62 protein-coding genes and 1 pseudogene (2 of these 63 running past the window's edge) are annotated in these 53,230 nt (G+C 73.4%); 28 read left to right on the top strand and 35 right to left on the bottom strand.

Annotation, left to right across the window (positions count from 1 at the left end):
• The 3 genes from ACFOSY_RS14605 to ACFOSY_RS14615 all read right to left on the bottom strand — a co-directional run.
• Positions 1–856: the 5' portion of a mucoidy inhibitor MuiA family protein gene (locus ACFOSY_RS14605; RefSeq protein ID WP_394307218.1), read on the bottom strand. Its footprint begins 719 nt before the window's first position; only the first 856 of its 1,575 coding nucleotides appear in the window; it begins with the start codon at positions 854–856; the stop codon falls past the left edge of the window.
• Positions 857–863: 7 nt separating this feature from the next.
• Positions 864–2,987, bottom strand: coding sequence for a DUF4139 domain-containing protein (locus tag ACFOSY_RS14610; protein ID WP_394307219.1), 2,124 nt, complete (start codon positions 2,985–2,987; stop codon positions 864–866).
• Between the two features lie 63 nt (positions 2,988–3,050).
• Positions 3,051–3,470 (bottom strand): hypothetical protein, encoded by a 420-nt coding sequence (locus ACFOSY_RS14615; protein ID WP_394307220.1) that lies wholly within the window; start codon positions 3,468–3,470, stop codon positions 3,051–3,053.
• Between ACFOSY_RS14615 and ACFOSY_RS14620 the strand changes: the two genes are divergently transcribed.
• From ACFOSY_RS14620 to ACFOSY_RS14635, 4 genes are all read left to right on the top strand, one after another.
• Positions 3,457–4,056 carry a hypothetical protein gene (locus ACFOSY_RS14620; protein ID WP_394307221.1) on the top strand — a complete coding sequence of 200 codons (600 nt, stop codon included), beginning with the start codon at positions 3,457–3,459 and terminating at the stop codon, positions 4,054–4,056. The genes ACFOSY_RS14615 and ACFOSY_RS14620 overlap by 14 nt on opposite strands.
• Before the next feature lie 279 nt (positions 4,057–4,335).
• Complete coding sequence (locus tag ACFOSY_RS14625) at positions 4,336–4,689, top strand: DUF1330 domain-containing protein (RefSeq protein WP_394307222.1); 354 nt, start codon at positions 4,336–4,338, stop codon at positions 4,687–4,689.
• Between the two features lie 87 nt (positions 4,690–4,776).
• Positions 4,777–5,226, top strand: coding sequence for an SRPBCC family protein (locus ACFOSY_RS14630; protein ID WP_394307223.1), 450 nt, complete (start codon positions 4,777–4,779; stop codon positions 5,224–5,226).
• 158 nt (positions 5,227–5,384) lie between these two features.
• Entirely contained in the window at positions 5,385–5,765 is a 381-nt protein-coding gene (locus tag ACFOSY_RS14635; protein WP_394307224.1) for a transglycosylase family protein, read from the top strand.
• A gap of 2 nt (positions 5,766–5,767) precedes the next feature.
• Here the strand turns inward: ACFOSY_RS14635 and ACFOSY_RS14640 are convergent, their stop codons facing one another.
• Positions 5,768–6,484 (bottom strand): DUF4328 domain-containing protein, encoded by a 717-nt coding sequence (locus tag ACFOSY_RS14640; protein ID WP_394307225.1) that lies wholly within the window; start codon positions 6,482–6,484, stop codon positions 5,768–5,770.
• Positions 6,485–7,026: 542 nt separating this feature from the next.
• Between ACFOSY_RS14640 and ACFOSY_RS14645 the strand changes: the two genes are divergently transcribed.
• Together ACFOSY_RS14645 and ACFOSY_RS14650 are read left to right on the top strand one after the other, a co-directional pair.
• Positions 7,027–7,401, top strand: a complete 375-nt coding sequence (locus ACFOSY_RS14645) for a GyrI-like domain-containing protein (protein ID WP_394307226.1) — start codon at positions 7,027–7,029, stop codon at positions 7,399–7,401.
• Positions 7,402–7,440: 39 nt separating this feature from the next.
• The gene (locus ACFOSY_RS14650) at positions 7,441–7,854 is read left to right on the top strand and encodes a cytidine deaminase family protein (protein ID WP_394307227.1); all 414 of its coding nucleotides are present in this window, start codon (positions 7,441–7,443) and stop codon (positions 7,852–7,854) included.
• 88 nt (positions 7,855–7,942) lie between these two features.
• Here the strand turns inward: ACFOSY_RS14650 and ACFOSY_RS14655 are convergent, their stop codons facing one another.
• Complete coding sequence (locus ACFOSY_RS14655) at positions 7,943–8,371, bottom strand: glutaredoxin domain-containing protein (RefSeq protein ID WP_394307228.1); 429 nt, start codon at positions 8,369–8,371, stop codon at positions 7,943–7,945.
• Between the two features lie 8 nt (positions 8,372–8,379).
• Positions 8,380–9,393, bottom strand: coding sequence for a LacI family DNA-binding transcriptional regulator (locus tag ACFOSY_RS14660; protein ID WP_394307229.1), 1,014 nt, complete (start codon positions 9,391–9,393; stop codon positions 8,380–8,382).
• 297 nt (positions 9,394–9,690) lie between these two features.
• On the opposite strand from ACFOSY_RS14660, the gene ACFOSY_RS14665 reads away from it, so the two are divergent.
• From ACFOSY_RS14665 to ACFOSY_RS14680, 4 genes are all read left to right on the top strand, one after another.
• Positions 9,691–10,998, top strand: a complete 1,308-nt coding sequence (locus ACFOSY_RS14665; protein ID WP_394307230.1) for an ABC transporter substrate-binding protein — start codon at positions 9,691–9,693, stop codon at positions 10,996–10,998.
• 89 nt (positions 10,999–11,087) lie between these two features.
• The gene (locus ACFOSY_RS14670; protein WP_394307231.1) at positions 11,088–12,083 is read left to right on the top strand and encodes a carbohydrate ABC transporter permease; all 996 of its coding nucleotides are present in this window, start codon (positions 11,088–11,090) and stop codon (positions 12,081–12,083) included.
• Between the two features lie 12 nt (positions 12,084–12,095).
• On the top strand, positions 12,096–13,019 hold the full coding sequence (locus ACFOSY_RS14675; protein ID WP_394307232.1) for a carbohydrate ABC transporter permease: 924 nt from the start codon (positions 12,096–12,098) through the stop codon (positions 13,017–13,019).
• Positions 13,020–13,105: 86 nt separating this feature from the next.
• On the top strand, positions 13,106–14,545 hold the full coding sequence (locus tag ACFOSY_RS14680) for a GH1 family beta-glucosidase (RefSeq protein ID WP_394307233.1): 1,440 nt from the start codon (positions 13,106–13,108) through the stop codon (positions 14,543–14,545).
• A 66-nt stretch (positions 14,546–14,611) separates the two neighbouring features.
• On the opposite strand, the gene ACFOSY_RS14685 is transcribed toward ACFOSY_RS14680, so the two are convergent.
• Positions 14,612–15,256, bottom strand: coding sequence for a maleylpyruvate isomerase family mycothiol-dependent enzyme (locus tag ACFOSY_RS14685; RefSeq protein WP_394307234.1), 645 nt, complete (start codon positions 15,254–15,256; stop codon positions 14,612–14,614).
• Positions 15,257–15,363: 107 nt separating this feature from the next.
• On the opposite strand from ACFOSY_RS14685, the gene ACFOSY_RS14690 reads away from it, so the two are divergent.
• A complete protein-coding gene (locus tag ACFOSY_RS14690) occupies positions 15,364–15,969 on the top strand; it encodes a hypothetical protein (protein ID WP_394307235.1) in 606 nt (201 codons plus the stop codon).
• Here ACFOSY_RS14690 and ACFOSY_RS14695 read toward each other — a convergent pair.
• Positions 15,924–16,664 (bottom strand): class I SAM-dependent DNA methyltransferase, encoded by a 741-nt coding sequence (locus ACFOSY_RS14695; protein WP_394307236.1) that lies wholly within the window; start codon positions 16,662–16,664, stop codon positions 15,924–15,926. The two genes, ACFOSY_RS14690 and ACFOSY_RS14695, sit on opposite strands and share 46 nt — an antisense overlap.
• A 146-nt stretch (positions 16,665–16,810) precedes the next feature.
• Between ACFOSY_RS14695 and ACFOSY_RS14700 the strand changes: the two genes are divergently transcribed.
• On the top strand, positions 16,811–17,449 hold the full coding sequence (locus tag ACFOSY_RS14700) for a hypothetical protein (RefSeq protein ID WP_394307237.1): 639 nt from the start codon (positions 16,811–16,813) through the stop codon (positions 17,447–17,449).
• 19 nt (positions 17,450–17,468) lie between these two features.
• Here the strand turns inward: ACFOSY_RS14700 and ACFOSY_RS14705 are convergent, their stop codons facing one another.
• The 5 genes from ACFOSY_RS14705 to ACFOSY_RS14725 all read right to left on the bottom strand — a co-directional run bounded on the left by ACFOSY_RS14705 (position 17,469) and on the right by ACFOSY_RS14725 (position 20,208).
• Positions 17,469–18,032: a hypothetical protein gene (locus ACFOSY_RS14705; protein WP_394307238.1), complete on the bottom strand. Its 564-nt coding sequence runs from the start codon at positions 18,030–18,032 to the stop codon at positions 17,469–17,471.
• The gene (locus ACFOSY_RS14710; RefSeq protein ID WP_394307239.1) at positions 18,016–18,507 is read right to left on the bottom strand and encodes an RNA polymerase sigma factor; all 492 of its coding nucleotides are present in this window, start codon (positions 18,505–18,507) and stop codon (positions 18,016–18,018) included. The genes ACFOSY_RS14705 and ACFOSY_RS14710 overlap by 17 nt, the downstream gene beginning before the upstream one ends.
• A gap of 148 nt (positions 18,508–18,655) precedes the next feature.
• Positions 18,656–19,285, bottom strand: a complete 630-nt coding sequence (locus ACFOSY_RS14715) for a class F sortase (RefSeq protein ID WP_394307240.1) — start codon at positions 19,283–19,285, stop codon at positions 18,656–18,658.
• On the bottom strand, positions 19,282–19,653 hold the full coding sequence (locus ACFOSY_RS14720) for a sortase-dependent protein (protein ID WP_394307241.1): 372 nt from the start codon (positions 19,651–19,653) through the stop codon (positions 19,282–19,284). Before ACFOSY_RS14720 ends, ACFOSY_RS14715 begins: the two co-directional genes overlap by 4 nt.
• A gap of 144 nt (positions 19,654–19,797) precedes the next feature.
• The gene (locus ACFOSY_RS14725) at positions 19,798–20,208 is read right to left on the bottom strand and encodes a RidA family protein (RefSeq protein ID WP_394307242.1); all 411 of its coding nucleotides are present in this window, start codon (positions 20,206–20,208) and stop codon (positions 19,798–19,800) included.
• 79 nt (positions 20,209–20,287) lie between these two features.
• Between ACFOSY_RS14725 and ACFOSY_RS14730 the strand changes: the two genes are divergently transcribed.
• Positions 20,288–20,701: a winged helix-turn-helix transcriptional regulator gene (locus ACFOSY_RS14730; RefSeq protein WP_394307243.1), complete on the top strand. Its 414-nt coding sequence runs from the start codon at positions 20,288–20,290 to the stop codon at positions 20,699–20,701.
• 79 nt (positions 20,702–20,780) lie between these two features.
• On the top strand, positions 20,781–21,275 hold the full coding sequence (locus ACFOSY_RS14735; protein ID WP_394307244.1) for a VOC family protein: 495 nt from the start codon (positions 20,781–20,783) through the stop codon (positions 21,273–21,275).
• A 117-nt stretch (positions 21,276–21,392) separates the two neighbouring features.
• On the opposite strand, the gene ACFOSY_RS14740 is transcribed toward ACFOSY_RS14735, so the two are convergent.
• The 6 genes and pseudogenes from ACFOSY_RS14740 to ACFOSY_RS14765 form a co-directional block, all read right to left on the bottom strand.
• Entirely contained in the window at positions 21,393–22,469 is a 1,077-nt protein-coding gene (locus ACFOSY_RS14740) for a CU044_5270 family protein (RefSeq protein ID WP_394307245.1), read from the bottom strand.
• The gene (locus ACFOSY_RS14745) at positions 22,466–23,098 is read right to left on the bottom strand and encodes an RNA polymerase sigma factor (protein ID WP_394307246.1); all 633 of its coding nucleotides are present in this window, start codon (positions 23,096–23,098) and stop codon (positions 22,466–22,468) included. Before ACFOSY_RS14745 ends, ACFOSY_RS14740 begins: the two co-directional genes overlap by 4 nt.
• Before the next feature lie 127 nt (positions 23,099–23,225).
• Entirely contained in the window at positions 23,226–24,125 is a 900-nt protein-coding gene (locus ACFOSY_RS14750) for an NAD-dependent protein deacetylase (protein ID WP_394307247.1), read from the bottom strand.
• A gap of 88 nt (positions 24,126–24,213) precedes the next feature.
• Entirely contained in the window at positions 24,214–25,320 is a 1,107-nt protein-coding gene (locus ACFOSY_RS14755) for an AI-2E family transporter (RefSeq protein ID WP_394307248.1), read from the bottom strand.
• A gap of 103 nt (positions 25,321–25,423) precedes the next feature.
• Positions 25,424–25,995: pseudogene (locus ACFOSY_RS14760) on the bottom strand (GNAT family N-acetyltransferase).
• 32 nt (positions 25,996–26,027) lie between these two features.
• Positions 26,028–26,654 (bottom strand): class I SAM-dependent methyltransferase, encoded by a 627-nt coding sequence (locus ACFOSY_RS14765; RefSeq protein ID WP_394307249.1) that lies wholly within the window; start codon positions 26,652–26,654, stop codon positions 26,028–26,030.
• A 93-nt stretch (positions 26,655–26,747) separates the two neighbouring features.
• On the opposite strand from ACFOSY_RS14765, the gene ACFOSY_RS14770 reads away from it, so the two are divergent.
• On the top strand, positions 26,748–27,347 hold the full coding sequence (locus tag ACFOSY_RS14770; protein WP_394307250.1) for a helix-turn-helix domain-containing protein: 600 nt from the start codon (positions 26,748–26,750) through the stop codon (positions 27,345–27,347).
• A 95-nt stretch (positions 27,348–27,442) separates the two neighbouring features.
• Here ACFOSY_RS14770 and ACFOSY_RS14775 read toward each other — a convergent pair whose 3' ends face one another.
• The 3 genes from ACFOSY_RS14775 to ACFOSY_RS14785 form a co-directional block, all read right to left on the bottom strand.
• On the bottom strand, positions 27,443–27,727 hold the full coding sequence (locus ACFOSY_RS14775; RefSeq protein ID WP_394307251.1) for a GlsB/YeaQ/YmgE family stress response membrane protein: 285 nt from the start codon (positions 27,725–27,727) through the stop codon (positions 27,443–27,445).
• Between the two features lie 74 nt (positions 27,728–27,801).
• The gene (locus ACFOSY_RS14780) at positions 27,802–28,638 is read right to left on the bottom strand and encodes an endonuclease/exonuclease/phosphatase family protein (protein ID WP_394307252.1); all 837 of its coding nucleotides are present in this window, start codon (positions 28,636–28,638) and stop codon (positions 27,802–27,804) included.
• Positions 28,639–28,808: 170 nt separating this feature from the next.
• Positions 28,809–29,942, bottom strand: a complete 1,134-nt coding sequence (locus ACFOSY_RS14785) for a serine hydrolase domain-containing protein (RefSeq protein WP_394307253.1) — start codon at positions 29,940–29,942, stop codon at positions 28,809–28,811.
• 140 nt (positions 29,943–30,082) lie between these two features.
• Between ACFOSY_RS14785 and ACFOSY_RS14790 the strand changes: the two genes are divergently transcribed.
• The 4 genes from ACFOSY_RS14790 (at position 30,083) to ACFOSY_RS14805 (ending at position 32,522) form a co-directional block, all read left to right on the top strand.
• The gene (locus ACFOSY_RS14790; protein ID WP_394307254.1) at positions 30,083–30,742 is read left to right on the top strand and encodes a TetR/AcrR family transcriptional regulator; all 660 of its coding nucleotides are present in this window, start codon (positions 30,083–30,085) and stop codon (positions 30,740–30,742) included.
• Between the two features lie 127 nt (positions 30,743–30,869).
• Entirely contained in the window at positions 30,870–31,469 is a 600-nt protein-coding gene (locus ACFOSY_RS14795; protein ID WP_394307255.1) for a sulfite oxidase-like oxidoreductase, read from the top strand.
• Positions 31,439–32,194 (top strand): ferredoxin reductase, encoded by a 756-nt coding sequence (locus tag ACFOSY_RS14800; protein WP_394307256.1) that lies wholly within the window; start codon positions 31,439–31,441, stop codon positions 32,192–32,194. The genes ACFOSY_RS14795 and ACFOSY_RS14800 overlap by 31 nt, the downstream gene beginning before the upstream one ends.
• Positions 32,195–32,246: 52 nt before the next feature.
• The gene (locus ACFOSY_RS14805) at positions 32,247–32,522 is read left to right on the top strand and encodes a DUF6510 family protein (protein ID WP_394307257.1); all 276 of its coding nucleotides are present in this window, start codon (positions 32,247–32,249) and stop codon (positions 32,520–32,522) included.
• Between the two features lie 155 nt (positions 32,523–32,677).
• Here the strand turns inward: ACFOSY_RS14805 and ACFOSY_RS14810 are convergent, their stop codons facing one another.
• The 4 genes from ACFOSY_RS14810 to ACFOSY_RS14825 all read right to left on the bottom strand — a co-directional run bounded on the left by ACFOSY_RS14810 (position 32,678) and on the right by ACFOSY_RS14825 (position 35,835).
• On the bottom strand, positions 32,678–33,154 hold the full coding sequence (locus ACFOSY_RS14810; RefSeq protein WP_369161124.1) for a VOC family protein: 477 nt from the start codon (positions 33,152–33,154) through the stop codon (positions 32,678–32,680).
• Between the two features lie 62 nt (positions 33,155–33,216).
• The gene (locus tag ACFOSY_RS14815) at positions 33,217–34,134 is read right to left on the bottom strand and encodes an NADP-dependent oxidoreductase (RefSeq protein ID WP_394307258.1); all 918 of its coding nucleotides are present in this window, start codon (positions 34,132–34,134) and stop codon (positions 33,217–33,219) included.
• A gap of 94 nt (positions 34,135–34,228) precedes the next feature.
• Complete coding sequence (locus ACFOSY_RS14820; protein ID WP_394307364.1) at positions 34,229–35,401, bottom strand: RNA polymerase sigma factor; 1,173 nt, start codon at positions 35,399–35,401, stop codon at positions 34,229–34,231.
• Between the two features lie 26 nt (positions 35,402–35,427).
• Entirely contained in the window at positions 35,428–35,835 is a 408-nt protein-coding gene (locus tag ACFOSY_RS14825; protein WP_394307259.1) for a YciI family protein, read from the bottom strand.
• 206 nt (positions 35,836–36,041) lie between these two features.
• Here ACFOSY_RS14825 and ACFOSY_RS14830 point away from each other — a divergent pair, with 206 nt between their 5' ends.
• The 3 genes from ACFOSY_RS14830 to ACFOSY_RS14840 all read left to right on the top strand — a co-directional run bounded on the left by ACFOSY_RS14830 (position 36,042) and on the right by ACFOSY_RS14840 (position 38,925).
• The gene (locus ACFOSY_RS14830) at positions 36,042–37,067 is read left to right on the top strand and encodes an alpha/beta fold hydrolase (protein ID WP_394307260.1); all 1,026 of its coding nucleotides are present in this window, start codon (positions 36,042–36,044) and stop codon (positions 37,065–37,067) included.
• A gap of 124 nt (positions 37,068–37,191) precedes the next feature.
• A complete protein-coding gene (locus ACFOSY_RS14835; protein ID WP_394307261.1) occupies positions 37,192–37,773 on the top strand; it encodes a CGNR zinc finger domain-containing protein in 582 nt (193 codons plus the stop codon).
• A gap of 225 nt (positions 37,774–37,998) precedes the next feature.
• On the top strand, positions 37,999–38,925 hold the full coding sequence (locus tag ACFOSY_RS14840; protein WP_394307262.1) for an NAD(P)H-binding protein: 927 nt from the start codon (positions 37,999–38,001) through the stop codon (positions 38,923–38,925).
• Positions 38,926–38,950: 25 nt separating this feature from the next.
• Here the strand turns inward: ACFOSY_RS14840 and ACFOSY_RS14845 are convergent, their stop codons facing one another.
• On the bottom strand, positions 38,951–40,264 hold the full coding sequence (locus ACFOSY_RS14845; protein ID WP_394307263.1) for a DUF2254 domain-containing protein: 1,314 nt from the start codon (positions 40,262–40,264) through the stop codon (positions 38,951–38,953).
• 190 nt (positions 40,265–40,454) lie between these two features.
• Here ACFOSY_RS14845 and ACFOSY_RS14850 point away from each other — a divergent pair, with 190 nt between their 5' ends.
• The 3 genes from ACFOSY_RS14850 (at position 40,455) to ACFOSY_RS14860 (ending at position 43,126) form a co-directional block, all read left to right on the top strand.
• Positions 40,455–40,634 (top strand): hypothetical protein, encoded by a 180-nt coding sequence (locus tag ACFOSY_RS14850; protein ID WP_394307264.1) that lies wholly within the window; start codon positions 40,455–40,457, stop codon positions 40,632–40,634.
• 370 nt (positions 40,635–41,004) lie between these two features.
• On the top strand, positions 41,005–42,420 hold the full coding sequence (locus tag ACFOSY_RS14855) for an amino acid permease (RefSeq protein WP_394307265.1): 1,416 nt from the start codon (positions 41,005–41,007) through the stop codon (positions 42,418–42,420).
• Positions 42,421–42,595: 175 nt separating this feature from the next.
• Complete coding sequence (locus ACFOSY_RS14860) at positions 42,596–43,126, top strand: hypothetical protein (protein WP_394307266.1); 531 nt, start codon at positions 42,596–42,598, stop codon at positions 43,124–43,126.
• On the opposite strand, the gene ACFOSY_RS14865 is transcribed toward ACFOSY_RS14860, so the two are convergent.
• Complete coding sequence (locus tag ACFOSY_RS14865; protein ID WP_394307267.1) at positions 43,119–43,619, bottom strand: molybdenum cofactor biosysynthesis protein; 501 nt, start codon at positions 43,617–43,619, stop codon at positions 43,119–43,121. The genes ACFOSY_RS14860 and ACFOSY_RS14865 overlap by 8 nt on opposite strands.
• 41 nt (positions 43,620–43,660) lie before the next feature.
• A complete protein-coding gene (locus ACFOSY_RS14870) occupies positions 43,661–44,791 on the bottom strand; it encodes a hypothetical protein (protein WP_394307268.1) in 1,131 nt (376 codons plus the stop codon).
• A 226-nt stretch (positions 44,792–45,017) separates the two neighbouring features.
• Between ACFOSY_RS14870 and ACFOSY_RS14875 the strand changes: the two genes are divergently transcribed.
• Positions 45,018–45,260, top strand: a complete 243-nt coding sequence (locus ACFOSY_RS14875) for a DUF6411 family protein (protein ID WP_394307269.1) — start codon at positions 45,018–45,020, stop codon at positions 45,258–45,260.
• 19 nt (positions 45,261–45,279) lie between these two features.
• On the opposite strand, the gene ACFOSY_RS14880 is transcribed toward ACFOSY_RS14875, so the two are convergent.
• Complete coding sequence (locus ACFOSY_RS14880; RefSeq protein WP_394307270.1) at positions 45,280–45,906, bottom strand: dihydrofolate reductase family protein; 627 nt, start codon at positions 45,904–45,906, stop codon at positions 45,280–45,282.
• Positions 45,907–46,085: 179 nt separating this feature from the next.
• Between ACFOSY_RS14880 and ACFOSY_RS14885 the strand changes: the two genes are divergently transcribed.
• Entirely contained in the window at positions 46,086–47,327 is a 1,242-nt protein-coding gene (locus tag ACFOSY_RS14885) for a PP2C family protein-serine/threonine phosphatase (RefSeq protein WP_394307271.1), read from the top strand.
• A gap of 8 nt (positions 47,328–47,335) precedes the next feature.
• Here ACFOSY_RS14885 and ACFOSY_RS14890 read toward each other — a convergent pair whose 3' ends face one another.
• From ACFOSY_RS14890 to ACFOSY_RS14905, 4 genes are all read right to left on the bottom strand, one after another.
• Positions 47,336–48,118: a cytochrome c oxidase assembly protein gene (locus tag ACFOSY_RS14890; protein WP_394307272.1), complete on the bottom strand. Its 783-nt coding sequence runs from the start codon at positions 48,116–48,118 to the stop codon at positions 47,336–47,338.
• Positions 48,115–48,606 carry a DUF2243 domain-containing protein gene (locus ACFOSY_RS14895; RefSeq protein WP_394307273.1) on the bottom strand — a complete coding sequence of 164 codons (492 nt, stop codon included), beginning with the start codon at positions 48,604–48,606 and terminating at the stop codon, positions 48,115–48,117. Before ACFOSY_RS14895 ends, ACFOSY_RS14890 begins: the two co-directional genes overlap by 4 nt.
• An 86-nt stretch (positions 48,607–48,692) precedes the next feature.
• Complete coding sequence (locus ACFOSY_RS14900) at positions 48,693–49,283, bottom strand: hemerythrin domain-containing protein (RefSeq protein ID WP_394307274.1); 591 nt, start codon at positions 49,281–49,283, stop codon at positions 48,693–48,695.
• Between the two features lie 12 nt (positions 49,284–49,295).
• Positions 49,296–50,495 carry a hypothetical protein gene (locus tag ACFOSY_RS14905; protein ID WP_394307275.1) on the bottom strand — a complete coding sequence of 400 codons (1,200 nt, stop codon included), beginning with the start codon at positions 50,493–50,495 and terminating at the stop codon, positions 49,296–49,298.
• A gap of 322 nt (positions 50,496–50,817) precedes the next feature.
• Between ACFOSY_RS14905 and ACFOSY_RS14910 the strand changes: the two genes are divergently transcribed.
• Positions 50,818–52,746 carry a glycoside hydrolase family 5 protein gene (locus ACFOSY_RS14910; RefSeq protein ID WP_394307276.1) on the top strand — a complete coding sequence of 643 codons (1,929 nt, stop codon included), beginning with the start codon at positions 50,818–50,820 and terminating at the stop codon, positions 52,744–52,746.
• Between the two features lie 75 nt (positions 52,747–52,821).
• Here the strand turns inward: ACFOSY_RS14910 and ACFOSY_RS14915 are convergent, their stop codons facing one another.
• A protein-coding gene (locus ACFOSY_RS14915; protein ID WP_394307277.1) for a DUF427 domain-containing protein crosses the window boundary here: on the bottom strand, positions 52,822–53,230 show its 3' portion. The gene runs 398 nt beyond the window's last position; 409 of the gene's 807 nt are visible here — the last part of the coding sequence; its start codon lies off the right edge, out of view — the gene reads right to left on this strand; it ends in the stop codon at positions 52,822–52,824.

Raw genomic sequence — 53,230 nt, forward strand, 5'->3', positions numbered from 1 at the left:
AGGAGCGGTCCCGCAGCGTCAGCCGGTCCTCGCCGAGCACCGGCGGCTCCGAGGCCGCAGCGGACCGTGCCGTGGACAGCGTCAGCCGTACGCCCGACCAGTCCTCGCCCGTGCGCTGCCAGACCATCGCCTCCGTCTCCAGCGTGAGCGCGTCCCCGTCCAGCGTGGCCCGGTACGCCGGCCGCCACAGCGCACACGGCGTGAGATGGCTCAGCCGCAGCTCCGCCGGCCCCTCGCCGGACGCCTCCACGGTCAGCTCGACCTGTCCCACCAGTTCGGCGGGCTCCGTCTCCGCCTCGGCCAGAGCCCGTTCGGCCTCGCGCAGCTCGTCGGACAGGGCCGTCAACCGCCCCTCCACCTCGCGCAGTCGCTCGGCCTGCCGCTCGCGCTCCTCGTCCACCCGGTCCAGCTCCCGGGTCCACCGGTCCCGTTCGGCCTCGCCGAACCCGGCGCCCTCACCGATCTCCCGCAGCAGATCGGCGGCCAGCCGGCCCAGCGCGTCCCCGCGCGCCCTCAGCCGGTCCCGGCGCTGGTCCAGCACCAGCCGCTCCTCCTCCAGGGAGGCCACGCGGCGACGCAGCGGCGAGTCGTCGTCGGCGGGCCCGGGCCCGCGCGGCGTCCACGCGCGCACGATCCGCACGTCGAGCACGTGCGCCGGGAAACCGGCGGTCAGCTCGGCGTGCAGGGTCCGGTCGACGGCCGTCGCACCGACCGGACCGAGCCGCATCCGCTGCGTCCCGGGCCGCAGTCGCAGCGTCGCGGTGCGCTCGACGTGCGCGCGGTCCTCGGTGCAGGTCACGGCGGTGACGGGGAGGGGGAGCGGGGCGGTGGGCTCCGCCGGCGGTGACGTAGACATGGCTGTGTCAGCTCCTGCGGTTGCCGCCGGTCAGGGCCTTGCCGGCCGGGATCCTGATCTCGTAGCCGCCGTCGAGGGCGACGGTGCCGCCGGCCGGCAGGTCGACCCGCCAGATCCGGGTGCCGGGCGCATGGCGCTCCCGGGCCGCGGTGTCCTCGGGCTCGGACCAGCCGGCCCGTTCCTCGATCCGTACGTCCGCCTCCGAGGTGACCGGCACGCGCTCGCGCACCTCCACGCGGACCGCCGACGGGAGCCGGTTGGCCAGCTCCACGTGGACGCGGTGGTCGAGCACGGTGACGTTGTTGCGCAGCCCGGCCGTCGACTCGGTGAGGTGCGTCCGCCGGGTGACGCCGACGGCCTCCGCGGGACCCAGTCCGAGGCGGCGCACACCGCCCGGCGCGAGGGTGGGCAGCGCGGCGGTCAGCTGGTACTCGCCGTCGACGCTCACCTCGACCGGGCCGGCCAGCAGCGCCTGGTCCGTCGCGTTGGACAGCACCAGCGTCGCGTACACCGTCTGCTCCACCGCCGGAACGCACACGTACTCGGTTCGCAGGCCGACCGCGATCTCGCCGACGGTGACGGTGTGCCAGGTGCCGTCCGAGGGGATGTCGGCGGGCGCCGCGGCGTCGTAACGGTGGTCGAACGAGCCCGCCGACTCGCGGGGCCGCACGGCATGACCCGGCAGCGGCAGCGCGGCGGGCTTCTCGGCGCGCCGGCGGTACTCGGCGGTCACCGGGTCGAAGCCCCCGCCGGGGAAGAGCCGGCCCCGGCGGTCCCGCGGCTCGTCCGGACCGCTCAACACGAGCGACGCGTAGTCGAGTTCGGCGTCGTCCGGCCGGGGAGGACCCGGGACGGGCGGAGGCGGCGCGGACGGGGCCGCACCCGCGGACTCCGGAGCCGCGGCGAAGGCCGGTGCGCCCGCACGGGGTACGCCCGCACGGGGTGCGGCTGCCGGGCGGGGGCCGGAACCGGGACGCGCCCGCCGCGCCCGCTCCGGGGAAGGCGCGGAACCCGGCGCGGCCGGACCGAACCCCTGAGGCGGCGCACCGTACGCGGCGCCGGGAGCGGGCGGCGCGGAGGGCGCCGGCGGGGGAGGGGGAGTGGGCGGGGCGCCGTGTGCGGAGCCGACCGTGACCTCGGTGTCCTCGAAGGCACCGCCCGCGACCCACCCGCCTGCCACCAGGTGAGGGGCGGGCTCCGGCCGAGGGCCCGCCGCGTCGTACCCGGCGAACAAGTCGGTCAGCCCCGCCGGAGGCTCCCGCCAGCCGGACGGGGCAGGCGCGGGCTGGCTGCGGCCGATACGGACCGACCGCAGCCGGGGCAGATCCGTACGGCGGCGCAGATCGGCCGTGGCGAATGCGATCCGCACGCCCGTCCAGTCCTCACCGGACCGCTGGGCGACCGAGGCGCGCAGCACCAGCCGTCCGGCGTCCTCGCCCTGACGGTGGGTGAGACGGTACGTCGGCACCCAGACCGCGCCGGGCACCCCGTATTCGACCTCGACCTCGACCTCCGCCTCCGTCCCGGCCGCGCCGCGCACGGTCAGCACCGCCGTGTACGAGGAGGCGACCGGGGACGCCGGGGCGTCGGTGCTCACGCGGGCCAGCCGGTCCTGCGCCACCTCCATCTCGTGCTCCAGGCGCCCGAGTTCGTCCTCCAGTTCGCGGAGCCCATCGTGCAGCACGGTCAGGCGTTCGTCGACGAAGTCGGCCAGCTCCAGCCAGGCATCCACCGGGGTGCGGCGGTGCGGGTCGTCCCGCTTACGGCCGGGCGGCACCGGACGCAGCGCGCCGATCTCCTCGATCCGCTTCAGCTGCCGGTCCCGCCGGCCCGCGGCGACGCCGTACGCCTCCGTCAGCCGGTCCACCTCGCGCCGCGCCTCGTCGACGGCGTCCGCGTCCACCGGCTCCGCGTCGACCTCCGCCCGCGCCTCGGTGACCCGCACACCCGGCGCGCCGAGGACGCGGGCACGCAGCGAGTGAGGGTCGAGCGAGCGCGGCAGTCCGGGCACCCGTACCTGTCCGTCCGCCGGGACCGTGCCCCGGGCGACACGGCGGCACAGCGCGCCCTGCGCGTACACCGTCACCGATTCGAGTGCCGAGTCCCACCTCGGTGCCGTCCCAGCCGTCATGTGCTCCCCCGCGCAGCCGTGTTCGTGCCGAGGGCAGCCTACGCGGTCACCGCCCGCCGCGGATCACCAGACGAGGCACCAGTACCTGCCGTGATGCCCGATGCCGATCCGGCTCTCGTGCGGCACCAGGGCGGGGTCGGGCCGGCCCACGGCGGCCAGGGTGCAGGCCCGGTCGCCGACGGTGCCGGCGGCGGACATGCGGCGGGCGGCGTCCGTGGCGGCGGAGGAGGTGTACCAGGTGGTGGTGGGGCCGCCGCCGGTCGGTTCCGGGGTGAGCGAGGGCTTCGACGGTGGCTTGGGCTTGGTGGGGGTGCGCTTGGCGGTGGCGGTGGCGGAGGCCGCGGCAGTCGGCGGGACGGGCGCGGGGGAGGCCGACGGGCGGGCCGTGGGGGTACGTGTGCCGGTGCCCGGCGGGGGAGGGATGCCCGGTCCGGGTGTCGTCGCCGTGGTCCGGGGTGCTCCCGGGCCTGTGGAAGGCGCCATCGGTGAGGACCGGTGCGGGGCCTCGGGTGCCGCGGACCGCGCCGACCCGCTGGGCGCCTCCGGTGTACCCCTGCCCGCCCCGGCCGTCGAGGCGGGCGGCGGAGGTACGAGCCCCGGCCCCCGGCTGGGCGGTGCGACCCCGGACGTCCCCGCCACCCGCGGAGGCTCCGGCCCGGTGCTCGCCCCGCCGTCCGGCACGGCCGGTCCCGTTCCGGTGCCCTGGTCCGGCACGCCCGGCGGCTGGGTACGCCCCGGCCCGGGAGGTGACGGCCGCGTCGCCGGGCCGCCGCTCGGCCGGGCCGCCCCGCCGCTGGGCCGGGCCGCCCCGCCGGGACGGGACGCCGTCGGAACGGGCGCCCCTGTCCCGCCCGAGGGGGTCGGCTCGGCAGTGGACGGCGGCGAGGTCGTGGAGGTCGGCGTCGGCAGCGGGCCGAGCGTCGGGAGGGTCAGGTCGTTGGAGGCGGACGGCCTGGGGCTCGGGGTGCCGTCGTCCTGCGCCACCCACACCCACACGCCGACGCCGCCCAGGACCAGCACGGCGGCGCCGCCGGCGATCCACGGGGCGCGCCGGGGCGGGCGACGGTGACGATTCATGGTCACCACTGTCCTATGCGCCCCGCCGAGCCGCCTGTCGCATGGTCCGGCTGCCGTGCCGCCCCTCCGTCCGGTGCGCTCGTACGGGTGACGGACACCGCCGACCGGCGGTCCCGCCCCCCCACGTCGGGCGAGGTACTCCGTTCCCTTACCTCCGAGGTCATCGACCCCGCCCCCGGCCCGGTGCCACGATCACCGCGTACGAGAAACCGACGGACCGACGAACCGACGAACCGACGGACCGGCGGACCGACGAACCGTGGAGGACACCATGACCGCGTACGCCATCGCCCACCTGCGCCCGGCCGCACCGCACCCCGACATCGCGGAGTACATGGAGCGCATCCCCGCCACGCTGGAACCGTTCGGCGGCCGCTTCCTGGTGCACGCCACGCGTCACGAGGTGCTGGAGGGCGCCTGGCCCGGACACGTGGTGATGATCGCCTTTCCCGGGATCACCGAGGCACGGGAATGGTGGGACTCGCCCGCCTACCGGGAGATCGTGCCGCTGCGCACCCGGCACATGGAGGGCGACATCGTCCTGATCGACGGCGTCCCCGACGGCTACGACCCCGCCGTCACGGCGGCGGCCCTGCGCAAGGAACTCGACGCCCCCGCCGGCTGACCGCTGGGCAGCCCGGAGACGTCCGGTTACGGTGGATATGTCCCCTCCGCCCGGGGTGTCGTCCCCGGATTATCCGGGAGAGAAGCCATGAGTACTCAGTTCGAGGTCGTCGTGGACGTCGACCGGCCCATCGAGGACGTCTTCGCCTACCTCGCCGACGGACGGAACGACCCCGAGTTCAGCCCTCGCGTCCTGAAGATGGAGAAGAGCCCCGACGGCGACACCCATGTGGGCACGGTGTTCCACAGCACGGTGAAGGACGCCGGGATGCGCTCCCGACGGGACTTCGAGATCTACGAGTTGACCGCACCCACCCGGATGCGCTGGCACGAGGTGTCGCACAACTCCATCACCGCCGAGGAGGGCGGGTACGACCTCGAACCCACACCCGACGGCGGCACCAGGGTGCGCCTGTTCAACGTGCTCGAAGGGCACGGCGTCGGCAAGGTGCTGCTCCCGCTCGCGGCGGGCGCGGCCCGCAAGGACGCCCCCGCCTTCGGCCGCCGTATCAAGGAGGCCGTCGAGACCTCGGCCTGACCGTGACACCGGGCGCGCGCCGCAGCCGGCACGGGTGGAAGGAGAGGGCCGGACCATGCGCCGCGCTCACCGTGCGGCGGACACCGCGTCCCCCGGCCGGCGTAGCGACGCGGCGGCCGGGATGCCGTCACGGCCTCCGGTGGCTTAACAGTGGGCCTATGACATCGAGACATACGGCCCCTGAGGTCACCGAGCGTCGTGCCTCCGGAGTGCGCGTGCGGACCGCTGTGCTGGTCCTGGCCGCCGCGACCGCTCTCGGCGCGACCACGACCGAGGCGGCCGCCTCACCCTCGGCCCGCCCCGGAACCGACTGGGACGCCATCGCCCGGTGCGAGTCGGGCGGCAACTGGAAGGCCAACACGGGCAACGGCCACTACGGCGGGCTCCAGTTCTCACAGTCGAGCTGGGTCGCGGCCGGCGGGCTCGAGTACGCGCCACGCGCCGACCTCGCCACCCGCAAGGAACAGATCGCGGTGGCCAAGCGCCTTGCCCGGATCCAGGGCATGTCCGCGTGGACGTGCGCCTACGCCGGTCGTTAGGTCTACGCGCCCGGGACCGGCCCGCCCGCCGCCGGATACTGCGGCTCGGGCGGGAACGGGTTCCCCGCCATCGCCTTGGCGTTCTGATCCGCCGTCAGCCTGCGGACGAACAGCAGGGCCAGCACCGCGGCGACGATGTCGAGGACCGACCCCGTCATCAGCCATCCCGCGGCGTCCTGGACCGCCTGCGGGTCCTCGGCCGCGTCGTACCGTCGCGCGGCGAGCCGGTCGAAGATGTTCGACGCGATCCACACGCCCCACCAGGAGTTGAGCAGCCGCTGGTGCCGCAGCTCGGCCGCGTAGGGGTCCGGCTGGCTGGCCCGCAGGACGTCCTGGGCGATGCCGCGCGGGATCCACAGGTTGGCGAACGGGATGAACCAGGCGCCGATCGCCCAGCCGGGCGTGCGGCGCTGCACGTCCGGCGCGAACACCTCCGCGTTGTGACGCACCCGGTGGAACCAGATGATGAACACCGTCGCCGTCCCGACCAGGCCGAGCAGGTACAGCCCGCTGGACGAGGCGATCGCCATGTCCGCCCGGTCGACCGCGTCCATGTCGATGCCGCTCGGGCCGGCGGACACCACGTCCCCCATCACCGACCGCATGTACGCCGCCGCTCCCAGGCTCAGCACGTCGGCGGCGATCACGACGGCCAGCAGCGCGGTGACGGCGTGCGCGAGACCCAGCGGTGAGCGCAGCACGGGTACGGGACCGGGCATCGGTCGACCGGGCATGGGCGGATAAGCCATGAGGACCCCCCTGAGACATGTGGTGGATGTGCGGCGTGCTCTCCCCAGAAACGCCGCGAGATGATCACAAACGAGTGATCGGCTTCCGGACCCTACCCCATCGGCGTTACGGCGTGCCCAGGACTTTCGCCGTGACGGCGCGAGACAGCGAGGCGGCGGGACTGCCGCCGGTGCGCGCCCGACCAGGTGCGGCCCGCCCTGACCGTCCGGCGGTTCCGCGACCTCGACCTCCCCCTCGCGGACCTGCGCCGCTTCCTGGACGCGCAGGCCGCCGAACGCGGCGGGGCGGCCGACGGGGACGCCGACGGGGACACGGCCCGGCAGGTCGTGGCCTGCCCATCTGCGCCGGCTCGAGGACCGCCTCGGCCGCACCCAGCGGGCGGTCGAAGCACTCCGCGAACTCCTCGACCCGGGGGCCGAACGGACGGTGACGCTCGAAGTCCTTCCGCCGCAGCGGGTCTTGGCGGTTTCCCTCGACCGAAGGCGCCGGCCTGGACGGGTACGACGCGGCGATGCGTGACCTCGACGCCGCAGCCGGACACCGCCCGGTGCCCCCGCCGGGCAGGCGCTACGCGCACGAGCTGTTCACCGAGGGCCACGGCCACGCCACCGTCTACCTCCCCGCAGAGACCCCTCTCCCTCCAGGAGCCCCGGCCGTCGTGCGCGAGTCGGACCTGCCGAGCCGGACGGCCGCCGTCGCCACCCACTCCGGCCCGCACGACGACCTCGACCTCACCTACGGCGCCGTGGGCTCCTTCGCAGCCCGCCACGGTCGGCGCGCGCAGAACCTCGTCGAGGAGGTGTACCTGGTCGGGCCGCGCGACACCGGCCAACCGGAGCGCTGGCGCACCCTGGTCGCCTGGCTGACGGTCCCCGACCACACTTGACCCACGTATCGGCCCCACGCCCGGAGGCACGCCACAACCATGCACACGCACGACGTCGACCAGGAACTCGTGGACGCCGCGACCGAGGTCGCCCGTACCCGCTGCCGGGGCGACCAGCACACCATGGCCGCGGCGGCCCGTGCCGCGGACGGCCGGATCGTCACCGGGGTGAACGCCTACCACTTCACCGGCGGCCCGTGCGCCGAACTGGTCGTCGTCGGCACGGCCGCCGCCCAGGGCGCCTACGAGCTGGAGACCATCGTCGCCGTGGGCGACCGCGACCGCGGAGTCGTCCCCCCCCCGTGCGGCCGCTGCCGCCAGGTGCTCCTCGACTACTTCCCCGCACTCGAGGTCATCGTCGCGACGCCCGACGGCCTCCGCGCCGTCCCCGTCAGCGACCTCCTGCCGCACACCTACGTCTGGGCCGACCACCAACTCGACACGCCGTCGTAGTCCTGGCCGGATGCCACGGAGCTACACCTCCGGAACGTCGGTGCCGTCACCGAAGAGCAGGACTACGACGGCCCAACGCCCCAACCCCTCAGAGCCGTCCCCGCACCCACTCCGGATCGGGATTGACCTGCGCCCGCCCGTCCGCCAGGACGACCGTCGGCACGGTCTCGTTCCCGTCCGCGACCGCCCGCACCGCCGCCGCGGCGGCCGGGTCGCGCCAGATGTCGACCCAGTGCGCCCGGCGCGCGTCCCGGCCCAGCGTGAAACGCAGCCGCCGGCAGTACCGGCATCCCGGCCGCCAGTAGACCACCGGACGCCCGTCCGTCGCGCTGCGGCGCCGGGCCTCCTCCGCGCCGAGGGAGGGCGGGAACACCAGCGACGAGTTCACCACCGCGAACGCCACGAACGCCGGCAGCACCAGCACCGCCCCGACGGTGCTCCCGTCGGCGAACAGCCCGGCCGCACCGAGCAGCCCGGCGGTCGTGAAGAGCCCCGGCAGCAGCCAGCCCCGCAGCATCGAGCCTCCTAGGACGATTCGCGGACGACCAGCTCCGTGGGCAGGGTGATCTGCTGCCGGGGGCCGTCGTTCAAGGTGATGTCGGTGAGGATGCGGGCCATCGTGCGGCCCAGCTCCTCCACCGGCTGGCGCACCGTCGTCAGCGGCGGGTTGGTGTGCCGGGCGAGCACCGAGTCCTCGAAACCGACCACGGCGACGTCGTCCGGCACACGGCGCTTCCGGCGGCGCAATTCGGCCAGCGCGCCCACCGCCATGAGGTCCGACGCGGCGAAGACGGCGTCCAGGTCCGGCGCGCGTTCAAGAAGCAAACGCATGGCGCGGCCGCCGCTGTCCTCGGTGAAGTCGCCCGCCTCGATCAGTGACCCGTCCGCCGGAACGCCCGCTTCCTGATGCGCGGTGTGCCACCCCGCGAGGCGGGCGCGGCCGACGTCCATGTCCTGCGGGCCGGTGATCGTCGCGATCCGCCGCCGCCCGCGGCCCAGCAGATGCCGTACGGCCTCGGCGGCGCCCCCGGCGTTGTCGGAGTTGACGTAGCTCAGCTGCTCGCCCGCGTCGCGGCGGCCGGCGAGCACGACGGGCAGGCCCATCTCCTCGAGGGTGCCGGGCAGCCGGTCCTCGGAGTGGACGGAGACCAGCAGCACGCCGTCCACCCGGCGGGTGGCCACCGACTCGGTGAGCTGGTCGCGTTCGGCCTGGTCGCGCACCAGCATCAGCTGGAGCTGCGTGCCGCTCTCGGCGAGCGCGCCGCTCACGCCGCGGATCAGCGCGGCGAAGAACGGCTCCGAGCCGAGCCGGCTCTCCGACTCCGGGATGACCAGGGCCACGGCGTTGGTGCGGTTGGTGACCAGGCCGCGGGCGACCGAGTTGGGAACGTAGTTCAGTTCTTTGATCGCCGCCAGGACCCGGGCCCGCGCGTCGGCGCTGACCAGGTCGGAGCCGTTGACGACGCGGGAGACCGTGGTGCGCCCCACGCCGGCGCGGGCGGCGACGGTCTTGATCGTGGGACGGCGGTTGCCCGTCATGCACTCCCCCCTCAGCGGCCGCGGCGGCGTCTGCCGCGGAGGTGACCTGCGGCAATTCTTGCAGACACCGCTGACCGCGGAGCACCCCCGGGGTGCGGAAGGCGAACGGAAGCGACGGCGCGCACGCAATAGTTGCTTTCAAGTTATTGACAGATTGCGCCGCTGCTACAAGTCTTCGTGGGGCGGTGGGAACGTGCCCACCCCGAATTGGGCACGTTCCCACTTCGATCAAGAGCCGCTGCGGTCATCGCAGAACTTGTCACCCCGGTGTGTCAGCGCCGTCGTAGGAGGAGATCCATGGGCACTCTCGGTTCGTTGCGCAGGAAGGCGGTGGCGACAGCCGCGGCCGTCGGCGCGCTGTCGCTCGTCGTCGGTTGCAGCGGCGACAGCGACTCGGTCACCGGTGGCAGCAAGGATGGCGACAAGGTCACCATCACCATGGGCCTCTTCGGCGTCATGGGCATCAAGGAGACCGGCCTGCTGGAGGAGTACGAGAAGCAGAACCCCGGCGTCACGATCAAGGCGGAGATCGCCGGTGACGAGCAGACCTACTACACCGCCCTCCAGACCAAGCTCGCCGCGGGCAAGGGCCTGAAGGACATCCAGGGCATCGAGATCGGCCGCGCCAAGGAGATCACCGAGACCCGGGCGGACAAGTTCGCCGACTTCGCGGGCATGGCGGGCACCGACCACTTCCTGCCCTGGAAGCAGTCCCAGATCACCACCGAGGACGGCAAGGTGCTGGGCCTCGGCACCGACATCGGCCCGATGGCCGTCTGTTACCGCAAGGACTACTTCGAGCAGGCCGGCCTGCCCACCGACCGCGAAGAGGTCGGCAAGCTGTGGGAAGGCGACTGGAAGAAGTACGTCGAGGTCGGCCGCACCTTCAAGAAGAACTTCAAGGGCGGCGACGTCGCCTACACCGACTCGGCCAGCGGCCTGTTCAACGCCATGGTCTACGGCTACCCCGAGCAGTACTACAACGAGAAGGGCGACCTGATCTACGACACGAACCCGGCCGTCAAGGAGGCCTGGGAGCTGTCGTCGGACGCCGCCGACGAGGACCTGACCGCCAAGCTGCGCCAGTTCCAGCCCGGCTGGGACCCCGGCCTGTCCAACGGCACGTTCGCGACCGCGGTCTGCCCGGCCTGGATGCTGAGCCACATCAGCGAGAAGGCCGGCGAGGTCAACAAGGGCAAGTGGGACGTCGCCCGCGCCCCGAAGGGCGCCAACTGGGGCGGTTCCTTCCTCGGCGTGATCGAGGACAGCCCGGTGAAGGAGGAGGCGCAGAAGCTCGTCGCGTGGCTGACCGCGCCCGAGCAGCAGGCCCGCATCTTCAAGGACCTCGGCAACATCCCGTCCTCGCAGAAGGCCCTCGAGGACCCGGCCGTGAAGGCCGTGAAGAACGACTACTTCAGCGGCGCGCCGCTCGGCCAGATCTTCGGCGCCGCGGCGCAGGAGATCCCCGACAAGCAGGTCCTCGGCCGCAAGGACGGCACCATCAAGGACACCTTCTCCCAGGGCCTGGCCCTGGTCGAGCAGGGGACGCCGCGTGAGGAGGCGTGGGACACCACCGTGGAGCGCATCCAGAAGGCGGTCCGCTGACCGCAGCTCCGACGGCCGTCCCGGGCCCGCCCGCCTTCGGGCACGCGGGCCCGGGACGGCTCCCCATCCGCACTCAGGAAGGAAGTCCGGTGGCCACCTCCACCACCAAGGCCCTGGCCGGCGAGGAGCCGCCGGGCCCGTCCCGCGCCGGGGACGGCAAGGAGACCGCACGGCGGCGCGGTGCCTGGCTGCACCGCCTCGACGTCAAGGGCGCCCCGTACGCGTTCGTCGCCCCGTTCTTCGTCGTCTTCGCCGCGTTCAGCTTCTACCCGCTCGTCTACACCTCGTGGATCTCCCTGCACGACGTGGAACTGGCCACGCTCGACGTCATGGAGTGGGTGGCGTTCGACAACTACGTCGACCTGTGGGGCGATTCGCGGTTCTGGAACGCCCTCCAGAACACCATCACCATCGGCGTCATCTCCACGGTGCCGCAGCTGCTGATGGCCCTCGGCATGGCGCACCTGCTCAACTACCGCATGCGCGCCTCGCTGTTCTTCCGCGTCGCGTCCCTGGTGCCGTACGCCACGTCCGTCGGCGCGGCCGCGCTCGTCTTCACCATGATCTTCGAGCGTGACTTCGGCATGATCAACTGGGCGCTCGGCACGGTCGGCATCGACCCGGTGAACTGGGAGGCCGACAAGTGGCCCGCCCAGGTGGCGATCTCCACCATCGTCATCTGGCGCTGGACCGGCTACAACGCCCTGCTCTACCTGGCCGCCATGCAGGCCATCCCCGCCGAACGCTACGAGGCCGCCTCACTGGACGGCGCCTCCCGCTGGCAGCAGTTCACGCACGTCACCGTGCCCGGCATCCGCTCCACCATCGTCTTCACCATCGTGCTCTCCACCATCGGCGCCACCCAGCTGTTCGGCGAACCGCTGATCTTCGGCCAGGGCCCCAACGGCGTCACCGGCGGCGCGGACAACCAGTACCAGACGCTGGGCCTGCTGCTGTACGAGGAGGGCTGGAAGAACTACCAGATGGGCCGCTCGGCGACCGTCGCCTGGGCGATGTTCATGGTGCTGGTCCTCGCCTTCCTGGTGCAGCGGCTCGTCAAGCGCCTGCGCTCCCGTACGTCCTGACCTGGAGACGTCATGACCATCCACAGCCTCCCGGCCCGGACGGACGCTCCGGCCCGGACCGAACCCGACAAGCCGGCCCGGCGCGGCGGCCGCCGTCTGCTGCGCGAACGCGCCGGGCGCACCCACCACGCCGGACCGCTCGCCTACGTCCTGCTCGCCGTCATGGCGATCCTGTCCATCTTCCCGCTGTACTGGACGATGGTGGCGGCCTCCACCGACAACACCCGGGTCAGCCAGACCCCGCCGCCGTTCCTGCCCGGCCCGAACCTGTTCAGCAACCTCGCCCGCGCCTGGGACGAGGCGGCCATGGGCAAGGCGATGATCAACAGCACGATCGTGGCCGGCGTGATCGCCCTGTCCACGGTGTTCTTCGCGACGCTCGCCGGGTTCGCCTTCGCCAAGCTGCGCTTCAAGGGCCGCAACATCCTGCTCATGCTGGTGATCGGCACCATGATGGTGCCGCCGCAGCTCGGCGTCGTCCCGCTGTTCATGATGATGTCGGAACTCGGCTGGTCGCAGGAGCTGCCCGCCGTCATCTTCCCCACGCTGGTCAGCGCCGTCGGCGTGTTCTTCATGCGGCAGTACCTCTCCGAGGCGCTGCCCGACGAACTCGTCGAGGCCGGACGGGTCGACGGGGCGCACTCGCTGCGCATCTTCTGGAGCATCGTGCTGCCCGTCGCACGGCCCGCCATGGCCGTCCTGTTCATGATCACGTTCGTGCACGCCTGGAACGACTTCTTCTGGCCGTTCGTGGTGCTCGACATGACCAACCCGACCGTCCCCGTCGCGCTCACCCAGCTCAGCGCGGGCTATGTGCGCGACCAGTCGCTGATCATGGCCGGCGCGCTGCTCGGCACCCTGCCGCTGCTGGCGATGTTCGTCGTCTTCGGCCGTCAGATCGTCAGCGGCATCATGGCCGGCGCCGTCAAGGGCTGACCGCCCCCGCAGTTACGGACCGACACCCCCACCGGGCCGGCTCGCCCACCCGTGCGAGCCACGCCCACCATCCCGAAAGGACTTACGTGGTCACCGCAGCACAGCAGACCGCGTCCGCCCCGGACGCCGCCCGCACCTTCCCCAAGGGCTTCCTCTGGGGTTCTGCCACCGCCTCCTACCAGATCGAGGGCGCCGCCGCCGAGGACGGACGCACCCCGTCCATCTGGGACACCTACGCCCGCACCCCGGGCCGGGTCCGCAACGGCGACACCGGTGACATCGCCACCGACCACTACCACCGCTGGCGCGAGGACGTCGCCCTCATGGCCGAACTCGGCCTCGGCGCCTACCGGTTCTCCCTCGCCTGGCCCCGCATCCAGCCCACCGGACGCGGCCCCGCCGTGCAGAAGGGCCTGGACTTCTACCGGCGCCTGACCGACGAGCTGCTGGAGAAGGGCATCCAGCCCGTCGCCACCCTCTACCACTGGGACCTGCCCCAGGAGCTCGAGGACGCCGGCGGCTGGCCCGAGCGCGCCACCGCCGAACGCTTCGCCGAGTACGCCGCCCTCGCCGCGGACGCCCTCGGCGACCGCGTGAAGACCTGGACCACGCTCAACGAGCCCTGGTGCAGCGCCTTCCTCGGTTACGGCTCCGGCGTGCACGCCCCCGGCCGCACCGACCCGGTCGCCGCCCTGCGCGCCGCCCACCACCTCAACCTCGGCCACGGGCTGGCCGTCCAGGCCCTGCGCGACCGCCTCCCCGCCGCCGCCCAGTGCTCGGTCACCCTCAACATCCACCACGTCCGACCGCTCGCCGCCACCGAGGGCGACGCGGACGCGGTCCGCCGCATCGACGCGCTGGCCAACCGCGTCTTCACCGGCCCGATGCTCCAGGGCGCCTACCCGGAGGACCTCCTCAAGGACACCGCCGGCCTGACCGACTGGTCCTTCGTGAAGGACGGCGACCTGGAGCAGATCAACCAGCCGCTGGACTTCCTCGGCGTCAACTACTACACGCCCACGGTCGTCTCCGAGACCGACGGCAGCGGCACCCACACCTCCGACGGCCACGGCAACAGCCCGCACAGCCCTTGGCCGGCCGCCGACAAGGTCGCCTTCCACCAGCCGCCCGGCGAACGCACCGCGATGGGCTGGGCCGTCGACGCCACCGGCCTGTACGACCTGCTGCGCCGGCTGTCGGACGACTTCCCCGAGCTGCCGCTGGTCATCACCGAGAACGGCGCCGCCTTCGACGACTACGCCGACCCCTCCGGCAACGTCAACGACCCCGCCCGCATCGCCTACGTCCGCGACCACCTGGCCGCCGTCCACCGCGCCATCCTCGACGGCTCGGACGTGCGCGGCTACTTCCTGTGGTCCCTGCTCGACAACTTCGAGTGGGCCCACGGCTACAGCAAGCGGTTCGGCGCGGTGTACGTCGACTACCCGACCGGCAGGCGCATCCCGAAGGCCAGCGCGCGCTGGTACGCGGAGATCGCCCGCACGGGCGTCCTCCCCGCGGCCTGACCTGACCCAGGCTCCGCGAGCCCGACTGCCTGCCCGTGGGGGACAGGACGTCGGGCTCGCGGTCGTTCACACCGCTGTGCAGCGGGCGCGGAGCGGGCCGACGCCGTCCCCGTCGAGCTCGTCGCAGCAGGCCGCGCGCCCCGTCATCGCCATGACGAGGGCGACGGTCGGCCCGGACACGAGGAGCCCGTCCCCGGTGGCGAACGGTCCGTCGTCCGCGACGAGCCTCAGCCCGCCGATGCGGCCCTTCGCGACCACCACGAGGTCGGTGCCCCGGTAGTGGTCGGCGACGGCTGTCACGGTCTCGACGGGGTAGGCCCGCCGTATGCCGAGCGGCCGCCGGATGTCCTCCCCGTGCACGACCGTCTCACCGAGCTTGGCGAGGGCGGGCAGGGGCGGCTTGGTCGTACTCGACACCGTGCGCCTGAAGCGGTCGAGGGTGTCGGCCGGCCCCGTACCGAGCTGCTCGGCCAGGCGCATCGCGACCTGCTTGTCGAAGTCGAACCGACAGCGGACGACACCGGCCAGCCATCGCACGGCGTTCAGACGCGCCCCCGCGGTGAGATGCGCGAGCACCTCTCGCACGGTCAGCCCGTCACACAGGGAGGGCGTGTCCCACCGGCCGGCGTCGAGCCCCGCGAGATCGTCGGCGAGCGCGGCCCGCTCGGCACGGATCATGGACCACACGGTGGTGTCGCGGAGAGTCGTCATGGGGGAGGGGCTCCTGTCGGGCGGGACGGTCGAGACGCGTGTGTCTGCGAGGGAGGACTCCCGCCACGGACGGAACTCATCGTGGGAAGCCGGGCACAATGCGGCGCATGGACGTCGTGACGCTGCTGAAGTCGGCTTGTCTTCTCGTCGAGGAGGAGACCGCGACCGAGCACGACATCACGGTGAACGACGTCTGGGAGTACCTCGCCCACGACGAGTGGGACACGGCGCTCGGCCTGCTGGAAGAACTGGGGGACGCGCAGCCGCTCCCGGCCGCCTTCTGGGCGTCCCTGGCAGCCGCGGCGCGCGAGCTGGGCTTCGAGCGGAGCGCGGCGTGGTGCCACTGGCGGGAGGGGGAGACCCGCAACGGCATCATCCGCGCCGACCTCACTCTGCGCTCACCGTCCGACGACGCCGGCCGCCGGTCACCTCTGCCCGGCGCGGGAGTCCTGCGCCCGATGTGGAACATCGGCACCCGTACGGAGGCCGGCGAGCCGGACCTGAGGATCGCAAGAATCTGGGTCGAGGACGCTCCTGCCCTGGAACCGGGCGGCAGTGCGACGGTGCGGCTGGCGCCGTTGACGCCCGAGAGCTGGCGTCACCTCGAGCCCGGCCATGTGATCACCCTGCACGAGACCCGAGCGGTGGCCGGGACGGCGGTCGTTCTTCAGGCGGACTTCCGCCACACGGAGATGTGCTGGGGCGAATCCTGAGTGAACGGTGAACCGTCCCAGTCACCCACACGGCGTTCCAGCTCCAGGCCGGCGATGCGGGCCATGAGGTCGAGTTCCGCCGGCCACGCGTAGCGGTGGCGGGAGGCCCCGCGGCGGTAGCGGCCGTCGTCGCCGTCGCGGGTGAAGTGGTGCGAGACGAGGAGCTGTTCGACCGGGTCGACCGTGTCGAACCCCAGATGCCGCTCGGACACGTCGAACGGCACCGCGACCTGCCCGGGCGGCAGGAACCTCAGGGGAGGCACGCCCAGTTCGACGACGAATCGGCCCCCGGGCCGCAGATGACGCGCGGCGTTGCGGAAGCACTCGACCTGCTCGTCCTGCGTGAGCAGGTTCGAGATCGTGTTGTAGACGAGGTACACCAGGGAGAACTCACCCGGCACCACGGTCGTCGCCATGTCCCCGATGACCACCGGCAGCGTGCCCTCGTCGACCTTGCGGCGCAGCACCGCCGCCATGTGCTCCGACAGCTCGATGCCCGTCACCGGCACACCGCGCTCCCGCAACGGCACACCCACGCGCCCGGTCCCGACGGCGAACTCCAGCGCCGGGCCGTCCCCGGCCAGCTCGGCAAGGAAGCCGACGGTCGCTTCGAGGACGGCGGCCGAGGTCGTCTCGGCCTCCTCGGCGTCATAGCGTTCGGCGGTCTCGCGGTCCCACAGCTCACTACTCGTCACGAACGGCCACTGTGCCGTGCCCCGAGGCGCACTGTCGATGTATTTATTCGGCTGCGGCGGCGGTGCGAGGCTCCGGCCTGTCCGACAATGGCCGCTGCCGGACTCCCTCGACAGACGACTCCCTCGACAGACAGGTGGGCAACCCCGTGGGCGCACCGCACCCGCTCCTGACGTACTTCCTGGCAGCCGCCGACGGCCGCTTCCCGCCGGTCGACGGCAAGGTGACGGTGCTGCCGCCCCTGCCCGGAGGGCTCGAGTGCTCGGTCGCCTTCACCGGTCACGCCGTCGTCGCCACCGCCCTGAGCAGCGAGGCCGTGCACGCACAGGGACCGGACGGCTTCGGCGCCTCGCTCGCCCCGGACTTCCTGCGCCACCTCGCCGGACCGAAGGGCTGGATCGACGTCGTCGACGTGACCCTCACGGCCCGCGGCACCGGCGGCCCGCCGCGACTCGCGGAGCTGACCGGTGCGGACGACCATCCGCGCGTCCGCCACGCCAGGGACGTCCGCACGAACGTCGAGGTCCACGGTGACGAGCGCGGCCTGATCACCCTGGCCGACGGCGTCGCCGGACGGCGGGAGCTGAGCATCGAACTCCACGACGCCGGAGGCGGCGGCCGGGGACACGGGAGGTCGCTCATCGCCGACGCCCTGTCCCTGGTCCCGGAGGGCGACCCGGTCTTCGCCGCCGTGTCCCCCGGCAACGCCCGCTCCCTGCGCGCCTTCCTCGCCTGCGGGTTCACACCGACGGGCAGTGAGGTGCTGCTGCGTCCCGAACGGGGATGAGCGGGCGCGCCGAGCGCCGTCACGGGCCCCGGTACCCCTCCACGGGCTCGGCGGCCCTCTTCGACTCCCTCAGATCGGCGGCCGCCCGGTCCGACACCTCCGGCTCGGTTGCCCGGTCCGAGACCTCGGGTACGGCGGCCCTGTCCGACACCTCGGGTTCGGCCGCCCGCTCCGACTCCCTCGGTCCGGGCGTCGGGACGACGGCGCCCCGCGGTGTCGTCGTTCCGTCGGTGGCGGGACTGGGGCGGGTGTCCTCAGGCCTCTCGGCGGCCTCCGGCGACACCGTCGGGCCCGTGGTGGGGGAGGGTGAGCCGGTCAGGGGCGGCGGAGCCAGCGGGACCGTGGGCGAGACCGGCCGCTCGGACGTCGTCGAGCCCTGCAACGGCAGCGCGACGAGCAGCGCCACGGCGCAGGTCAGACCGGCCCCGACCGTCGTACGGACCAGCCGTCGGCGCGCCGCCCGGCGGCGGATCGTCTCGAACCGGCCGGGCGGCGGGCCGAGATGGTCGGACGTGGGCCGCAGAAGTTCGGCGAGCGGGTCGTCCGGCTCGAACTCAGGGCCCTCGTCAGCGTGAGTGATCAAGGTTTCTCCTCAGGTGGGCACGGAGCAGCTCCCTGGCCGCGTGAAGATCGGCCTTGATGGTTCCTTCCTTGCGTCCGGTCACGGCGGACACCTCCCGGACCGGCAGATCAGCGTAGTAGTGCAGGAGGATCGGCACCCGCAGCCGCTCGGGCAGCGCCTGCACCAGCATCCGCAACGACGGGTCGGACGGCTCCGTGTGCGGGCGTACGGCAGCCTCGGTGCCGACCCGGCGCACGGTGGTGCGTTCACGGTCGAGCCGGCGCCAGTGGTCGCGCACCAGATTGGCCGCGGTGACGTACAGGAAGCCCCGTGGTTCCGACACGGAGGTCCAGCGTGACCACAGCCGGGTGAACGCCTCCGAGGCGATCTCATGGGCCGTCTCGTCGTCGTCGACCAGACGGCGGCACCAGCCGGCGAGGCGCGGGTAGAGGGCGGCGAAGAGCTCGGACGCTGCCTGCTCGCGGGACCGTTTCAATGCTCTCCATGGTCGGGGCGGCCCCGGTGACGGGGAACCGCTCATGGACGGTATGCGGGGTGGACACCGAGGGGACGACAGGGCGTCGGACCTTCCCCGACCACCGGATGCCGGACCGCCGGTGCGGCGGCCCGGCATCCGGTGCGGGTCAGGGGGCGGTGGCGCGGAGCGTCGCGAAGACGATCACGTTGTCGCGGTACTCGCCGTCCTCCAGCGGCCCCCCGCACGTGATGAGCCGCAGCTCAGGCCGTGCGGTGTCGCCGTAGACGTCCTCCGTGGGGAAGTCCGCCTTGGCGACCGTGCGGACCGAGGTGACGGCGAACTCCGCCGCCGTGCCGTTCTCCAGACGCACCGTGATCCCGTCGTCCCGCCGCAGCCGCGCCAGATGACGGAAGACCCCGTCGCCGTGCGCGCCGACCGTGACATGACCGAGGATCACCGAGGGACCCGGCCGGCCCGGCGTGGGCGAGTACCGGTACCAGCCGGCCGGGTCGTCCGCCGTGATCGGCGGGACCTCCACCGTGCGGTCCGGTGCCAGACCCAGCCGTACGACCGGGGTGTCGACCCCGATGGCGGGGATCGTCAGACCCACCGGGACCGAACGCGCCAGGGGACGCGCCGCGGAGTCGGACGCTCCCGCCGCGGCCGGCGCCCGGGTCCCGGACGGTCGCGTCGCGTCCGGCCGGGACCCGGATCCCTCACCGTCACCCCCGCCGCAGCCCGCGACCAGGCAGGCCACGGCCACGGCGACGACGGCGCGCCTGGAGAGCGGCGTCATGCCCCGGACGCCCGACGGCGCACGACGAAGACCGCCGCGCCGCCCGCGGCGAGCACCGCGGCGGCGCCCCCGCCGATCAGCACACCGTCGCCGCCGGACTGCGCGGCGGCCGGCGCGTCACCGGTGTCCGGCGCACCGCGCGGGACCACGGAGACCCCGCCCCGGTCCTCCGCCGGAACCGGAGTCGCCTCGGCGGCGTCGCGATCGGTCGGCACCGGGCTCGCGGCCGTCTCGGCCGTCCGGTCGCCGGTCTCGGGGGCCGCCGTCGTCGCGGGCACGGGGGAGGGGTCGTCGGCGAACGCCGGCATCGCGGTGGCCAGCACGGCGGTGCACGCGAGTGCCGCTCCGCTCAGGACGTTTCGGCGCATGGAACGCTCTCTTTCCTGGGTCCGCCCGCACGGTCACCCGGCGGGCTGGGGGATGGATCGTGCGAAGAGACGGGGGAGCGCGGACCCAGGTTGCAAAGAGAAGGTAAAGCCGCGAACGGCGGTGGCGGCGGGGACGGCCGGGGCTCAGTCGAGGATCGCCGTCGCCTCCACCTCGACCAGCACGTCCGGCTCGAAGAGGTGGTCGACGCCGATGAGGGACGACGGCGGGAGCGGCACCGGCAGCCCGATCTCCCCGGCGACCTCCTCGACCCCCGCCATGAACGGGCCGATCTTCTCGGGCGCCCAGTCGGTGACGTAGAAGGTCAGGCGCAGGACGTCGTCGAAGGAGGCGCCGGCGCCGCGCAGGCCGCGCGCCGCGCCCCGGAGCGCGTGGGCGACCTGCCCGGCGAGGTCCCCGGGGGCGAGCGGAGTGCCGTCGGCGGCACGGGCGACCTGCCCGCTGACGTGCACGTGACGGGTGCCGGTCCCCACGGCGACGTGCGCGTACGGGGTGGGCTGGAGCATGCCTTCGGGCGTGAAACGGCGAACGGTCACGGGGGTCTCCTCGTGTCGAAGCAGTAGGTATACCGTTGATACTTGGTGGCCGAAGGACACTTCAAAGAGACCAGGTATCGTGCCGGAAACCGAACACGACCACGCGGACGGCGAGTTGCGGATCGCGTACGCGCACCGCGAGCTGCTCGACCAGGTGCTGGACAAGTGGTCGCTCAGCGTCCTCAACGAACTCTGCGAGCGGCCCTGCCGGTTCAACGAGCTGCGCCGTGCCGTGCCCGCGGTGACCCAGAAGTCGCTCACCGCGACCCTGCGCAGGCTCGAACGCAACGGCATCGTCGAGCGAGAGGTCGTCAGCTCCCGCCCCGTCGCCGTGGAGTACCGCATGACCCCGCTGGGCAAGAGCATGCGCCGCCCGGTCGACGTGCTGCTGGAGTGGGTCACGGCCCACATGCCCGAGATCGAACGGGCCCGCGACGCCTTCGACGCCGGCCTCGACGCCGCGCACCCCACCGCGGCCGCCGACGGAGGTTGACCTCAACCGAAGTTGAGTTCCTACGGTCGTCCCCGAGCGCCGCGGCGGCAGGCCGCGGCCCCTCAGGAGGAGGTCCGTCATGGACGAGCGTACGGCCGAGGCCGCCGTTCCCGAGCGCTACCACTACGCGGTGGTCCCGCACATCATGGTCGACGACGCCGCGGCCGCCATCGACTTCTACCGGCGGGCGTTCGGCGCGCGGGAGGACTTCCGGCTGGAGGCACCGGGCGGGGGAGTGCTGCACGCCGAGATCACCGTGGGGCGCTCGACGCTGATGCTGGGCGACGCGAGCGTGAAGGAGGCGGAGAACGCGTCCTTCACCGCGCCCGCCTTCCTCGGCGGCGGCACGTCCGTCACGCTGCACGTCTTCGTGCCGGACGTCGACGCGCTGGCCGCGCGGGCGGAGGCGGAGGGCGCGGAGATCCTCCAGCCGCCGACGGACATGTTCCACGGCGACCGCACGGTGATCCTGCGCGACCCGTCGGGCCATCTGTGGGTGTTCCTCACCCACCTCGAGGACGTGAGCGAGGACGAACTCGGGCGACGCCTGGCGGCCGCGTCCGCAGCCGTGTGACCGTGCGGTCCTCCGCGAGGAGACCGGACCGCATCGGTCCGACCGGAGTCTCCGGTCGGACCGATGCGGTTCAGGGGCGGGCACGGGCGCGCACCGTCCCGTCGTCCGGGCCGTCCTCTACTTGTCCGCGGGTACCCGGTCGTCCCGGTCCACGACGCCGGTCTCCAGGATGGCGGTGCTGTTGTAGAGGGTGGAGGGCTCGGTCCCGGCGGTGCGCGTGAGGTAGGAGCGCGACCCGAGCAGGGTGAAACTGTTCCGGTCGAAGATCCACTCGTCTCGGGTCGCCGTGCCGGTCTCCTCGCGGGTGATCCCGATCCCGTGCCGCCCGGCGGCGTCGGTGGCGTCGGGCGTCACGCGCACGCCCGGAATCGTGGCGACCGTCCTGTACAGGGCCGCGGCATTGGCCGGCGGCATGACCGTCTCGTTCAACAGGTCGCCGATCTTCCGGAAGACGGCCTGGTCCTTCGATTCGTCGTCGAGAGGCCGGGTCCGGGCGTAGAGCAGTTCGCGCAGGGCGTCGGTGTCCGTGGGCAGCCCGGCCAGCCACTGGTAGGTGGGCCGGTCGATGCCGGCGGGGACCCCCTGCCCGGCACTGCCGTCGGGGGCCGCCGTCTCGAGGGGAATCCGCTGCCCGGACATGGGAACACCCTGTCCGGACTCACGGATCACCCCGATGCGGGTGACCGGTGCGGAGTCCTGCGACACCCAGATCTCGCGGCGGTGCGGAGCACCGAGCTTCACCGGGCCGTCGAAGGCGCCTTCGTTGCCGCGGACCAGGGTGCGGACGTAGACGAACTGGTCGTCGCGCACCGGTTCGACGTCGACCGCCATGGACGCGGCGGCGATGCGGTCGAGCGTGAGCACCACGCCGTCCGCCGCGGCGTGCCGCGCGTCGGTCGCCTCCGCCCTGGCGCCGGGCTCCTGCTCCGCGCCGGGAAGCGTGACGATCAGAGCGCCGGCGAGGGTCATGGCCGTGGCCGGCAGCAGGAGGACCGGACGCGCCCAACGCCGCCGAGGCGCGGGCGTCGCCGGGGCGGGGACGGCCGTCCGCTCCCGGTCGATCTCGCGCAGCAGCACGTCCCGGTGGTGGCGCCGGCGGGCGGGCGTGAGGTCCCATTCGGGTGCGTCCGGCAACAGCCCGCGCAGATGTGCGGCGTCGTCGCCGGAACCGTCAGGGCGATGTGAGGCGGTCATCGGTTCTCCTCCTGTGAGCGCGCGGCCGCGAACGCGGCCTGCTTCCTTACCTCTCCGCGGGGGCCGTGCGGTTCCAGGTTCTTCGCGCTGAGCCGGTCGAGCCGTCGGCGGGCACGCGCGAGCCGGGAGCGCACGGTGCCCAGGGGAATGCCCAGCGCCTCGGCGCATTCCTGGTAGGTGAGGCCGGACCACACGCACAGGACGAGAACGTCACGGTCCTGGCTGCGCAGTCCGCTCAGGGCGTCGCGGACCACGGCCAGCCTGCGGGCGTCGTCGATCCGGCCCGCGCTCTCCTCGGCGAAGTCCGTCACCACGGGCGGAGCCGGCTGGCGTGAGAGGAACAGGCGCTGTCGGCGCAGACGGCGTGTGGCATTGTGCGCCTTGTGGGTGGCGATCCCCAGGAGCCACGGTCCGAGCGACCCGCCCTCGGGGTTCAGCGAAGCCCGGGTCCGCCACGCGGCGAGGAACGTCTCGGACATGACGTCCTCCGCCAGCGACCAGTCCCCGGTCAGCCGCAGCCCGTGGTTGTACACCGCACGCGCGTGTGCGTCGTACAGGCTGCCGAACGCGTCGCGGTCCCCGGCTCTGACGCGCGCACGTAGCTCGTCGTCTTCATCTGTGTCTCTCACACCAGGTACTCTCCGCGGCCCCGCCGGGGTTCCCGTGGCCTGTGTCACACACCTCCCGAGGCCAGGACGAGACGGCAGCCGAGCGGCACGTGCCGGGACTCACGTGGGCGAAGGGCGGGCTCCCCGCTCAGGCGGCCGCCGCGTCCTCCACGGTGACGTCCAGCCGCTCGGCGACGGTGGTGAGCGCCGCGCCCAGGGGCAGCCCGACCCGCGTCAGGGCATGACGGTCACCCCGGGTCGCGTCCCGGTTGACGATCAGGACGGGCCTGCCGCTCTCCGCCGCCAGCCGCACGAACCGCAGCCCCGACATCACCGTCAGCGAGGACCCCAGCACCAGCAGGGACGTCGACTCCCGGACCATCCGCCGGCACAGCTCGACCCGCTGCGGCGGCACCGTCTCCCCGAAGAACACCACGTCCGGCTTGAGGACGCCGCCGCACACCGCGCACGGCACCACACGGAAACCCACGACCTGCTCGTCGGTGAGGTCGGCGTCACCGTCGGGGTTGATCCCCGCGGCCACCGGCGAGAAGCCGGGATTGGCCGCCTCCAGCCGCTCCGCGAGGTCCCGGCGCGGGCTGGTCCGCCCGCACGACAGGCACACCACCCGGTCCAGGCTCCCGTGCAGCTCCACCACACCCTCGCTGCCGGCGGCCTGGTGCAGTCCGTCCACGTTCTGCGTGATCACGCCCGACACCAGGCCGTGGCGGGCGAACGCGGCCACCGCCCGGTGCCCGGCGTTGGGCAGGGCCCGGCCGAAGGTCCGCCAGCCCAGATGGCTGCGCGCCCAGTACCGGCGCCGGGCGGCGGGCCCGCCGACGAACTCCTGGAAGGTCATCGGGGTGTGCCGGCTCAGGCTTCCGCCCTCGCCGCGGTAGTCGGGGATCCCGGACTCCGTGGAGATCCCGGCCCCGCTGAGCACCAGTACGCCGCCGGCGCGCAGCGCGTCGACGACGGGTGCCAGGTCCGTCGTGGCCGGCGGCAGGTCGTCCGTCGGGGTCCATCTCAAGGTGGGGCGCACGCGCATGCCCACCAGGGTACGGAACCCCCGCGGACGCCCGGCGGTCCCGTGTTCCGGTGACCGCCGGCGACCCGCGCCGCCTCCGGCCGGCGACTCAGGACTCCGCCTCCCCCCTGCCCCGCAGCGCCCGGCCCACCGACCACACCGTCGCCACCAGCGGTACGGCCACCACCGCGCCCACGACGCCCGCCGCCACCGCGCCCGCCACCACCGACAGGGCGACCACGACCGGGTGGAGACGGACGGCCCAGCTCAGCACGAGCGGGTGCAGCAGATGGCCCTCCAGCTGGCCGATGACCACGATGAGCGCCACCACGGCCAGGGCCGTCACCGGCCCCTTGGTGGCGAGGGCGACGACGGCGGCGACCGCCAGGGCGACGGGGGAGCCGATCAGCGGCACGAACGCGGCGACGAACTCCAGCACCGCCAGCGGCACGGCGAGCGGGACGCCCAGCGCGAACAGGGCGAGACCGACGAGGACCGCGTTGGTCACGGCGACCAGCAGGATGCCGTGCGTGTACCCGGTGAACGTCCGCCAGGCGGTGCCGCCCGCCACCGACCACGTCCGCCGCGCCGGCCCGGGCAGCTGCTCGCAGAACCACCGCCAGTACCGGTCCCCCGAGTGGGTGAAGAAGACCGCGCAGAACAGGGCAAGGGCGAGCACGGTGAGCACCTCCACCACGCGCCCCACACCGCTCAGCGCCGTGCTGACCACCGTGGCGCGGTGACTGGACAGCAGCTCGCCGACGCGGGACTGGAGGTCGTCGAACACGGTCGGGGACAGCCGGAACGGCGGCTGCTCGAGCCGGCGCTCGATCCGGTCCACCCCCGATACGAACTCCCGCTCCAACGTGGTGCGTTGACCGGCGATCGCCTCACCCACCAGGGCCAGCCCGCCCAGCACCAGCAGGACCCCGCCGACGACCGAGGCCGCCACGGCGAGCGCGCGGGGCAGGAACCGCGCGACCAGGCCGGCCGCCGGCCGCAGCACCGCCGTGAACACCAGACCCAGGAAGACGGCCACCGCGATGCGGTGGAACTGCCCCAGCACCGCGAACGCGGCCCGCACGACGACGCCGACCGCGATCAGCCGCCACGCGTACGCGGCGGCCGTGCGCAGCACCCCCGGCACCCGCACGGCAGCGCGGTGCGAGCGCGGGCCGGGGGAAGGCGAGGCGGCCGGATCCGGGGGCGTGGACATCTCCAGCGACGTACCACCCGGCGTCCCGGGGCCAACGCGGCCGGCCGGGGATTCGCCCGCATGGTCACCCTGACGGCACGCCGGCGGACGCGAGCCGCCGGGCTCACCGGGAGGGTGGTACCGGGGACCGCAGGCCGAGCCACTGATCGGCGTCCCAGGCCCGGAACCGCTCCACCTCGGTGAACCCCAGCTTCGCCGCGAGGCGCATCGAGCGGGCGTTGGCGGTCTGGGTGGCGAGCACGACCGGCTCACCCGGGAGGACGCCGGCGAGCCAGTCCAGCGCCGCCGCGCACGCCTCGGCGGCGTACCCGTGTCCCCACGCCCGCGGCAGGAACAGGTAGCCGAGATCGACCTTCCCCACGGCGGCCGGCCGGTGATGCTCCGGCGCCCGCCTCAGCAGGATCTGACCGATCATCGCCCCGCCCGCCCCGCCCCGCCCGCCCCGCCCGCCCCGCCCTCCTCGACGACGAAGCTCCCGGGCCACCGCTCCGGCGCCTCGGGCAACTCGCGTTCGAGCACGGCACGAGGGCGAGGGCCACCGAGGTAGGTGTGCACCTCCGGCGACGCCAGCAGCTCGACGAACGCCGCGCGGTCCCGGGCCTCGGGCTCGCGCAGCACCAGCCTCTCCGTCCTGATCGGTGCGGGCGGCCACGCGACAGGTCCGAGATCGGTCATGCGGGCCAGCCAATCAGCGGCCTGGGCAGCGATCAAGGCGTCCGGCGGACGAGCAGGACATGGTCGGTCACCTCGGCCGTGCCGCCGTCCGGGCCGGTCGCGACGCGGCGGGGCGCGTCGGCCCGTTCCACCGTCCACACGGCCGGGTCGAGCCCGATGCCCGCGGCGACCTCACGGGGACCCGGGAAGCGGACGTCGGGGTCCTGGTTCCACGACCAGGGCGCGGTCGAGCCGTGGTCGACGACCAGCAGGCGCCCGCCCGGCCGCAGCGCGTGGGCCGCCGCGCGCAGCACGGCCGACCGGTCCAGGTCGTACGGGGTGTGCAGGTAGTGGGTGGTGACCAGGTCGAACGTGCCGGCGGGGAACGCCGTGCGCAGGTCCAGCCGTACGGCGGCGAGGCGGTCGTGGACGCCGTGGGTGCGGGCGAGGGCGGTGAGCCGTTCGACCGCGACGGCCGAGATGTCGGCCGCGGTGACCCGCCAGCCCTGGCGGGCCAGCCACAGCGCGTCGCCGCCGTTGCCGCAGCCCAGGTCCAGGGCGTCGCCCGGCGGCAGACCCGTGACCGTCTCCGTCAGCCGGACGTTGGGGGACGGGCTGTCCGTCGCGGGCCGGGCGGCGTGGACGCCGTCCCAGAACGTGACCGCATCGGTGCTGCTCATCGGGAACTCCCTCAGGTCGTCGTCGATGCGCCCAGTCTCGGCAGCCGACCACCGTTCCGGCACGGAATCTTGCCGTTGTGGCAAGCTGGCCCGATGGACGGCAGAACGGACGACGAGGTGCTGGACGCCGTGGGCCCGCGGCTGCGCGCGCTGCGCCGGGAACGCGGGCTCACGCTGGCCGACGTGGCGGCCGTCACCGGCGTGTCCGAGAGCACCCTGTCCCGCCTGGAGAGCGGACAGCGCCGGGCGACGCTCGAACTGCTGCTGCCGCTGTCCCGCAGGTACGACGTGCCGCTGGACGATCTGGTGGGGGCGCCGCGCGCCGGCGACCCGCGGATCCACCTGAAGCCGGTGAACCGGTTCGGGATGACCTTCGTGCCGCTGTCCCGCCGGCCCGGCGGGGTGCACGCATTCAAGATGATCATCCCGGCGCGGAAGGAGCCCGCCGAGCCGACGCCGCAGACCCACGAGGGGCACGAGTGGCTCTACGTCCTCACCGGCCGTCTGCGGCTCCTCGTCGGGGAGCGGGACCTGACCCTGTCGGGAGGCGAGGCCGCGGAGTTCGACACCTCCCTGCCGCACTGGCTGGGCAGCGCCGACGGGAAGGCGGTCGAACTCCTCGTCCTCTTCGGCCTCCAGGGCGTCCGCGCCCACCTCCGCACCGACCCCCGCACCGGACGCGACCCGGAGTGAACGCACACGCGGAAGGCCCCCGTCCGATGGACGGCGGCCTTCCGCGTGGCAGGCGTACGCCTGCGGGATGTCACCTCACACCACTCGCATCGCCGTCAGGCGTGGGCGTGACCGCCCCGGCGACTGCGGCCGGCGAAAACCCGGTACAGGGCAAGGAGAATGACGGAGCCGATGATGGCCGCGATCCACGTCGACAGGTCGAAGAATCCGTCGATCGAATCCACCCCGAACATCACCTTGCCGAGAAATCCGCCGAGCAGACCGCCCGCGATGCCGATGAGCATGGTGATGATGATGCCGCCCGGGTCCTTGCCCGGCATGAGCGCCTTGGCGATCGCGCCGGCGATCAGACCGATGAAAATCCAAGCGATAATGCCCATCACTGACTCCTTTGACGTCGGTTCGTCGAACGTGTATCCGCGAATCGCGCCCACTAACAAAACTCTTAACGGAATCAGCGCGCGGTGACGTCGGTGTGCAGCAGATGGTGATCGGAATACCGGCTGGGCCGCACCTCGTGCCCCAGCGCCGAAAACCCGCGCAGGAACACGTAGTCGAACTTGCTCTGCCAGTCCGTCGTCGGCTCGCAGGCGCCGGCGGCCGACGGCCGGCACCCGGGGTCCGTGTCCTCGGCGAGCGCCCACATCGGTGCGAGCTCGGGGGAGTCCGGCACGGCGTTGAAGTCGCCGAGCACAAGGGCCCGTTCGTACCGGGCGACCTGCGGGGCGAGCACCGCGGTCTGCCGCTCGCGCACCGCCTCCTGACGCCGCTGCGCCAGATGCGTGTTGAAGACCCGTACGGTCTGCCCTGCGACCTCGGTGGTGACCGCGATGTACCCGCGGTCCTCCGAGCCGCCGTCCGGGTACTCCTCCGTGACGACGTCGGTCATCGGCGCGGCCGACAGCAGCGCCTGCCCGTAACCCCCCGGCTTCCACGGAAGGCCCCCGCAGCGGCTCCAGTTGCGCAGCACCGGGCCGTACGCGACGTGGTACTCCAGCCCGTGCAGATTGGCCAGATGGTCCCTGATCCGCTCGACGTCCCGGACGCACGCCTCCTGGAGGCCGACGACCTGCGGGGCGTACGCGGCGATCTCCGAGGCCCGGTCGACGTTGCTCTCCTCGCACGGATTGCACAGGTTCCACGTCATGACCCGGTTGGGCACCACGTCCTTCGCGGCGTCGACCGGCACCGTCCGCGCGAAGGGGGCGCCGGCGGGCGTGCTGGGGCCGAGGAGCAGCATGCACGTCACGGCGACGGCTCCCGCGACCAGCCACGCGCCTCTACCGAGCACCCCCGCCTCCTCGACCCTCGACACCCGCCCGCACCGCGTGTCGGCGCGTCCTGCACCGAGGGTAGGCGACGGGGGCGTCAGCAGCGCGTGAGGACCGGCCGGGCCCCCGCCGGGCGGGAGTTGACGGGCCCTGCGCCCGGCCGGCCCGGGCCCGCCACGCCCCCGGCCGCTCAGCCGTTCGCCGCCAGCCGGTGGAAGGCCGCCAGCGCCGCGTCGACGGCGTGCGGCTTCGGACGGCCGGACGCGTCGAGCTCGTTCCAGCGCTGGAGGTTGACGGCGACGCACCACTGCCGGCCGCCGTCGGCGCGGGCCATCGCCAGCGTCCCGCCGCCCCACACCGTGCCGCCGTGCCCCCAGTACGGGTCCTGTCCCGGACTCAGGGGCTCCAGCGGGTGCAGACCGAGACCGTAGTCGATCGTCCTGCCCTCCTGGGAGATCACCGGGACGGTGCGCCGCATCTCGGCCAGCGAGGACGGGGCGACGATCTCCCCGGCCAGCAGCAGCGCGTAGAACCGGTTGAGGTCCGCGACCGTCGAGATCAGCGACGCCGCGGGGCCCACCCACGACATGTCGTGGACGCTGTGGTCGCGCGGCGGGTCGATCATGCCGAACCACGCCTCGTAGAGCCGCGAGTGCGGCCCCTCGATGTGCGCACCGACGGCGAGTTCCGTGTCCCGCAGCCCCGCCGGCCCGATGACGTCACGGGCGATGCAGCGCTCGGCCGGCAGCCCCGTCACCTTCTCCAGCAGCTGCCCCAACAGCAGGTAGTTGGTGTTGGAGTACACCCCCGGAGTGCCGCCAGGAACGCCGACCGCGGGCGCGGCGACCCCCATGCCGATCAGCTCGACCGGGTCGAACCGGGTGAACCGCAGCTCCTCCAGACTCTCCGGCCCCGTCCGGTCGAGCGCGGGGAACGCCTTCAGCGACGGATAGGCGTACGGGAGGTACTCGGCGAGTCCGCTGGTGTGGTTGAGCAGCATCCGCACCGTGATCGCGTCACCGCGCCCTCCCGGGACCAGACCGGGCAGGTACCGCGACACCGGCGCGTCGAGGCCGACCGTGCCCGCCTCCACCTGCCGCAGCACCGCGGCCGCGGTGAAGGTCTTGGTGACGCTGCCGACCCGGTGCCGCAGACCGGCGGTGACGGGACGGCCCGTCTCCACGTCGGCGACCCCGGCGGCGCCCCGCCACACCCGGTCGCCGTCCCGCACCTCCGCGAACACCCCCGGCACCCCCGCGCGGTGCACGGCCTCGAGGGCGGCGTCCAGCGCCGCCGGATCCAGACGGTTTCCACGGTGTCCCATCACGTGCCTCCTTCCGGCTCCGCTGCCGGGCGGCCCCACACGGCGCCGCCCGACCCTCATGTCCCCATTATGCACGCAGTGCGTGCAACACCAAGCGCATAATTTAGGCTGGAGCCGGAGAGCACGACGGAAGGAAAGCGATGGCAGGCCGAAGGCGCTGGTCGACCGAGGAGATCCTGGACGCGGCGGCCGAGCTGCTGCGCACCGACGACGCCGACGCGTTCAGCGTGCGCAAGCTCGCCGCGGTGCTCGGCACCGACTCCTCCAGCCTCTACCGCCACTTCCGCAGCAAGACCGAACTCCTGCGCGCCGTCGCCGACCGCACCCTGCTCACCGCCCTGGACGGCTACCGCCCCGAGGGCGACTGGCGCCGTCGCCTCACCACCCTGGCCCTGCGCATCAGGGACGCCTTCGCCCGGCAGCCGCAGCTCGCCGCGGTGTGGGGCCGCTACGCCTCCAGCGGCGCCGGGTCCCGCCTGATCATGGAGGAGGTGCTCCAGGCCCTGCGCGCCGCCGGAGTGCCCGACGAGGAGATCCCCGCGCGCTACCACCGCCTCGCGGTGCTGCTCGTCGCGCTGATCTCCTCCGACGCCGGCCTCGGCACCGTGACGCCCGAGGAGCGGGAACAGGGCCTGGAGCTGTTCCGCGTCGCGGTCCTGGGCGCCGACCCCGGGCGCTTCCCGGCGCTGGCGCACTTCGCCCGCGACGTCCACCCGCTGAGCGCGGACCGCCGCGCCGCCTTCGAGGACATCCTCGACGCCCACCTCGACCAGATCGAGGCGGCGGTCATGCCCGGCTGATTTCCCGCGGCCGGCGCCCCTCCGCGCCCGGCTCCCTCACGCACCCGGCGACGGACCCGCCGAGATGCCGGGCCGCGGCGACTCCTGAAAAATGGGAACCGCCCTCTTCCGAGAGTGGGGATGCGACATGGCCGTCATTTCACGCGGATTCCACGGCCGGGCGCGGGACAAGGGACACGAACTGCCGCCGGGACAGTACGAGACCACCGGCTTCCCCGTTCTGTCCGCCGGCCCCACACCCACGGTGAGCCTCGACGACTGGGAGTTCACCGTCCGCACCGAGACCGGCGTCCGGCACCAGTGGAACTGGCAGGAGCTGATGGCCCTGCCCTCCGAGACGCCCACCGTCGACATCCACTGCGTGACCAAGTGGTCGAAGTTCGGCACCCGATGGCAGGGCGTCTCCCTCGACGTGCTCCTCGCGAACGTCGAGTCCGGCGCCGAGTACGCCCTCGTCCGCTCCTACGGCGACTACACCACCAACATCCCCGTCGAGGACCTCCTCGACGGCAAGGCGTGGATCGTCCACCGTTACGACGACGAGGAACTCCCCGCGGAACACGGCGGCCCCGCCCGCCTGCTCGTCCCGCACCTGTACTTCTGGAAGTCCGCGAAGTGGGTGCGCGGCATACAGCTGCTGGACGAGGAGGAACGCGGTTTCTGGGAGACCGTCGGCTACCACGATTACGGTGACCCATGGCGCGAGCAGCGGTACCAGGGCGACTAGGCGCGCGGCTGCGCTGGCTGGAGGCCCGCCTCACCGGCCGGCACGACGAGTCCGGCACCGCCCGCACCCTGGTGTTCGACGTCCCCGGCTGGCCGGGCCACCTGCCCGGACAGCACGTCGACGTGCGGCTCACCGCGGAGGACGGCTACAGCACACAGCGCAGCTACTCGATCGCCTCCGCGCCCGACGGGGAGCGCGTGGAGCTGACCGTCGAACGGATCGACGACGGCGAGGTCTCCCCGTACCTGGCGGACGTCCTGGAGGCGGGGGACCGGGTCGAACTGCGCGGGCCGGTCGGCGGCTGGTTCGTGTGGCGGCCCGACGAGCAGAAGGAACCGGTCCTGCTCGTCGCCGGCGGCTCCGGCCTGGTGCCGCTGATGGCGATGATCCGCACCCGGCGCGCCCTCGGCAACCGCGTCCCCTTCCGGCTGGTGTACAGCCTCCGCGACCCCCCGTCGCAGTTGTTCGTCCCGGACCTGCGGACACAGGACCCGGGGCTCGACAAGACCTTCCTCTACAGCCGCTCCGCACCGGAGGGCTGGCCGCGGCCGCCCGGGCGCGTCACCGCGAACGATCTGTCCGCCGGCGGGTGGCCGCCGGACTTCGAACCGGCCTGCTACGTCTGCGGATCCACCGGGTTCGTGGAGACGGCGGCCGGTCTGCTCGTGGCACTCGGCCACGACCCCCGCCGCATCCGGACCGAACGCTTCGGGCCCGGCGGATGAGTGCCGCCGGCGGACGAGTGCCCCCGGCGGGCGACGGAAGGGACACCGCCCCATGACCACCGAACCCGGCTTCCTCGACGGCAACGCCGCCGCCGGCGACCTCGAGTCGCTGTTCGGCGCCGACATGACCATGGCCTCCGGACAGTGCCAGAGCTGCGGCCGGCGGATGCGGCTGGCCGAGGCGCACGCCTACCTCGGCGGCCCCGGGACGGTGCTGCGCTGCCCCGGCTGCGAGGACGTGCTGCTGCGCATGGTCCGCTCCCCCGGCCACCTCTGGCTGGACGCGAGCGGCCTGGACTACCTGCGGCTCCCGGCGGCCGCGGGGTGAGCACGAGCCGCGCCGCGGGGTGAAGCCGCGCCGCGGGGTGAGCACGAGCCGCCGGCTGAGCACCTAGGGGTGACGGCCGCCGCCCCGGTGAACGGGACGGCGGCCGCCCGGAGTTGACGCGGCCCGGTGTCGACGCCGCTCGGCGTCTCGGCCCGTCAGCGGCCAGGGAGCCGCTGCCGCACCTCCTGAAGCACCCAGCCGTTGCCGTCCGGGTCGCTGAAGGTGGCGAAGGAGCCGTAGGACATCCGGTCCGGGTGGAGACCCGGCAGCCGGCCCTGGCCCTGGGCGGGGTCGTGGGTGAAGTCCCCGCCGCCGTGGCCGTGGTAGAAGACGGCGTTCGCGTCGTGGAAGACCTCGCTCACCTCGATGCCCCGGTCGACGAGTTCCGCGCGGCTCTTCTCGATGTCGTCGACGACGAGGTACATGCCCTGCGCGGAGCCCGGCGGCACGGACGTGAGCCCCTTGCCGAAGATGACGGAGCATTCCGAACCGGGCGGGGTGAAGTGCACGGCCCTCCACTCCTCGCTGGCCGCCTTGTCCAGGTCGAGCCGGAAGCCCATGGCCTCGTAGAAGGCCTTGGCCCGGTCGACGTCCGACACGGGCAGCACGATGAGTTCGAGCTTGAGATCCATGAGGGTGACTGCTTTCCGTCGTGGCGGAACCCCCCGCCCCCGACGGGCGCGACGCCCCTGCGTCACGCGACGGCGACGACGGTCTTCCCGGCCGTTCCCGACTTGGTGCGCAGCGCGTCCGGTGCCTCGGCGAGCGGACGGACGCTGCCCACCAGGGGCCGCAGCCGGCCCTGCCGGTGACGGTCGACGACCTGCGCGAGGTGACCGCGGTCGGGCTCGACGATGAAGTACATCGCCCGGCCGTCCTCGGGCCGCACGGTCGGCGGGCGGGAGATGCTGATGAGGGCGCCTCCCGGTCTGAGGACGGCGGCCGAGCGGTCGAGCACCGTCCCTCCGACGGCGTCGAACACGAGGTCGACGAGCCCCACGGCTTCCTCCCACGCCGGCTGTTCCAGGTCGACGAACTCCTCCGCGCCCAGTTCCAGCACCAGGTCCCTGCTCTTCGAGCGGCCCGAACCGAGGACTCGCGCTCCGGCGTCACGGGCGAGCTGCGTGGCTGCCATTCCCACCCCCCCTCCCGCTCCGTGCACGAGTACGCTCTGCCCGGTCCGGAGCCGGCCGTGCACGAACAGCCCCTGCCAGGCGGTGAGTCCCGGCATCGGCAGGGCCGCCGCCCGCACCGGGTCGACGTCCGCGGGCAGCGGCGTCAGATTGCGCGCCTCCACCGCCACGTACTCGGCGAGGGTGCCGTCGCGATTCCAGTCGGTGAGGCCGATCACCCGCTGTCCGACGGACAGTCCGGTGGTGCCGAGCGCCACCTCCGCGACCTCCCCCGACACCTCGTGGCCCGGTACGACGGGGGACCGCGGCCGGCCGGCCCGGTCGACCCACGAGGCGGGCCAGGTCAGTTCACCGGGCGTGAAGCAGGCCGCCCGGACCTTCACGACGACGTCGCCCTCGCCCGCGTACGGGTACGGGGCCTCCTCCACGACCAGACTGTCCACGGGCGCGTCACGGTCGTGAGCTCGTACCGCTCTCATCGAGGCTCCCTGTGTCCTGTGGGGAAGACCTCCCTCCAGCATGACCCCATGACGCCCCCGGGGCGAACGGGGCGGTCCCGTCACGCACGCGGCCTCACGCGCCGCCGCCCTCGACGCCCGCCCGCCGGCGGCCACGCGTGTTCAACCGGGCCGCCTGGCGCGTCAGATGGTCGCGTTCGGCGAGGTTGGACGCCTTGAGCGCGGCCTCGGCGTACAGCGCCGCCGCGGTCTCCGGGTCGCCGTCGCGCTCGTGGAGGTACGCCGCGACCGCCGCGTACCGGGGCAGCGAGCCGTCCAGTGCCGCGAGCTCCGCCAGCCCCGCCCGCGGCCCGTCCGCCTCGCCGACGGCCACCGCGCGATTGAGCCGCACCACCGGGCTGTCGGTCAGCCGGACCAGTTCGTCGTACCACTCGACGATCTGCGTCCAGTCCGTCTCCTCGGCGCTCGGCGCGTCCGCGTGCAGCGCCGCGACGGCGGCCTGCGCCTGGAACTCGCCCAGCCGGTCACGGGACAGGGCCGCCTGGAGGATGCCGACGCCCTCGGCGATCAGGCCCGTGTCCCACCGGCTCCGGTCCTGCTCGGCGAGCGGCACCAGACTCCCGTCGGGCGCCGTACGGGCCGCTCGCCGCGCGTGGTGGAGCAGCATGAGCGAGAGCAGCCCCGCCACCTCCGGGTGGTCGATCACGGCCGCGAGCTGCCGGGTGAGCCGGATCGCCTCGGCCGCCAGGTCCACATCGCCCGAGTAGCCCTCGTTGAACACCAGGTACAGCACCCGCAGCACCGTGGACACGTCCCCGGGCCGGTCGAACCGCACACCGGAGACGGTGCGCTTCGCGCGGCTGATGCGCTGCGCCATGGTCGCCTCCGGCACCACGTACGCCTGCGCGATCTGACGGGTGGTCAGGCCGCCGACGGCCCGCAGGGTGAGCGCGACCGCGGACGCCGGCGTCAGCGACGGGTGGGCGCACAGGAAGTACAGCTGGAGCGTGTCGTCCACCGACGGCGCGGGCCCGGGCGGCGGCTCCTCCTCGGCCCGGTCCTCACGCCTGCGACGCGCGGTGTCCGCGCGCGTCGCGTCGAGGAACCGGCGCCAGGCCACGGTGACCAGCCAGCCCTGCGGATCGCGCGGCGGGTCGTCCGGCCAGACGCGCACCGCCTCCACCAGCGCGTCCTGCACCGCGTCCTCGGCCGCCGCGAAGCCGGCTCCGCGGCGGACGAGGATCCCGAGGACACGCGGTGTGAGCGCCCTCAGCAGCGCCTCGTCCATCGTCAGCGCCTCGTCCCTCGGCGAGGTCACTCGGTGACGGTGGGGTGCGCGGTGAGGAAGGGCCGCACCTCGAGCCACTCGTGGATCGGCCTGCCGCCCGCGCCGGGCGCGGCCGACAGCTCCCCGGCCAGTTCGACGGCGCGCTCGTGGCTGTCGACGTCGATCACCATCCAGCCGGCGATCAGGTCCTTGGTCTCGGCGAACGGCCCGTCGGTCACCGGCGGGCGCCCCTCGCCGTCGTACCGCACCCACGACCCTTCGGGCGCCAGCGCCTGGCCGTCGACGAACTCGCCGGTCTTCTCCAGCCGGGCGGCGAAGTCGTTCATGTACCGCACATGGTCCGAGATCTCCTGAGGGGTCCACTGGTCCATGGGGACGTCGTTCACCGATGCCGGGGCGCCGCGGTAGTGCTTCAGCAGCAGGTACTTGGCCATGACGGTTCTCTCCTCGTGCTGGTGCGACCCATTGTCGTCGCGTTCACAGCGGGGACGGAGCCGGACGCGGGTTCTCGACATCACCGCTGAGGATTTTTTCCGCGGGGGTCCGGACGGGATGTCGTAGACGCCCCGACGGGATGCGCGGCGCCGTGCCGCGTGTGCACGGTGGAGGGGTCCGAGGCCGCCGGGCCACGGGAGCCACCATGTCGTACGACAACCTGGTCATCGTGCTCGCGGTGGCCGCGGCCGTCCCGTTCCTGCTCGCCCTGGCGCCCCGCGTACGACTGCCCGGCCCGGTCCTGGAGATCGTGGCCGGCGTCGTCCTCGGGCCGGCGGTCCTGGACTGGGTGCGGCCGGACGGGACGGTCGAGGCGCTGTCCGTCATCGGGCTGGGTTTCCTGCTGTTCCTCGCCGGTCTGGAGATCGACCTCAAACGGTGGCAGGGGCCGGCCGCACGGCTCGTCGCCCTGGGCCTTGCCGGCACGCTCGCCCTCGCCGCCGCCGTCGGCTGGTCGCTCGACCTCGCCGGGCTGGTCGAGAGCCCGCTGCTGGTCGGCATCGCCCTCGTGGCCACGTCCCTCGGAGTGCTGGACCTGGCCGCGCTCGGTCATGAGCGGTTCTCCCTGGTCGGCCACGACACCGGCATGATCATCGCTTACGCGCTGGCCGCCGACTTCCCCGAGCGGGTCGAGCGGGTCGCCCTCGCCGAGGTGCCCGGACCCCCGGGCGTCGTCCCCTCGCCCCCGCTGTTCGTCCCCGAGCCGCTCAACAACCGGCTGTGGCACATCCCGTTCAACCGGGTCGACGACCCGCTCGTCGAGCAGCTCGTCACGGGCAACGAGGACGTCTTCTACGGCTACGAGTTCGCCGTGCAGGGCGGTGGCGTGCCCGAGGAGGCCATGGACTACTACGTCCGCCTCCTGTCGAACCCGGAGAGCCTGACGGGGAGCTTCGGCTTCTACCGGGCCTGGGACGAGACGCTCGCGCAGAACGAGAAGCGCGCAAGGGCGAAGCTGACCATGCCGGTGCTCGGCATCGGCGGCGCGGACAGCTGGGGTCCGGCCGTGGCCGACTCGCTCAAGGGCGTCGCCACGAACGTGCGGGGCACGGTGATTCCCGACGCCGGCCACTGGCTCGCCGAGCAGGCCCCCGACGCGCTGCTCGCGACTCTGACCGACTTCCTGCGCACCGGCCGCGCCGACGCGTCGCCGCTGCCGGCCGAGACATAGGCGCCCGCACCGTCCGGCAGGCAGCCGCGCGGACCGGCCGTCGCGGCACCGGTCCGCGCGGCTCCGCGCTGCCGGGAGCGGCGACGTCCTTGCGCTCCGCCCCGTCACCGGCCAGGCTGGTGACATGAGGCACGCGTTCCCCGGCGGCACCCCGGCACTCGACTTCCCGGGCACGCTGCGCTTCCGGCACCGCGCCGAACCCCGGGAGGACCTCGACTCCCCGGTGAGCCTCGGGGCGTGGTTCCGTGAGGCGGGCATCACCGTGGACGACGTGCCCGCCGGACCCGCCGACCTGCGCAAGGCGCTGGCCCTCCGGGAGGCGGTCCACCGGCTGGTCCGGGCCGCCATGGCGGGCGAGGACCACGACCGGGACGCGCTGGACCTGGTGAACCGGTACGCGCGCAAGCCCACCCCGGTGCCCCAGCTCACCCCCGCCGGACGGCAGGTGGACGCCACCGTCGAGCAAGCGCTCGCCCACGTCGCCCGTGACGCCGTCCTGACGCTGAGCGGTCCCGACGTGCCGCTGCTCAAGGAGTGCGGCAACCCCGAGTGCTCGCAGATCTTCATCGACCGCTCCCGCGGCGCGCGCCGCGAGTGGTGCGCCATGGACCCCTGCGGCAACAAGATCAAGGCCGCCGCCTACCGAGCCCGCAAAAGGGCGAACGGACTGCTCACGGCCGGGCGGCCCGGCCGGCCACCGGCGTAGTGCGGTAGCCGTACAACCTCGATTCGCCGCCCCACCACGGTAGTTGACTCACGCATCGGCCGACCCGCCGTCGCTCGGCGCGAAGCGCCGGGCCGCCCGTGCGAAGCTGGTCACATCCTCGAGACCGGGCCCGCCGGAACCGCGCCGTGCGCCGGGCGGTTTCCGGCACCGGACGGATGCCGACGGGCGCGCGGCGGGGCCGGCCGGGCCGGAGGGAGGCCGGCCATGCCTTCTCAGTCCGTCCTCGTCACCGGAGCCGGCGGTGTGGGCCGCGCGGTGATCGAACGCCTGCGCGCGGACGACGTACCGGTACGCGTCCTGGTCCGCCGCGACGACGAACGGGCGGCGGCGCTGCGCCGGCTCGGCGCGGAGGTGGTCCTCGGCGACCTCACCCGGCCCGAGACCGTCGCCGCCGGCCTGTGGGACATCGACCGCATGTACTTCGCCATGCCGGTGTCCCGTGATCACCTGCTGGCCGCCACCGTCGTGGCGAGCGTGGCCCGGGAGTACGGCGACCTCGACGTCCTCGTCGGCCTGTCCCAGATGACGGTGTCGCAGATGACGGCCACCAGCACCGACGAGTCGCACCAGCAGCGCCTGCACTGGCTGGCCGAGCAGGTGCTCGACTGGTCGGGCCTGCCAGTCGTGCACGTCCGGCCCACCTCGTTCCTCGACAACCCGCTTTTCACGGACCTCGCCGCCCGTTCGATCAAGGAGGACGGCACGCTGGCCCTGCCCTTCGGCAGCGGCCGCACGTCCCCCGTCGCGGTCGCCGACGTCGCCCGGGTCGTGGCCGCGCTGCTGGCCGACCGGCACAGTCACCTGGACCACGTCTACGAGCTGACCGGCCCGCGGGCGATGGACATGACGGAGATGGCCGGGGAGTACTCCCGGGCGCTCGGCCGGTCCGTCGTCTACGCGGACGTCCCCCTGGAGCGGTGGCGGGACGAGGTCCTCTCCCCCGCGGGGCTGCCCCCGCACGTCGAGGACCACATCGTCACCATGTGCCGGCTGCACCAGCAGAACCGCTACGACCGGGCCACCGACGACGTCGCGCGGGTGACGGGCGTACCGGCCCAGACCGTCGAGGACTTCGTCGCCGCCCGCCGCGACCAGTTCCTCGACCCCGAGCCGGCGAACCCCGTCGGCTGACTGCCTCCCCCGGCCCCCGGCCGGTTCACCGGGGACGGTGACGCGGGAGGGCGTCGGGGGAGGGGCTCCCGCCTCCGATGCCCTGGCGGTCCCCGGTGCGGGCCAGGGAGCGGCGGGCGGCGTCGGGGAACTCCCGCTCCACGGCGTTGTCGAGCAGCGCGAGCTGGCGGCGCACCGCGGGACACCGCTCGGGCGGCACACCCTCCAGGAGGCCGTCCAGCAGGGCCCGCAGACGCCGGCACACCTGGAGCGACCCGGTGCCGTACTCGCGGACCTCCGTCACGCCGAGTTCGAGGTACTCCTCCCAGCTCCGCCCCGGTACGACGACACGCGGCACGCCGTCGGCGTCGCCGAGCACATGCCGGCCCCGCAGCTCGGACCGGCCCACCGCGTGCAGGAACGCGTCGATGTGATTGAGGACCTGCACGGCGGTGGTCGGGTCGTTGACCGCCGAGGACAGCGCCCGGGCGGCGATGTCGGCCAGCACCCGCAGCACGAAGGCGGGATCCTGCTCGACGGTCCGCTCGGCTCCCAGCGCCACCAGCCCGGCCAGCCGGCGCGGCTCAGGAGGGGTACGGGGCTCCCCGTGGACCTCGAGCAGCACGCCTCCCGGAGGGACGAAGTCGCCCACGCGGTGCGCCACCACCAGCACGCAGTCGTGGCGCGCGGCGGTCCTCACCAGCCCGGCCACGTCCATTCCCTGGACGGCCCCGCCGCCGGCGGACCGCACCACCTCGGCCGGCGTGCCACGGCCCGCGTGCGCCTCCTCGGCGAGCAGGGTGCACCGCCCCTGCGCCTGCACCGAGGTGCCCAGCACACGCAGGCCGGTGCGGCGGACCCGGTCGGCGACGGCCACGGGGCGCAGGTCGTGGACGAACCGGTTGAGGTACACCAGCAGCATCACCAGACTGACCGCGACGGCCAGGCCGGCCAGGGTGACGCCGAGATCGGGCACCGTGCCCGGCCCGATCCGGCGCAGCAGCGTGAAGGCGAAGGCGAAGGAGCCGGCGAAGAGGGACAGCACGGCCTTCTGAAGCCGGTTCCGGTACCACAGGCGCATGTAGCGCGGGGACAGCGTGCCGGTGGCCTGCTGGACGACCAGCACCCCGATGGTGACGACGAATCCCAGCAGGGCGACCATGGCGCCGACGATGGCGGTCAGCACGCCCGTCGCCGTGGCGGCCGTGTACCGCCAGCCGGTGGGGATGCCCACCATGTCGTCCAGGGCCAGTGCCGCCTCGCCCAGCAGAGCCCCCAGGGCCAGTCCGAGCACCGGCAGGATCCACAGGCTCGTCCTGACGTACTGCCCCAGCTGGAACCGGAAGGACCAGGTGGGCATGGTCGGCCTCCGCAGTGCCCGGGAACGGGCGGTCGCACCTCACGCTACCGCCGGGACACGGCCGGCGCAGGAGGCGACCATCGGGCCCGACGCCGTACGCGTCACCTGTTTGACGGGTGACGCGGCGCGTGCGCATACTCGTCGCCCACCTGACCGGTCACACGGCAGCCCTCGGACAAGGAGCAGGCGCATGGACCAGGTACGCGGACCCGGGAATCCGGCGGAGGCGCGGCGCAGGTCGCGCTTCTCGGAACTGCCCGGGCGGATCCGGCTCGAGGACACCGTGGAGGAGCGGCCCGCCGCGCCCCACGCCTCGGCGGACGCCACCGTCACCCCGGACTGGTGGCTCATCCGCATGGGCGGCATCTGAGCCCTCGCCCGGGCCGCCCGGCGCGCTGCGAGCGGCGCGCCGACACCCTCAGGAAAGGCCCACATGTTCCTCAGCAGAACCACCCTCCGCCTGACCTCGCTCGCGGCCGCCGTATCGGTCGCGGTCAGCTGCTTCCTGGGCGTCTTCTGACCTCACGGCCAGGTGCCGGCGCCCCACGGAGACGCCCGGTCGTCCGGCCCGCCGCGCCGGACGATCGCCCGTCCCGAAGCCTTTACGGTGCACCTTTTCCGGAGCCGAACGCCTTCTCGCAGGACGATTACGACCGATTTGGCGGGATCGGACGTGATGTCCGACCATTGCTCCGGCCCGGCGATCCCGGGCACCAGTTCGACGAGAGGCGCACCACCCCATGCACGTCACCGGAACCGTCCCCCCACCGGCTCCGGCCCCGCAGGACATCCACGGCGGCCCCGCCCACCCCGGCGACACCCCCGACGGCGGAGGACGGCGCACCCGGCGCTTCGGGCTTCCCGTCGCCACCGCGCTGGTCATGGGCAACATCATCGGCGGCGGCATCTTCCTGCTCCCGGCCTCCATCGCCCCCTACGGCACCATCAGCCTCCTCGCCTTCGGCGTGCTGACCGTCGGCGCCGTCGCCCTGGCCCTGGTCTTCGGCCGCCTCGCCGAACGCGACCCCCGCACCGGCGGCCCGTACGTGTACGCCCGTGAGGCCTTCGGCGACTTCGCCGGGTTCCTCGCCGCCTGGGCGTACTGGATCACCACCTGGGTGTCGAACGCGGCGCTCGCCGTGGCCGCCGTCGGCTACCTCGACGTGCTGATCCCCGTCGGCGAGCACCGCTGGACCGCCTGCCTCGCGGCCCTCGTCATCCAGTGGCTGCCCGCCCTCGCCAACTACGCAGGGACCCGCTACGTCGGCGCCGTCCAGGTGGTGTCCACGGTGCTCAAGCTGGTGCCGCTGGTGCTCGTCGCCGTCGGCGGGCTGTTCTTCTTCGACGCCGGCAACCTCGGCCCCTTCCAGGCGAGCGGCGAGAGCGCGATGGGCGCCGTCTCCGCCGCGGCCGCCATCCTGCTCTTCTCCTACCTCGGTGTGGAGTCCGCCGCCGTCAGCGCCGGCGAGGTGCGCGACGCCCGCCGCACCGTGGGCCGCGCCACCGTCATCGGCACCGCCGGGGCGGCGGTCGTCTACCTGCTGGGCACCCTCGCCGTCTTCGGCACCGTCGCCCACGACCGGCTCGTCGAGTCCGGCGCGCCCTTCTCCGACGCCGTCAACGGCATGTTCGGCGGGGCATGGGGCGGCTGGGCCGTGGCGGTCGCCGCGCTCGTGTCGATGACCGGCTGCCTCAACGGCTGGACGCTCCTCAGCGCCCAGACGTCCTACGCCGCCGCCAAGGACGGGCTGTTCCCCGCGCCCCTGGCCCGCAAGCGGCGCGGCGTCCCGACGGTGGGCGTCGGCGTCACCGTGCTCCTCGCCTCGCTGCTCACCGTGTACAACTACGCCTTCGGCACGGCCCGGGTGTTCGAGACGCTGGTGCTGGTCACCACCTTCACCGCGACCGTGCCGTACCTGCTCGCCACGGCCGCGCAGCTCTTCCACCTCGTCTCCGGTCGGCGGGACCGCGTCGACCGCGGGCGCCTGGCGCGCGACCTGGTCGTCGCCTCGGTCGCCGCCGCGTTCTCGCTGTGGCTGGTCGCCGGCGCCGGATACCAGGCCGTCTACCAGGGCGTGCTGTTCCTCTTCGGCGGCGTGCTGGTCTACGCGGTCATGGCGGCCCGCAAGCAGCGGACGGCGACCGGCAGGCGCTGACGATTCCCGGAGCGGGCTCGGGCAAATGGGGCAGCTTCCGGCGCAGGGCGTTGCCTCCGGGCGGCCCGGCAGTTGATCCAGAACACGGCGCACGTGAGGCGGCCGGTCCCCCCGGCCGCCTCACGGGCTGCCGTGCCGCCCCGTTCCCGCCCCTCCCCGCCCGAGGCCGCCCGCGATGCACGAACCCGCCCACCCGTCGCCCCAGCCGGACGCCCCACGCACCGTCGAACGGCGCCTCCCGGAACCCCGCCTGATCAGCGGCGTCTACGGGCTGGTCCTGGCCAGCGCCCTGGCGGCCGCCCTCGACTCCCCGGACGAGCAGACCAGCCCCGGGTCGGACGCCCTGTGGGTGCTGCTCACCGCCCTCGCCGCCGCGGCCGCGCACGGCTACGCGCACGTCCTCTCCCACCGCATGTCCGCCGAGCGCGGCGGACTGATGGTCGGCCTGCGCGCCATGATCGCGGAGTGGCCGGTCGTCGCCGCGGCGGTCCCCACGGTCGTCCTGCTGCTGTTCGCGGTCCCTGGCTGGTGGACGGAGGCCGCCGCCGTCGAGGTCGCGCTGGTGGTCAACACCCTGATCCTCGCCGGGTGGGGTGTGTGGACCGCGCGCCGCGCCGGGCGGACCTGGCCGGCGTCGCTGCGGGCCGGGGCGGGGGACATGCTGATCGGCCTGGTGATCATCGGTGCCAACGCCGTGATCAAGTAGGCCCCGACACCACCTCGAACCGAGCCGGCCCGACCAGCAGAACGCCGTCGTCGAGCGGCGTGCACCGCACCCCGCCCTTGTTCCTGAGCGCCTTCTGCGCGCCCGGGCCGACGGTGACGTTCATCCACGCGCAGGGCCGCGCCGGACGGTTCAGCGAGAACCGCACCGGCCCCTCCCCGCAGTCCAGACGCACCGTCGCACCCACCAGCGCGTCGACGTCGACACCCCGCAGCAGCACGTTGCGCCGGGTCTGCCTGAGGCCGACGGCGGGATCGATGTCCGTGGGCAGGTTCTCCACGGACATCATCGTCACGGAGGCGTCGCGGTGCGCGGCCTGCGCGAAGTAGCGGTCGCCCACCAGCCCCAGGCGCGCCCGCACCTCGGCGCGCGGGACGCGCTCGTCGCCCTGACCGGGCGCGGGCCCCTGAGAGGGCCGCCCCGCCAGCCGGTGCGCGGGCGACACCAGAAGCTGCACCACCTCGACGTCGATCATGCGCTTCCTCGTCGGCTCCGGCGGACACACCGGCCCCGACCCTACCCGTCGGCCGTCGCGCCGGCCGACGCTGCCGACGGCGCTCCCGTACGCCGCCCCGCGACCCGCAGCACCACCGTGGCCGCGACACCCGCGAGCGTGCCCCAGAGCACTGCCGCGCTCGTCCCCTGACCGAGGCCGGACGCCGCCTGGAGCAGATGCCAGGCCGGCGTCCGGCCGCCCGTGGCCACGAGCCACAGGTGCCGCACCAGCAGCCCCAGGACGACGGCGCACACCGTGCCCGCCGCCATCGCCGGGACCGAGGCCCGGGTCAGCGTCCCCGGCAGCCACCGCAGCGCGCACCACACCACCGCCAGCAGCAGCACATCCCCGAACCGCACCAGCAGCCAGTCCCACAGCCCGACCCCCGACGGACCGTTCCAGGCGCCGAACAGCAGCCACTGCCGCAGCAGGTCACCGGGCTCGCTCAGGAACCCGCCGCCCGTGAACATCGTCTGGATCCGCGCCGCGTTCGCCTGGTACGACAGCACCACCACGGACACCGCGACCACCGCGGTGCCGGCGCTCGCCGCGACGACGGCGGCCCGCGCCGGCACCTCCCCGCGCGGCTGCGGCTCGGCGTTCTTCGAGGCCAGCCGGGTCACGAACACCGTCCACGCCGCCGCGGCGAGCGCCAGCGGAACCAGCACCGTGCGCCCCGTCGAGGAGAGCGCGGCGAACTGCGGCAGGAACCGGTAACTCCCGCGCCCGCCGGAGGCGATCAGCCACGGAGCCGACACGGTCACCGCGAGGGTGCCCGCGACCACGCCCCACGCCCACAGGGCGAGGAGCGCCTGCCAGACCCGGCCGCGCTCCGCCGGCAGCCGCCGGACCAGCAGCACGGCCCCGGCCGCGTAGAACAGGAACACGGCGACGAACCGGATCTGCATCGCCGTGTCGTGCAGCGCGAGATAACTGGCGCCGTCGGCCGTCACCGCCACGGAGGCGCCGGCCTGCGGGTCGTACGCCCAGGGGAAGAGCCAGGACCGCAGCGCGTTGGCCGTCTCGATGCCCAGGGCGCCGGTGGCGCCGTCCAGGTCCAGCGCGTCGGCGCTCGCCCCCGCCCACCACAGCAGCAGCGTCAGCATCAGCCCGCCCGCCACGGCCGGTATCGCCGCATACCGGTACTCCACGTCCCGCCCCCGTCCTCGCCGCCCGCGTCACCAACTGTCCGCGACCGGCAGGACTTTACGCGCCGGTGATCACATGGGGGTCACGGTGCCGCTGTGACACCTGCGGCGAGGGCCGGGCGGCGGACACGAATCCGGAAGCGTGTTCGTGCCGGGAGCGGGAACGAGTGGTCGCACGGACCGCCCGGTCCGCGGCTCACCGCCTCACCGCAACGTCCTGGAGGACTTCATGATGGTCGTCGGCATCGTCGTCGTCTGCGTGGTCATCGCCGTGCTCGCCTTCTTCGTGCCACGCCTGTCGCGGCACCCGCAGAACGGGACGCAACGCACCCTGGGTCTCGGCTCCCGCGCCGGTTCCAAGGCTCCGGGGCCGCTCGGCCGGCTCCTGAGCAAGCCCTTCAGCTCCAGCTCCCGCGCCGTCGGCCGCAGCGGCTCCGCCGGCCGCCGCGCGCGCGGCAAGATGCCGTTCTGACACGGCGCGGCAGGCGGGGTCACGACGGCCGGTCCGGTACCTCCGTGGCGTACCGCGGCCGGCCGGCGGGCCGGTACACCTGGAACGTCACCCCGCCCGGCGTGACCCGTGAGTCCACCAGTGCGAGCGCGCCGTCCGGGCCGTCCGCCGGGAACAGCCGCGTGCCCTGGCCCACGATCACCGGATAGGTCAGCAGGATCATCTCGTCGACGATGCCCTCGGCGGCCAGGCACCGCACCAGCTGCCCGCTGCCGTGCACCTGGACCTCACCCGGCGTCCGCCCCTTGAGCTCCCGCACCGCGGCGACCGGGTCGCCGGACAGCACGGTCGTACCCGCCCAGCCCGGGTCGGTGAGCGTCTTCGACACGACGTACTTCGGCCGCGCGTGCAGCGCCGCCCCGACCGGGTTGTCCTCCGGGTCGGCCATGGCGCCCCACGAGGCCGCGAAGATCTCGTAGGTGACGCGCCCGAACAGGAACGCGTCGGCGCGCCCGTAGACCTCGCCGAGGTGTTCCATGGTCTCCTCGTCGACCAGCGGCAGGGCCCAGCCGCCACGCTCGAAACCGCCCCGGCGGTCCTCGTCCGCCAGGCCCAGCCCCTGCATGACGCCGTCGACGGAGACGTTGGTGACGGTGGTCAGCTTCATGGTGTCTCTCCCGGTCCCCGGGACGGCGTCCGGTGCGCCGCCTCCTTGGGATGGGACCCCGCCGGCGGACGGAACTCATCGGTGCCACCCGTCCCTCTCCGGCACCGGATGATCCGCCGGTCCGGGGCTGCGCGGCGCATACTGACGGTGACGTGCCGGCGCCGGACGGGAGACCGCACATGAGCCCACCGCGGGTCGACCACCAGGCCCTTTTCTCGGTCCTGCCCAGCCCGTACCTGGTGCTGGACGCCGACCTCGTGGTCGTCGACGTCAACCAGATGTACCTGAGCGTGAGCGGCCGTACCAGGCAGGAGCTGATCGGCCGCTACCTCTTCGACGTCTACCCGGACAACCCCGAGGACCCGGCGGCGGACGGCATCCGTGATCTCGCCGCCTCCCTCCGGCGCGTCCTGCGCTCCAAGGAACCCGACACCCTCGCCGTGCAGCGGTACGACCTCGCGGTGCCCGGCCGCCCGGGGGCCTTCGAGGAACGCTGGTGGTCGCCGGTCAACACGCCCGTCCTCGGACCCGACGGCGACATCTTGTGGATCGTCCACCGCGTCGAGGACATGACCGAGTTCCTGCTGTCCCGCCCCGTGCACGACACGCCGGCCCGCCGCGTGCGGACCCGGGCCGTCACGGAGGCCGAGCTCTACGCGAAGGCGCGGCAGCTCCAGGAGACCAACGACAAGCTCCGCGCCGCCCACGACTGGGAACGCCGCACCGCGCTCGCCCTTCAGGACGTCATGCTGCACGCCCCCGACCTGGCCGCGCACCGCGGCATCGCCGTCCGCTACATGCCGGCCACCCGCTCCCTCAACGTGTGCGGCGACTGGTACGACGTGGTGGACCTGGCCGACGACAGCTTCACCGTCGCCGTCGGCGACGTCGTCGGGCACGGCCTCGAAGCCGCCGCCGTCATGGGCATGCTGCGCAGCGCCCTGTCCGCCGCCGTGCGCGCCATCCACGAACCCGGCGCGGCGATGGACCTCCTCAGCCGGTACGCCAGGACCTTCGAGGGCGCGCTGGCGACCACCGCGGCCAAGGCCGTCGTCGACACCCGCGGCCGCAGCATCACCTACACCTGCGCCGGACACCCCCCGCCGGTGCTGGGACGCCGGGACGGCACCGTGGTGCTGCTCGACCAGGCGACCGACCCGCCGCTGGGCGTCCTCACCGAACAGACCCCCCGCCCGCAGGCCACCGTCTCCTACGCTCCCGGCGACACCCTGGTGCTCTACACCGACGGCCTGATCGAACGCCGCGGCGAGGACATCGACGCGGGCCTGCTGCGCCTCACCGACACGCTCGCCCGCCACGCCGGCCTCGACCCCGAGCCCCTCGCCGACACCCTGCTCACCCGCCTGGGCGTCGCCGACGGCGGCCGCGACGACATCGCGCTGATCGTCGTACGCCTCTGAAACGCCGGTCAGCGCGCGCCCACGGGAACGGACGCCGCGCGCCGCACCCGGCGCCGTCCGGCCGCCGCGTACCACTGCACGGCTAGCACCAGCGCCAGGAACACCTCCACGGCGTCCCCGCCGTAGTACATGAGCTGCGCCCCGGCCCGCAGATCGGCCCCCGCGAACGCGGTCCCCGGTGGCCCCGCGACATACAGGCTCTTGGCGAGGACGGCGTGCGCGGCCCCGGCCGCCAGCAGCGTCACCGCCCGCAGCGGCAGACTGCACCGGCCGCGCACCGGATCGAGACGGCACACGGCCATCGCGAAGACCAGTCCCGCCAGCAGCATGTGCAGCTCCAGCAGGCCGCCCAGCAGCGGGTCCCGGTGGGCGGCCGCCCACAGGCCCGTGCGGTACAGCAGCCACAGCCCGCCCAGGTCGACGGCCGCGGCGACCGGAGGGAACAGCAGCCACCCGGCGGCGGGGGAGTGCGCCACCCGCAGCAGCTCCCGGCGCGGCCCGCCCGGCGGCAGCAGCCGCAGGACGAGAGTGAGCGGCCGGCCGGCCGCGAGCAGCGCGGGACCCGCCATCGCCACCAGCAGATGACGGCCGGCGTGCGCGGTGAACGGCCCGCCCGGCACCGGCCCGGCCAACCCCCATACCAAGGCCGCAGATCCCGCCACGACGGCACAGTCCCGCCGCCACGGCCAGGCGTCGCCCCGCCGTCGCAGCCGGGCGGCGCCCGCCGCGTACCCCACGGCGGCGAGCACACAGGCGAGCGCCAGGGGCGCGGCCACCGGACCCGCGGTCACGACGTCCGCCGCCCTCCGGCCCTCCGGGCGCGCACCCACAGCACGCCCCCGATCAGCAACAGCAGCACCCCCGCCGCATTCCACGCCCAGTCGTACGGGGTGACGTCGACGCCGTAGCGGACCTGGTGCACGCGCAGCACCTTGTGGTCCACGATCCCGTCGAACACCTGGAAGGCGCCCGCGCCCAGGAAGACGCCGCTCCACGCGTGCCCCGGGGCGAGCGCCCGCCGCCGTCGCAGGTCCGCGAACAGGAAGAACCCGGCGACCAGCGCCAGGAGTTCGGCCGTGTGCAGCAGTCCGTCCGACAGCAGGGCCACGCCCGGTGTGGAGCGGTCGTAGAAGTGGTGCCAGTGCAGCAGCTGGTGGAACACGATCTCGTCCACGGCCGCCATGACGGCGGCCCCGACGACCGCGCAGACCAGCAGCGACCGTCGGGGCTCGGGGCGCCCTGCGGTGACCGTGCCGGCCCGGGGGTCAGAGGTGCTCACGGTGCGGTCCGTCCTTCCGAACGATCGGCTGCCGCCCGCCGCCTACCCCGGGCCGCGCCTCCCACCCCGGTGCGACCACGAGGAGTTCAGCCCCCGCCCATCGCCTTGCGCACGGTGTCCTTGGTGCGGTCCATGAGGGCCGCCACCGGACCGAGGGCCACGTTCTTCGCACCGGACTCCACACCCGGGTGGGGCCGGGTCGGCGCCATCGCCTCGGCGGCCTTGATCGCCTTGGCCATCGCGGCGAGGTCGGTGACGTCGGTACTGCGCCGGATGTGGATGAACTCGTAGCGCTCCTCCGCCCGGGCGTGCATCTGCACGTTGCGCCGCAACGTGATCAGCCGCGGCAGGAAGTCGGGGTCGTCGGGGTCCAGCTCGTCCAGGCCGGCCAGCATCTCCTTGGCCTCCCGCTCCTCCTCGAGCCGGTCCTCGACGATGTCCTGTCCGCCCGCGACCGAGCGCCGCACGAACGGGTGGACGACCTCCTCCTCGGCGGTCTCGTGCACCGCCAGCAGCCGCACCAGCCGCCGGAACGCGTCCCGGCGTTCCTCGCCCTCGGTGGCCTCGACCTCGTCGAACAGGTTGCGGATGTCGCCGTGCTGGCGCATCAGCAGGGCGACCACGTCGTCGTCCGGGGCACGGTCGTCCCCGGCCTGCGGAGTCTGCAACTCGGACATGCGCTCCCCTCCCTACTTCTCGCGCTGCGCGGAGTCGGGGTGCTCGCCCTCGGTCTGCACGCGGTACTCACGGCCGAACACGTCGTCGTGCTGGTGCATCACCCGGTCGCTCGGCGGGTTCTCGCCGCCGTGGATCCGCTCCTGCATCTTCTCGAACCGCTCGTGCGCCTCCCGCACATAGCCTGCCCCGAGCGTCGTCAGGTCCATCTGCGTGTCGAGCAGCTCCCGCACATAGGCCTTGTTCGGCTCGAAGGTCACCACGTCGGGCAGCGCGGGGGCGAGCACCTCGGCCGGCTCGCGGCCGTCGAGCCGGCGCATCAGGTCGCACGCCGTGTGCAAATGCTCCAGCTCCATGTTCAGGTGCAGCTCCCAGATGGCCTTGACCTTCGGGTCGCTCTCCTGCTCCATGAACGAGTAGTACAGATAGCACTCGTTGTACTCGTGGTTGACCAGCTGCTCCCACCATGTCTCACCCGGGTCCACCAGGGACTCGTAGTGGGTGACGTGCTCCTCCTCGATCAGCCCGATCTCCTGGTAGAGCTGGCGGGCGATGGGCTCCATGTAGGTGGGGCCCGTGTTCATGTAGAAGTTCATGGTCTGCTGCTCCGTCGACATGATCGTCAACGCGTGCAGCTTCGACAGCGGGTCGGTCTCGTCCTTCGCGTACGGATCGCGGACGTTGTCGACGGGGTCGCGGTGGTGGTACCGCGTGGGCCGGCCCGGCATGACCTCGGTGAGGTTGTCGACGATCGACTCGGCCTTGCGGTGCTCGATCATCTCGTACAGGTTGGCGTACCGGTAGAGGTGGTCGAAGTCCTCCAGCACGCCGAACTGGTAGGCCTGCTGCAGATACGGGTCCGGCTCCATCCGCGCCACCCACGCGGTCAGGTCCACGGCCACCTGCTCGTACGCGATGGTCGTCTCCAGCACCGAGGACAGGCCGGGCAGCAGCCAGTTGACCACCTTCTGCTGCTGCGCCTCGATGTACCGGGTGGTGGCCAGCCGGCGCTTGATGTCCGGGTCGACGGTGTTGCGGGCGAGTTGGTGGCTGAACAGGATCGCCTCCACCTCGATCCCGTTCATGGTGATGATCCGGCAGCGGGTGTACGGGTCGCAGCGGTCCGGGTCGATGGGGTCAACGTTGAGCTCGCGCCAGTTGCGCAGCTGGCGGTCCAGCGGGATGCCGCGCTGTTCCAGGGGGTTGAAGGTCATGGGCACGCTCCTCGTCGAGGGCCGGACCCCGGGCGCCCCCGCACCGGTGGGGCGCCCCGGGGTCCGGCAGGGCACCTCCTCATGCTGGGCGGGCGTGGACGGGCCCGCCACGCCACACGCCCGTCGGGCGCGGACGCGCCCCGGATGCCGCACGCGGATGGCCGAAGCGAGTGCGGTGTGGACAATGCCGGCGACGTCCCGGCGGGGTCAGGGACGGTGACGTGCCGGCGCGGGGGAGCACGGCGGATTCCAGGTATGGACCATAAGTGTGTCATGGCCGCATCATGAAGCGGAAGCGACCTTGTCGAGGGGAGCACCGGCCGTGCGAGGTTCCTGGGTACCGAAGATCGCGTCCGCGCTTCTTCTGCTCGTCCTGTCGGCGCCCGCCCCGGCGGCGGCCCGTACGGCGGACCGCACGACCGTGCCGGCCGCGGACCCCGCTGCCGCGCCCGCCGACTGGACCCCGCCGCTCAGCACACGCGGACGCTGGATCGTCGACGCGAACGGCGACCGCTTCAAGCTGCGCTCCGGCAACTGGCACGGCGCCAGCGGCACATGGAACGGCAGCGGCAGCGCGGACGACGACGCCAGTCACCACGCGGGGGAGAACTCCCACCGCATCCCGCTCGGCCTCGACCGCGCCCCGATGACCGAGATCGTCGCGAGCTTCCAGGAGATCGGCATCAACAGCGTCCGGCTGCCCTTCTCCAACGAGATGATCCGCGACACCCGCCCGGTCACCGCCGGCGATGTCACCGCCAACCCCGGACTGGAGGGCAAGACGCCGCTCCAGGTGTACGACGCCGTGGTGCGCGCCCTCACCGACGCCGGTCTCGCCGTGATCCTCAACAACCACACCAACACCACCCGTTGGTGCTGCGGCGTCGACGGCAACGAACGCTGGAACGCGAGCCAGTCCGCCGACACCTGGGAGAACGACTGGCTGTTCATGGCCGGCCGCTACCGCGACAACCCGCGCGTGGTGGGCGCCGACCTCTACAACGAGGTCCGCCGCAGCGTCTGGGACGACCCCAACTGGGGCCTCGGCGACGGGCACGACTGGTTCGCCGCGAGCCAGAGGGCGGGCGACCGCATCCTCACCGAGGCCAACCCGAACCTGCTGATCATCGTCGAGGGCATCAACTGGACCGGCCTGCCGGTCGACGGCTTCCCGCACGGACGCCCCACCCTCGAACCCGTACGCGACCTGTCGCACACCCTCGTCGACTCCGGCAAACTCGTCTACTCCGCCCACTTCTACGGGTACACCGGCCCCCGCCACTCCGGCGCGACCGGCATCGGCGAGACCAGCGACCCGCGCTACCAGGACCTCACCCCCGCCGAACTCGTCGACGTGCTGAACCGCCAGGCGTTCTTCGTCACCGGTGACACGGACCGGCACTACACCGCCCCGGTGTGGGTCTCCGAGTTCGGCGTCGGCGGACGCGAGGAGACCGGCACGGCCCCGCGCGCATGGTTCGAGCGCTTCGTCGACCATCTGATCCGCACCGACGCCGACTTCGCGTACTGGCCCCTCGTCGGGTGGCACGAGAACCGCCGCGGCAACGGCTGGGCCCTGCTCCACTGGGACGCGGCCGGCCGGCGCACGGCCGTCCACGACGGCGACGACTGGCGGTCGGACGCCTGGCGACGCCTCGTCGAGACCCCCGGCCGCACCGGCCACGTCCCGCCGGTCACGGAGTGGGCGATGCTCAGCCCCGACCACGGCGACTTCGTGGCCTCACGCCGGATGCGCGCGCTGCCCGACTGGGACCCGGGCGCGCGCAAGGCGGCCTGCCCCGACGGACTGCGGCTGGCCGGACTGAGCCACACCGGCAACCGCGGCCTGTGCACCGACGCCGGCGCCGGCGCCCTGGACGACCCGGGCGGCGGACACGAGGTCGTCAAGGACGAGCGGCACGTCGCACCCGGCCGGGACTGGGCCTCCGGCTACACCAAACTGCAGTGCGCCGACGGCCACTTCCTCGCCGGATACAGCGTGCGCGGCGCCGCCGTCTCGGCCGCCCTGTGCCGGAAGGCCGCGCCCGGCACACTCACCGCCGCGGGCGGCCGCACCGTCTGGTTCGACCGCGGCGACAACCGGGGCACGGCACCCAAGGGCGGCGACTTCGCACGGGGCCACTACAAGGGCCAGTGCGCCGACGACGAGTACGCGGCGGGCATCGCCTGGACCGGCCGCATCGGCTCCGCCCGCACTCCGGACGCCTTGTACTGCCGCCCGCTGGGCTGAGGCGGCCCGTGCCGCTCGCGCCTCTGCCAGGATCAGCCAGTGCTGAGCGGGATGCGTCGGCGGCGGGCCGCCGTCTCAGGTGCGCCCGCCGCCCGGCCGCGCCGGCACCCCCGGCGTGCCGGTCGGGCGGGGGAGGAGGGTGCCGTCCACGTACAGGTCGACGTACTCGTTGTAGAACGCCGCGAGGCCCGCGATGCGGGAGACCTGGACGGTCGGGAAGCCGTACGTCCAGAGGATGTTCTCGTGCGGGCCGGTCCCGCCGTCGAAGGACCAGTAGCCGGTCGTCGTCCCCTTGTACGGGCACTGGGTGACATGGTCCGTGCGGCGCAGCAGTGGCCAGTTGATGTGGGCGCGGTCGAGGTAGTAGCGGGTCGGCAGGCCCGTCTCGAACAGCTTCACGCAGTGCGGCGCGTCGGCGAGGACCACCCCGTCGATCTCCACGCGCACCCGGCTGGAGGACCGCAGCGCGTCCACCCGGGCGTAC

The organism is Streptomyces lusitanus (assembly GCF_042647945.1).
Taxonomy (GTDB): domain Bacteria; phylum Actinomycetota; class Actinomycetes; order Streptomycetales; family Streptomycetaceae; genus Streptomyces; species Streptomyces pseudogriseolus.

What these genes read in the sequence shown, in the direction of transcription:
- ACFOSY_RS14825 (WP_394307259.1), bottom strand. Translation starts at nt 35,835, where the DNA reads ATGGCCAAGTACCTGCTGCTGAAGCACTACCGCGGCGCCCCGGCATCG.
- ACFOSY_RS14625 (WP_394307222.1), top strand. Translation starts at nt 4,336, where the DNA reads ATGACCGCGTACGCCATCGCCCACCTGCGCCCGGCCGCACCGCACCCC.
- ACFOSY_RS14655 (WP_394307228.1), bottom strand. Translation starts at nt 8,371, where the DNA reads ATGCTGCGGGGCTGGCTGCTGCCGGGGCTCTTCACGACCGCCGGGCTG.
- ACFOSY_RS14840 (WP_394307262.1), top strand. Translation starts at nt 37,999, where the DNA reads ATGCCTTCTCAGTCCGTCCTCGTCACCGGAGCCGGCGGTGTGGGCCGC.
- ACFOSY_RS14650 (WP_394307227.1), top strand. Translation starts at nt 7,441, where the DNA reads ATGCACACGCACGACGTCGACCAGGAACTCGTGGACGCCGCGACCGAG.
- ACFOSY_RS14805 (WP_394307257.1), top strand. Translation starts at nt 32,247, where the DNA reads ATGACCACCGAACCCGGCTTCCTCGACGGCAACGCCGCCGCCGGCGAC.
- ACFOSY_RS14755 (WP_394307248.1), bottom strand. Translation starts at nt 25,320, where the DNA reads ATGTCCACGCCCCCGGATCCGGCCGCCTCGCCTTCCCCCGGCCCGCGC.
- ACFOSY_RS14765 (WP_394307249.1), bottom strand. Translation starts at nt 26,654, where the DNA reads ATGAGCAGCACCGATGCGGTCACGTTCTGGGACGGCGTCCACGCCGCC.
- ACFOSY_RS14905 (WP_394307275.1), bottom strand. Translation starts at nt 50,495, where the DNA reads ATGACCTTCAACCCCCTGGAACAGCGCGGCATCCCGCTGGACCGCCAG.
- ACFOSY_RS14790 (WP_394307254.1), top strand. Translation starts at nt 30,083, where the DNA reads ATGGCAGGCCGAAGGCGCTGGTCGACCGAGGAGATCCTGGACGCGGCG.
- ACFOSY_RS14785 (WP_394307253.1), bottom strand. Translation starts at nt 29,942, where the DNA reads ATGGGACACCGTGGAAACCGTCTGGATCCGGCGGCGCTGGACGCCGCC.
- ACFOSY_RS14880 (WP_394307270.1), bottom strand. Translation starts at nt 45,906, where the DNA reads ATGAAGCTGACCACCGTCACCAACGTCTCCGTCGACGGCGTCATGCAG.
- ACFOSY_RS14740 (WP_394307245.1), bottom strand. Translation starts at nt 22,469, where the DNA reads ATGACCGCCTCACATCGCCCTGACGGTTCCGGCGACGACGCCGCACAT.
- ACFOSY_RS14845 (WP_394307263.1), bottom strand. Translation starts at nt 40,264, where the DNA reads ATGCCCACCTGGTCCTTCCGGTTCCAGCTGGGGCAGTACGTCAGGACG.
- ACFOSY_RS14835 (WP_394307261.1), top strand. Translation starts at nt 37,192, where the DNA reads ATGAGGCACGCGTTCCCCGGCGGCACCCCGGCACTCGACTTCCCGGGC.
- ACFOSY_RS14615 (WP_394307220.1), bottom strand. Translation starts at nt 3,470, where the DNA reads ATGGCGCCTTCCACAGGCCCGGGAGCACCCCGGACCACGGCGACGACA.
- ACFOSY_RS14800 (WP_394307256.1), top strand. Translation starts at nt 31,439, where the DNA reads ATGGCGCGAGCAGCGGTACCAGGGCGACTAGGCGCGCGGCTGCGCTGG.
- ACFOSY_RS14770 (WP_394307250.1), top strand. Translation starts at nt 26,748, where the DNA reads ATGGACGGCAGAACGGACGACGAGGTGCTGGACGCCGTGGGCCCGCGG.
- ACFOSY_RS14675 (WP_394307232.1), top strand. Translation starts at nt 12,096, where the DNA reads ATGACCATCCACAGCCTCCCGGCCCGGACGGACGCTCCGGCCCGGACC.
- ACFOSY_RS14635 (WP_394307224.1), top strand. Translation starts at nt 5,385, where the DNA reads ATGACATCGAGACATACGGCCCCTGAGGTCACCGAGCGTCGTGCCTCC.
- ACFOSY_RS14885 (WP_394307271.1), top strand. Translation starts at nt 46,086, where the DNA reads ATGAGCCCACCGCGGGTCGACCACCAGGCCCTTTTCTCGGTCCTGCCC.
- ACFOSY_RS14665 (WP_394307230.1), top strand. Translation starts at nt 9,691, where the DNA reads ATGGGCACTCTCGGTTCGTTGCGCAGGAAGGCGGTGGCGACAGCCGCG.
- ACFOSY_RS14865 (WP_394307267.1), bottom strand. Translation starts at nt 43,619, where the DNA reads ATGATCGACGTCGAGGTGGTGCAGCTTCTGGTGTCGCCCGCGCACCGG.
- ACFOSY_RS14860 (WP_394307266.1), top strand. Translation starts at nt 42,596, where the DNA reads ATGCACGAACCCGCCCACCCGTCGCCCCAGCCGGACGCCCCACGCACC.
- ACFOSY_RS14685 (WP_394307234.1), bottom strand. Translation starts at nt 15,256, where the DNA reads ATGACGACTCTCCGCGACACCACCGTGTGGTCCATGATCCGTGCCGAG.
- ACFOSY_RS14715 (WP_394307240.1), bottom strand. Translation starts at nt 19,285, where the DNA reads ATGACGCCGCTCTCCAGGCGCGCCGTCGTCGCCGTGGCCGTGGCCTGC.
- ACFOSY_RS14875 (WP_394307269.1), top strand. Translation starts at nt 45,018, where the DNA reads ATGATGGTCGTCGGCATCGTCGTCGTCTGCGTGGTCATCGCCGTGCTC.
- ACFOSY_RS14645 (WP_394307226.1), top strand. Translation starts at nt 7,027, where the DNA reads ATGCGTGACCTCGACGCCGCAGCCGGACACCGCCCGGTGCCCCCGCCG.
- ACFOSY_RS14660 (WP_394307229.1), bottom strand. Translation starts at nt 9,393, where the DNA reads ATGACGGGCAACCGCCGTCCCACGATCAAGACCGTCGCCGCCCGCGCC.
- ACFOSY_RS14855 (WP_394307265.1), top strand. Translation starts at nt 41,005, where the DNA reads ATGCACGTCACCGGAACCGTCCCCCCACCGGCTCCGGCCCCGCAGGAC.
- ACFOSY_RS14815 (WP_394307258.1), bottom strand. Translation starts at nt 34,134, where the DNA reads ATGAGAGCGGTACGAGCTCACGACCGTGACGCGCCCGTGGACAGTCTG.
- ACFOSY_RS14750 (WP_394307247.1), bottom strand. Translation starts at nt 24,125, where the DNA reads ATGCGCGTGCGCCCCACCTTGAGATGGACCCCGACGGACGACCTGCCG.
- ACFOSY_RS14640 (WP_394307225.1), bottom strand. Translation starts at nt 6,484, where the DNA reads ATGCCCGGTCCCGTACCCGTGCTGCGCTCACCGCTGGGTCTCGCGCAC.
- ACFOSY_RS14820 (WP_394307364.1), bottom strand. Translation starts at nt 35,401, where the DNA reads ATGGACGAGGCGCTGCTGAGGGCGCTCACACCGCGTGTCCTCGGGATC.
- ACFOSY_RS14690 (WP_394307235.1), top strand. Translation starts at nt 15,364, where the DNA reads ATGGACGTCGTGACGCTGCTGAAGTCGGCTTGTCTTCTCGTCGAGGAG.
- ACFOSY_RS14830 (WP_394307260.1), top strand. Translation starts at nt 36,042, where the DNA reads ATGTCGTACGACAACCTGGTCATCGTGCTCGCGGTGGCCGCGGCCGTC.
- ACFOSY_RS14810 (WP_369161124.1), bottom strand. Translation starts at nt 33,154, where the DNA reads ATGGATCTCAAGCTCGAACTCATCGTGCTGCCCGTGTCGGACGTCGAC.
- ACFOSY_RS14610 (WP_394307219.1), bottom strand. Translation starts at nt 2,987, where the DNA reads ATGACGGCTGGGACGGCACCGAGGTGGGACTCGGCACTCGAATCGGTG.
- ACFOSY_RS14900 (WP_394307274.1), bottom strand. Translation starts at nt 49,283, where the DNA reads ATGTCCGAGTTGCAGACTCCGCAGGCCGGGGACGACCGTGCCCCGGAC.
- ACFOSY_RS14850 (WP_394307264.1), top strand. Translation starts at nt 40,455, where the DNA reads ATGGACCAGGTACGCGGACCCGGGAATCCGGCGGAGGCGCGGCGCAGG.
- ACFOSY_RS14630 (WP_394307223.1), top strand. Translation starts at nt 4,777, where the DNA reads ATGAGTACTCAGTTCGAGGTCGTCGTGGACGTCGACCGGCCCATCGAG.
- ACFOSY_RS14720 (WP_394307241.1), bottom strand. Translation starts at nt 19,653, where the DNA reads ATGCGCCGAAACGTCCTGAGCGGAGCGGCACTCGCGTGCACCGCCGTG.
- ACFOSY_RS14775 (WP_394307251.1), bottom strand. Translation starts at nt 27,727, where the DNA reads ATGGGCATTATCGCTTGGATTTTCATCGGTCTGATCGCCGGCGCGATC.
- ACFOSY_RS14795 (WP_394307255.1), top strand. Translation starts at nt 30,870, where the DNA reads ATGGCCGTCATTTCACGCGGATTCCACGGCCGGGCGCGGGACAAGGGA.
- ACFOSY_RS14735 (WP_394307244.1), top strand. Translation starts at nt 20,781, where the DNA reads ATGGACGAGCGTACGGCCGAGGCCGCCGTTCCCGAGCGCTACCACTAC.